This is a genomic window from Parabacteroides sp. KHUB-03 (assembly GCF_056640975.1).
Genome location: NZ_CM153257.1, coordinates 1420172 through 1477842, shown reverse-complemented (window position 1 = coordinate 1477842; position 57671 = coordinate 1420172). Strand labels below are relative to the sequence as shown.

Below are 57671 nucleotides of genomic sequence, written 5' to 3'. Positions count from 1 at the left end.
CATTTGCAATAACAATTTCCGATTTGTCTCCGTAAAGCTCTGTCACTTTATTACGGTTTACACCGATATTAGCAGATACATTCCAGTTCCAGTCTCCGCCTTTCAGAATGTCGACAGCCACGGTTGCTTCAAAACCATTATTTTTAACGGCTCCAACATTACGGAACATTCCTGTTACACCTGTTACGCCAGGAAGAGGCACGTTATACAGCAAATCGGTTGTTTTTTTATTATAATAATCCAGGTTAACAGTCAAACGGTCAAACAAGATAGCATCTATACCAACACCAGCCGTATATGTTTTTTCCCACGTCAAATCTTTATTCTCCACCTGGGAAATAATAGCGCCCGGAAGGCCGTTATAACCTGTACCCATACTGTACAAAGCATACTGAGGATACAACTCTGTCGGACGATTACCTACGGAACCATAACTTGCGCGTAATTTTAGTTGTTGTACCCAATCTGCTTTAAAGAAGTTTTCCTGATGGATATTCCAACCGCCGCTTATAGAAAAGAAATTACCATATTTTGCATTTTCTCCGAAGTTTGAAGCACCGTCACGACGGAAAGAGAATGACAACAGATAACGGCTGTCGTATGCATAATTGGCATTGAACAGATAAGACTGAACAGCCCATTCGTTCTGGCTACCTTTGGCTTTTTTGGGTACAATTGTCGCATCTCCAACGCTAAAACCAGGAGCGAAACCTGTAGCTATCTGATCTGTTACCTGAGCTGTATATGTATTCCATTCATACGCCAGAATCGCATTAATCGAATGCTTGTCGAATACTTTGTTAAAACGCAGCAACTGGTTGCTGTAAACACGATAGTATGAAGTAGTTTTATCTTGCAACTGACCATTTTCAGCTTGTCCTCCGGAAGAACGCGGATCATCATATTTCTTATATAAAGTACTGCCATACTTATAGTTATTTACAGAAGAGAAAGTCAACCAGTCCGTAAATTTGATATCAAAATCAAAGTTACCCATAAATTCATACTTAGTTGTCTTTTTATAGTTCCACTGCAAATCATACTGGTAGTTTACGTGGTCCGAACTTACCCAACTCGAAGGTCTGTATGCTTGAATCAGGTTACCGTCTTTATCATAAGGCGAATCCCAAGGCATGTTCTCATACATTGCACCCAGGCTATGCTGCTGGTCCATTATGTCGCTGCGCGTACCCCATACTTTCGGTTTAATAGTCAACCAGTCTGTTGCCTGGTAATCTACATTGAAACGAAAATTATAACGAGTATAGTCATATCCCTTAACTGCTCCGTTTTCATCATAAATACCGGCAGAAATGTATGTCTTTATCTTCTCGGAACCACCAGACACAGATAAGTTATAATCTTGCGCAAACCCCAACTGAGAACCGTTTTTCCACCAATCATAGTCATATCCCTGACCAATCTTATCCCATGTTTCCTGAGGAATAGCCTGTTGGTTTGCAAACGATTTATAATAACCGAGCAATTCGTCCCGGCTCATCATTTCAAAGTTACCTCTGTTCAATTGGTTTACCCCCATCTTTGCTGAAACATTGATGGTAGCCTTACCTATTTTACCTTTCTTTGTTGTAACAACGATTACGCCATTAGCACCCTGAGATCCATAAATTGCAGTAGAGGCAGCATCCTTCAAAATTGACATAGATTCAATATCCGAAGGGTTCAAGCTTCCCGCACTATTGCCAACAATAACACCGTCAATAATCCAAAGCGGGTCTGTACTACCGTTTACAGTAGATTTACCACGGATAACAACCGTACCTGCAGCTCCCGGCTGTCCACCACCGGATGTGACATATACACCTGGAGCTTTACCGGACAACAAGTTTTCAACCGAAGGAGTCGTTGCATCCAACAACTTATCGCTGCTTACCACCTGCATGGCACCGGTAAGGCTTTCTTTCTTCTGAACACCGTAGCCAACAACTACAACTTCATCCAGATTTTGTGTATCTTCTTTCAAACGGATAGTCATTTTCCCTGCGGTCGACTTCATCTCCAAAGGAAGATAACCAATATATGAAATAACCAATGTAGCATTGGCCGGAACATCTTCCAACACAAAGTTGCCATCAAAATCGGTACTTGTTCCGTTTGTAGTTCCTTTCACAAGGATATTCGCACCAATGATCGGTTCACCTGTATGCGCATCAACAACTGTTCCTGCAATCTTCTGAGTTTGTTGAGCAGCCTGTTTTTCTGATACAACCGGATTTGAACCTTGTTTAGATGAAGTTTTGTAAACGATAATTCGGTTATCGTTTACATAGAAATCAGCATGCTGATTTTTAAGTGCGCTTTTCAATATTTCCTCAACAGAACGGTTTGACATATCCATAGTGATACGTTCATTCATATTAATGTCATTGTTCCGTATAAGAAAAGAATAATTAAACTTAGCTTCGATTAAGTCAAAAAGTTCTCTCAGCGTTGTTGTCTCTGCCTGAACCGACATTATCTGTGTCTGTAATTCGGAAGCAGAAACGGTTCCAGATACTAAAGGCATACCTGCAAGCATACAAGCAGTAACCACAAGCCTACTGGTCTTTTTAAAATAGTTCATTTTCATGAAAAGTTAGATTTGTAAATAATTCTTGTTTTTTCGATAATAAAAAAATCTCGTTCTTTGAGAATAATTTAGTTTTTTCGTAATTTCTATGCCATATTTTAATAGTTTAGATTAGTACTCTTTTATTTATATTTATCTTGTATTACAATTTCATTTCCGTTTCGTTTCCACGTATATTTATGTTCCATGTCTACTTCACGCAAAATTTCGTTTAAACTATACTCTGGAGAAAAGCTTCCCGAAAATATTTCATTTTGTAATGATTCGCTATCAATAGATATATTCACATTGAATTTACGTTCCAAATCTCTTACGATCTCTGAAAACGGTTGTTCTGTAAATTTCAGATGTCCATTTGTCCAAGCGTAGGAATCATCACCTTTTATCTCAACTATTTTTACACATTTGTTCTCTTTATTAAAGCTGAACATACGGTTTGGAGCCAGCACCACTTCTTTTGACTTATGATCGTCATCATTTAAATGGATATTTACTTTCCCGGAAACTAAAGACACATCCATTAGTTGTTCATCACGATATGCTTTTACGTTAAAATGAGTTCCCAAAACTTGGATATCCAACATCTCGGCCTTTACAATAAAAGGTTTCGAATGATTCGGTTGAACTTCAAAATAAGCTTCACCTTCCAATAAGACCTCCCTCTCTTTTTGGTTAAAATCCTTACTATATTTTAAAGAAGAACCGGCGTTGACCCATACAACAGAATGGTCTGGTAAAATGACTTTTGAACGAGTTCCCATCGGAGTTACTGTTTCAAAATATGCCATTTCTTCCTTAACACTGTTTTTGCCCATATAAAAAGAAAACGTCCCTATGGAAATCAATATTAAAATTGATGCAGCAATTTTACTCCACAAACCTATTTTACTACTAACTTTATTTTGAAGAACAGTTGTATTTAAGTTTCCAAAATGCTTTTCAAAATCAGATTTCATATCCGAAACAAAAAGAGGCACGTGTGCTATAGCCCACCAATCGGTCATTTCTGAAAAAATTTTCGAATGGGATTCATCAGACTCCAGCCATTGTAATAATTCTTTTTCTTCGGCTTCAGACAGATTACCGGAAAAATAATCAAAAAGAAGATTTTCTATATTTGCGTTTTCCATTTCTTTTATTCAGATATATAATAACGTATTTTTAAACTACGTTTTATAATAAATACACACAAATGATAAGTTGCGTTTAAAAGAAATGTAATTATTTTTGAAAAAAATCATATATAAGAAGAAAAGCCGGATAAATATCCCCTAAAATATCCTTCAACTTGGATAGTCCTATCTTAATTTGTACACGCACGGTACTGGTTGCAATATTATTCTCTTTTGCAATCTCATCGTACGATTTATTATAATAAAGATATTGTACAAATATGTCACGGCATTTTTCAGGTAATTGGTTAACAGCCGATAATATTTTCTCCTCAAATTCTTTATTTTCAAGTTTTGCCAGAGGATGAGCCTCTCCTTCCACCTGATGCTCCTGTATATTCAACAAACTTTCTTGTATATCAGATAAAGGTATTTCCTGTAAATGTTGCTGGCGAAGATAATTAAGGCATCTATTCTGTATGGAACGAACCAGATAAGCATTTACAGGATAAGTTAATGATTTCCTGTTATTCCAAACATTCAAAAACACATCGTTTACAATCTCTTGTGCTGCTTCGGCATGGTATATATATTTAGTTGCCACAGCACACAGATATACGTAAAAAGCAATGTATAACTGTTCAAACGCTTTGGCATCTCCTTTGTTAATACGAGCAATTATATCTTCTTTAATAATCTGCACAGATCTATTCTTGTAAGCTTGCATTTCTCATTTGCAAACATACTTAAATATTTTGACTTTCATATTATGATTTTAACATAAAGAAAACCGGACAAACAAGATTTCTTACTTTTTACCGGCTATTTTCTGTTGTTGCTTTCCATTTTGCGCCTGTCTTTTCTTATTCCGCCAATAGCTGCCGTCTCGTTTACTGCCAAACATATTACGTTTCTTCGACTCTTCTCTCAAAGCTTCTTTCTTCTCAGCAACAGCTATTTTAACTTCCGCCGTCTCAAATTCATTACCACCGGCCACCGGTATTTGTTTGTTTATGAGCTTATGAATATCTTTCAACAACGGAACCTCCTCAACATCACAAAATGAAAAAGCAATCCCTTCCCGTCCGGCACGTCCCGTACGTCCGATACGGTGTACATAAGTTTCGGGCACATTCGGTAACTCATAATTAATTACATGCGAAAGATGATCCACATCTATGCCACGCGCTGCTATGTCGGTTGCTATCAATACACGTGTAGACCTGTCCTTAAAGTTTGACAAAGCACGTTGGCGTGCTGTCTGGCTTTTATTTCCGTGAATAGCCTCAGCACCGACTCCCGCTTTTGTCAGGACGCGGGCTACTTTATCTGCCCCATGTTTTGTCCGGGTGAATATAAGCACCGATTCAAGCGATTTATCTTGCAACAATTTTATCAGCAAATCCATTTTCTCACTCTTCTTCACATAATAGACAAATTGTTCGATTTTATCTACTGTCGAAGAAGGAGGAGTTACCTCTACTTTCTCCGGGTCTGAAAGAATAGTATCTGCCAGCCGTTCTATCTCTTGAGGCATGGTAGCCGAGAAAAATAACGATTGTCTCTTTTTAGGCAGCAATGGAAGAACTTTCTTAATATCATGTATAAAACCCATATCCAACATCCGGTCGGCCTCATCGAGTACAAAAAAATCAAGAGATTTCAAACTGATATAACCTTGTCCTATCAAATCAAGCAAACGGCCCGGTGTTGCGATAAGCACATCCACACCACTTCTCAGCGCATCAGTCTGCGGTTTTTGCCCTACTCCTCCAAATATCACCGTATGGCGTAATTTGGTAAAACGCCCATATGCCGCAAAGCTTTCATCTATCTGGATAGCCAGTTCCCGTGTTGGAGTCAGAATTAGCGCCTTAATACCACGTGAATGTCCTAAAACCTTCTGTTCTTCGAGTTTCTGTATAATAGGAATTGAGAATGCTGCCGTCTTACCGGTTCCTGTTTGTGCACATCCCAGCAAATCATATCCTTTTAATACCACTGGAATAGCTTCGGTTTGTATAGGGGTTGGAATAGTGTAACCTTCTTGTTTTAGAGCCTTAAGTATAGGCTCAATCAAATTCAATTGTTCAAATGTCATCTAAAATAATAGTTAAGCCATCACGGCTCTTTATGTAAATAATGGCACAAAGATAGGAATTTTTATTTTGAGTTCCATAATAATTAATCAAGTAGCTATAAAAATGTCTTATAACAAGCAGGATTTAATTATCTAAACCGCAATATTTCGATGCCCAATTAAAACCTGTCGTAATAGAAAATATCTTTTCTCGAATACGGCAATATACAAATTCGGGGTTTAATCACATTTCACTTCATTTTGTGCAATATTGATGTTTTTACTTTCTTTCTTGTATTCTGGGTGTAATATGGTGAGAGTATCCTGTTTGTTCAGTGTAGAAGAAGCATATTCTTCGTCTGATACAGCATGAAGTTGGATAACATGGTCTTTGACAGAGTGTTCGGTAACGGTCATACAATAGATGCGTTTTCTCGGAGTAGCTCCATTCCAATGGCGCACATTGGGCGGTGTAACGATAACATCTCCTTTGCGGATGAGCCGTTTTGCCTTACCCTCTTCCTGATAATAGCCCTCACCGTCGAGTACGAGTAAAGTTTGCTCTGCATCGGGATGGTAGTGCCAAAAATTACGGCTTCCTTTCTCAAACAGAAAGTGAACTATCATGGTTTCTCCCGATTTTTTCAGCATGGAGATTCTTACATCTCCCGTATTGTTGGCAGAGGGAGCTTTCTGTTCCAAGGGGAAGATTGCCGATTGGCTGGCACAACTGTTTAGCAGTGTTACCACGATTATTACAAATAAAAATTTATGTATCATTCTTCTATTTGTTTTATTCGACTGCAACCCCTATCCGTCCGAGCCAACCGACAAGGGTATCATGTGAGTTATCTGCTGATGAAGAACCTATGCGAAGACTCTCCAAAAAGTCGGCTTCAGGACAAAGTCGGCGGGCATCGGTTACTGTACCGGATATTCCGCTGCTGGCACTTGTGCAGAACAAGGCAATCTTCTTTCCCGATAATAGTGAGGTATGATTATGAAGGAATGCCTGCATCGGAGTAGCCATACGACTGTACCAAAGAGGATAGCCGATAAAAACGACATCATAGTCACTGAAACTGTCCAACTTGGTATTGATGGCAGGATATATTCCCGAATTGTCTATGGCATTCAGTTCCTGCTGACCGACATTCAACATCGTGTTGTAATCCGTTGTATAAGGCGTAGATGGCGTTACTTCTACCATACTACCTCCGATAATGGAGCGCAGTTCATTAGCAACAGATTTCGTATTGTTGCTCCACGTGTAATAAACCACCAAGTAACGTCCTTTTTCAGACGGTTGTGATACAGACTCGAAAACGGCTTGTAATTGAATGTTTCTTGCAGGCATATTGAACGTGTAGGAAATTTCAGTAGAGAGCTGGTTTGAATCCTCATACCAACCCATGAAAGAATAACCGTTGTATGCGGTGGCTGTTACATTGACCTCTTCTCCTACCACGTATGATGTTCGTTCACTTGTAGCCGTACCTCCTTCACCGGCGGTGACTGTGACCATATAATCGGAGACTATGTCTTCATTACTTCCATTGGAACAGGAAGCGTTTACCAAAGCAAGCAGCATGATAATAAACAGGCCGCAAATCGAACTCTTTAACTTTTTTAGTTTCATATTTTTTGATTTTATTTACATTATTCATTCTTACCTATTGTCTTACACTTGCCTATCCGCTCACCTGTACGCAAGTAAGTATAGGTCGGCATCTCAAAAAGTACGGGTTTTAATTCATCGTAATCTATTTTTCCCGATTCATTCAGCACATTCTCGTCAGCGTATGTATCAATGATAGAACAGATGAAGTTATCGAAATTATTCAATACATAATTATCCTCGACTTTACACTCCATTACTACCGGAGCATCCTTGATGACAGGTGTACCGCCATCGCCCATAAAATAGTCGAACACTCCGCTTTTGTCTGTTTTCTCTCCGCTTACCGTGCCTACATAATCAGCTTTGGGAAGCATGTCTTCGTCCACGATATTTACCGAGAATTTCATAGTCTCTTTGATGCCTTTGTTGGTGTAGTGTTTCTGAAAGAGGCTTACCATGATGTGGTCGTGACACATGATACCCACATGTCCTGCCAACATCCAGTTCACCTTGCCATCCACCATCGTGCCTATTACGATGGTGGGAGTAGGATAAAGTGCCAATATACTTCCGATATTCTTTTTCATATTCCTATCTATTTGTTTGTTCCTGCTTTTAAGAATATCTGCGACATGCTTGTCGGGGCAAGGGCATTCATATCCACCAAGTCCAAACTCTTAACCATGTGGAGCGTTCCTTGCTTGTAGGTTTGAAAATGCGTTGAAACGATGTGCTTCCGGTATGCCTCCATCGAAGCATAGATTTCCACAATCCGGATTTGATGCTTGTCACGTTTCGTCTGCATGGGGAATATACACACTACTCCCGTCTCTTCTTTTACCGAAGTGGCACCTACATTTCTTGCAGCTTCAAGATATTCGTCGAGATACTCGGGATAGACTTCTATCTCGGATATTCTGATTAACATACTGTCCGTCAATTGGTTTTGCGCAAACCCCGTTAATGAACTTATCATCATGAGTAGAATAATAACTTGTTTTTTCATTTTTTACTTCTGTTTGAATAATCGTTTGGCATTGTTCCCCCATATATCTTCCGTGTGGACTCTGAGCATATCATTAGCCTGCAATTTTTGAACAAGACTTTGCTTTACCTTTATCAAAATGTCATTTGGCACAAATCCGAAATCAGAACCATACATAATGTGGTCGGGCGTGGTGATAGAAAGAAGCATTTCGAGTATTTCCGCTGTCGGCCCTCCTGCCAAGTCATAATAAAGATTAGCCAGATTCTTCTCCACATCCACTTTGTTTGCCAATCCTTTTGATACAAGCAGAGGAAGTGCGGCACGGAATCGGGGCAGGGCGATAGGCAGAAAAGAACCGCTATGTGGCACAATGAACCGAATGTTGGGATAGCGAACCATCACGTTGTTTACTATCATATTCAACACAGCCCTTGTGGTCTCTGCCGGATATTCATAAACGAATATCGGGCCTCCGGTAAAAATGTTTTCAGGACGTTGTGCCGGAACATGCGGATGAATTATCACCACGATACCACGTGCATTCAGCACTTCCATAAGCGGGTCGAGCTTACTGTCGCCCAGATACAAGCCACGAACGTTTGTGGCAAGTTTGATGCCATCGGCCTGCAGGGTGTCGAGCGCATAAATCGCTTCGGCAATGGCTCTGTCCATATCAGGAAGAGGCAGAGATGCACAAAACAGGAACTTTCCCTGATAAGAAGCCTTAGTTCGTGCAGCCTCTCTATTGACAGAGCGGATAATCTGTGCCGATTCTTCCGTATTGCCGAAATACGGTTGTGGTGAAGGCATGGTAAGAACCGAACAATCTATACCGGCCTCTTCCATAAAAACGAGATGCGCCTCTACGCTCCACTCCGGTAACGGATAACCATCTTCCATTTCGGCATGATGACGCTTCAACGCATTCATGTAATCAGTCGTCACGATATGCGAATGGACATCTACCACTTGTTGAGCAAATGAATTTGCAGACATCCATAGCCCCAAAAGAAGCAACATGCATTTCATTGACTTTATTCTTTCATAAGTTTGCCATATTGTTCATCATCTACCGCTTCAAGCCATTCGTTGCTCGTATTCTCGCCGGAAACCTCTATGGCAAGGTGAGCAAACCAACTGTCGGCAGCAGCCCCATGCCAATGCTTTACACCGGCCGGGATATTTACCACATCGCCGGGGCAAAGAACCCGTGCCGGTTTTCCCCATTCTTGATACCAGCCTTTTCCTGCCACGCAAACAAGAATTTGTCCGCCACCTTTTGTCGCACGATGAATGTGCCAGTTGTTGCGACAGCCCGGTTCGAATGTCACATTATAAATGCCCACTTGCTTGGTTGATAAAGAAGCTAAATAGCTTTGTCCGATAAAATATTTTGCAAAAGCATCGTTAGGTTGCCCCATAGGGAACATCATCTCACGTTCAAAGGCAGCTTTCGCATCTGCCGCACTGCCACTTTCTTCGTTCCATACTTCCTTAGCCAAGCGGAATGCAGCCCAAGCCTTTGGCCAACCTGCATAGAAACTGATATGAGTAAGCGCCTCGGCTATTTCGGCACGACTAATTCCGTTATTCTTGGCACTTTGCAAATGATATTTCAAGGATGAATCCGTAATGCCCATACTTACCAGACAGGTTACTGTAATCAGGCTACGGTCACGAAAGCCGAGCTTGTCGGTTCTGTTCCACACTTCTCCGAAGAGTACATCGTCGTTGAGTTCTGCAAACTTAGGTGCAAAGTCGCCCAACTGGTCACGGCCTGCCGTCTGCTTTATTTTTTCTTGTCCGTTCATTGTCATGGCTGTTAATGATAGCATGAAGGCCATCGTTATTGTTTTATAATTCATAGACATCTGTTTATTATTGTATTAGTACATAGGATTTTCCCAAGCTCCTTTGGTATCCACTCCTGTCTTTGCCGCCAAATTCTCCAAAAGGGTCGTTTCTTCACTATTCAGGCTAATAGTCGCAGCTGCTACTGTTTCGGCTATATATTTCGTTTGGGTAACCCCGATAATGGGCAACGTGTTTTTGGCAATGGCCCATGCTATTGCTATTTGCGAAATCGTTGCATTGCGTTTGTCTGCCATCTCTTTCATGGCATAAAGTAAAACATCAAGTTCGGGCAGTATTTTATTGTAGGTTTCAAGTCCTCCGCTTCCAGATGATTCCCGAATACTTGGTCGCCTCCTGCGGCACCTGTGCCCCACGACCATGTTCCCAATGCGATTGTCGGTAATTTCTTCATTATTCTTTTCATTTTTTGGTTTGAAACAATTTTGATAATGCAAAATTAGGGAGTTTCAATCACTTGACTGCTATACACATTACAGAACGAACAACCATTTTTACGGATTATGCACTGTGCCGTATCAGTTTCATTATAAATCTATTACCTTTGTGGCAAAATGAAAAAAGAAAGTACGTATGGAAAGAATTGCAAGGATTGATACCATTCATCAATATAATGAATACATGGGAGTGGAAACGTTGCATCCACTGGTTAGCGTAGTTGATATGTCGAAATGTTCGCCCAGAGAATTTCACCGTATCAACTACGGGCTGTATTGCATTTTCCTGAAAAACATAGCATGCGGTCCGTTGCGCTATGGTATCAACTACTACGATTATCAGGACGGGACTATTGTGGCGGTGGCTCCCGGACAAATTTTCGGAGTGGAAAGCAATGAACCTATCCAACCTAAAGGTTGGGCATTGGTTTTTCATCCTGACTTACTCTATGGAACAGAACTGGGACAGACTTTGAAGGAGTATACTTTTTTTTCGTATGATGCCAATGAAGCCCTTCATATATCCGAAAAGGAACGTGAAATCATAGAACAATGTTTCAACAACATTCTCACTGAATTGAACAGGGAGATAGATGCACATACCAACAGCCTCGTAGCACGCAGTATCGGAATGTTGCTGGATTATTGCATGCGCTTTTATGACCGTCAGTTCATCACACGGCATAAAGCGAACAGCGATATTCTGAGCCGGTTTGAGAGAGTGCTCTCTGATTATATCCTTTCCGACCGTCCTCGTCAGTTAGGTTTGCCTACCGTGTCTTATTGTGCGGATAAAGTCTTTCTCTCGCCTAATTATTTCGGAGATTTAATAAAGAAAGAAACAGGAAAAACAGCACAGGAATACATTCAATTGAAGATTATAGACCGAGCCAAACAGTTATTGGGAGAAAGAATACTATCTATTAACGAGATAGCGGATGAATTGGGATTTAAATATCCAACCCATTTCACTCGTTTATTTAAGAAGAGCGTCGGCATTTCTCCATCGGAATATCGGTTGAGCTGTTAATCAATAAAAATAATATTTTAGACTGGCAGAATATGTCTGAATCCCAGCATTTGGTTGAGCCGTGGATTATCCTCAATCCCGATATACTTGTAACCATACCGTGGTGCATACTCCTTGAAGAACCGCACAAGTTCCTGCAATTCCTGTTCCTGCTTCTTGGCAAAGTTGCAGTGCACAAGAAACTGAGCGATATATGCCCGACCGTGTTCTTTACCTTGTCATTGAGCAACGTCTGTAACTCAAACTGTTCATCCATCTGTTCGGGTGTTCCCTCCACACCGACCGCTTCCAGCAACTTGGGTTTGTCCTCTCTCAGCACATAGCATACGCAACCGCTGAAAGAAGTCCCTTTCGTCTGTTTACCTATCATCTTTCAGCCTGTTTATGAGCTGGGACACTGCCTTTGCCATGTTCTCGCACTTATCGGCTACGGCAAAGAATCCGTAGGTGTTCGCCTGTCACCGCAAACGCTTTATTCATAAGCCATTCAATGCCATTTCTCCCTTTTTATTCGTTTATTCCAGAGATTTTTAGTATGTTTGTCAATTAACACCTACTTCCCTCTTTATTTATATGAATGAATTACTAAAACTGTTAAAGAAATGTTTCGGATATACTTCTTTTCGCCCTCAACAAGCAGAAATAATACAACGAATATTGCAAAAAAAAGATTCATTGGTATTAATGCCTACCGGCGGAGGTAAATCAATCTGTTACCAATTGCCTGCTATCTATTTACCGGGAACAGCAGTCGTTGTATCACCTCTGATTGCCCTAATGAAAGATCAGGTAGGTGCTTTAATTGCAAATGGCATACCGGCAGCAGCCCTCAACAGCACGACGCCGGAAGATGAAAAGCAAAATATCAAACAATTTTGCATGCAGGGTAAAGTAAAGCTACTTTACATCTCGCCGGAAAAAGTAATGAGCGAGATAGACTGGCTGCTTCCCCGATTGGATATTTCTTTAATTGCAATTGACGAAGCACATTGTATTTCACACTGGGGACACGACTTCAGACCGGAATATACACAACTATCCATATTAAAAGAACGGTTTCCTAAAGTTCCGATTATAGCACTCACTGCCACAGCCGACAAGATTACGCGAAACGATATAATACAACAATTAAAATTACACGACCCCGAAACATATGTTTCCTCTTTCGACCGTACGAATTTATCGCTTACCGTACGACGCGGACTAAATAAAAAAGATAAACTAGCCGCTATAATACATTTCATCTATGCCCATAAGCGACAATGCGGTATCATTTACTGTATGAAACGAAATGATACCGTAGAGTTAGCTCAAACACTTGCAACATACAATATAAAAACAACAGCATATCATGCGGGGCTTCCGCCGAATATCAGGGAAAAGGCACAAGACGATTTTATTAAAGACCGCATAGAAGTAATATGTGCAACTGTTGCATTCGGTATGGGTATAGATAAAAGCAATGTCCGTTGGGTTATACACTACAATATGCCATCCAGTATCGAAAATTATTACCAGGAAATAGGGCGTGCAGGACGTGATGGAATGAAAAGCGATACACTCCTTTTTTATTCAATGAATGACTTAATTGTTCTAAAGTGGTTTATAGAAGGCAGTCAGCAAAAAGAGATTAATATGGAAAAGCTACAACATATGAAACGCTATTGCGAAGCAAACATATGCCGCCGCCGTATTCTGTTAAGTTATTTCGGTGAAGAATCTGAACACGACTGTGGCAACTGCGATGTTTGCAAAAATCCGACGGAACGTTTCGACGGAACTGTTTTAGTACAAAAAGCGCTAAGCGCCATCGTCAGGACAGGCCAACGTATAGGCATGAGACTAACCATTGGGATTTTACGTGCATCCAATCAGAACGAAATCATAAAAAAAGGATACGATAAACTGAAGACTTACGGGGCCGGGAAAAACCTGTCTTATAAAGAGTGGAAAGAGTATTTATATCAAATGACTCAACTTGGTTATCTGGAAGTAGATTATACCAGAGAGAATAACTTTAAAGTCACCCCGCTCGGCACAAAAGTATTATATGGAGAAATGAAGACACAACTTGCTATTTATAAAGAGCCTGACGACCTTGAACATCCGAGAATGTTGCCTTCTTTCAAAGCACGTCCTATTCGCCCGATCAGTTCGGAATCTATCGATGAAACCTTACTTGATTCACTTAACCAGTTACGCAAACAAATCGCTGAGCGTCAAGAACAACCTCCGTATATCATCTTCTCCGATGACACACTTGAAGATATTGTAAAAAAGAAACCTGTCACCATCGATCAGTTTAGTGGGATACATGGTGTCGGACAAATGAAACTGGATAAATATGGAAAAGTATTTGTTGCCCTTATCCGTTTCGTATTGAGACTGCCAAAATCAGAATGATCCCGATGTTGTCAAAAAATCATCGGGATCATTTTATAAAAACATCGGGATGATTTTCCAAAATGATCCTTAACTTTGCATCCACAAAATAAAAAGAAGAATAAGATGGAATTACCTAACGATCCGATGATGCTTTTCAGCGTTATAAATATGAAACTGCGTGACGACTATTCATCTTTGGATAAACTCTGCGATGACATGGGAATAAACAAAAAATCCCTGATAAATAAATTGCAGAAAGCAGGTTTTGAATATAGTGCCGAATACAACAAATTCTGGTAATTATCTACCGATACTATTAATATTCGGTTCAAGCTCGCCAAAATCAATCATTGCATTGAACAGACGGTAAGATAAATATTCGCCTAAAGTATCTATTGCGATATCTTTAGTAACCAACATCCCCGCACTCAACAAAGAAGCCCTTTTCGTTCCGGGTAATAAGGGCTGAGCAGGAGTAACCCAACGCGCACCATTCCAAAAAGCAATATTACATATTGAGGTATCTGTCACCAAACCATTCTTCACAATGAGGATATCATCATAAGCACCTCTCTTTGCAAACAAATCATTTAGTTGTTCACGGTTCGTGTTTTTATAATGATAATCTATATCATCACAGCAGATCAATCGCAATGAATGAACCGGACGGATATTATACGGGAAATATTCCACTTTACAAATTTCTTCCCCATATTCAACTCGGCATTTCGTCCGTTCACGACACTTTTCCGAATCTATAATACCTGATAAATCCAACTCTGTATGAATGCCAAAAACGGCCTTTCGCGTTTGATTCAAACGTTGGTTATGATAAGGCAAATTATATATCCGCCCCTCTTCAATACGGATTGTTTCAATAAATCGGCACATACACTTTCTGTTTCATTTCATTATATTCATCCGATACATTACTTTGCGAAGTAATTCCTCCTCCACTTTTAAAATAGAAAGCGGATTGCCGTTGTTCAATAAAACGTATCATAACTGCACTATCCAGATTAAATCCATCAAAATATCCCATTATGCCGGTATAGAAACCGCGTTCGTATGTTTCCGCCTCTTCTATTATCTGCACTGTCTTCTTTTTCGGGGCACCTGTAATAGAGCCTGCCGGTAAAAGAGTAAAAAGTATTGTTCCTACCCGCGAACGCCAATCATCCGGCAAAAAACCTTTTACTTCAGAACTTACTTGCAACAGATACCCGCTGTTGGTACGCAACTCATCTATATAACGGAAACGAGGGACAGAAACACCTGTAGCTACCATACTCAAATCATTTCGTATTAAATCAACAATCGTAGCATGCTCTGCTGCCTCCTTGGGATCATTCATAATACGGTTATTCGCATCGGGCAGGGAAGCATCGATCGTCCCTTTCATCGGATAAGAAGAAATTACATTATCGCTAATACGAACAAATATTTCAGGAGAAAATACGACAAAATGCTCTTTCCATAGGAATTTATATTTAGCTATAGAATGATAAAATATCTCTTCCAATGATAAATTCGTTTGAACCTGCGTTTCGGAAGTGAGATTCACCAGATAAGAATTGCCGGCGTGAATGTTACGACTGACAATATCGAAAGATGCAGTATATTCTTCAAAAGAAACCGGAGTTATTTTCCACTCTATCTCCGAAGATAATAATTCATGAGATTCTTTATCCGTATTCGTTAAGCCATTCAAGTCATAAAGAAATTCACCCGGATTAATCAGTTCCGGCTTTTCAACAAATATCCTCTCTTGTTTGTAATCTATACAGAATAAAAAAGGCTCTCCCGACATTCCGAAATGGTTCATCCGGGAAATAGCCTCCTGCTTTGTATATACAATCATAAATAATATTCGTTTATATCAGAAACCGTTCGGTTAATCCTCCAAACGCATCGATACGGCGGTCGCGAAAAAAAGGCCACCAGCGTCTCACATTTTCACTCCGGGACTTGTCTATATCAATAACGCGTACTTCTTCTTTATTATTCGAAAATTCGGCTATCAGTTCACCTTGCGGGCCAGCTACAAAGCTATTGCCCCAAAATTGAATGCCTTTTGTTTGTCCGGAAGGATCCGGCTCATGTCCTGTACGGTTTACTGTAATAACAGGCAAGCCATTCGCAACAGCATGTCCGCGCTGAACAGTTACCCAAGCACCTAGCTGACGCTGCTTCTCTTCATCCGTATCGCTGCTTTCCCAACCGATAGCCGTAGGATAAATAAGCATCTCGGCACCACGCATAGCCATAAGACGAGCGGCTTCGGGATACCATTGATCCCAGCACACCAGTACACCCAGCTTACCTACCGATGTAGAGATCGGCTCGAACCCCATATCGCCAGGTGTAAAATAAAACTTCTCATAATAAGCCGGATCATCAGGGATGTGCATCTTCCGGTATTTACCTGCAATAGAACCATCTTTTTCAAGCACTACAGCTGTATTATGGTAAAGTCCCGGGGCACGTTTCTCAAAAAGAGACAAAACCAGAACAATGCCTAGTTCTTTTGCCAAAGCACCGAATATTTCTGTAGAAGGTCCCGGAATCGTTTCTGCCTGGTCAAACAAATTAGTATCTTCTGTCTGGCAAAAATAAAGACCATTATGTAATTCTTGCAAAACAACCAATTCTGCACCCAGATTTGCAGCTTTACAAATATTCTGTTTTAATTTGTCTATGTTGGCAGTAATATCACTACTGTTTGCTTGTTGAATTAATCCGACTTTCATTTTATCTATATAAATTTATTATATGCTTTAATTATTACTTCTCTTTTGAAAGGGAAATAACAAATCCTTCGGGATACTGCATAGTTACACAATGTAATGATCCGTGTTGCTTAATCAGCGGTAAACAATTAACACCAACGATCTCACGATCAGGGAAAGCCTGTTGTAGCGCAGTTTTCGCCACCTCATCTTTAGGTGAATTATAAAACGGCACAAGTACAGCTCCGTTTATTATCAAAAAATTAGCATACGTAGCAGGCAAACGCTCTCCCTCCCATTCCACCTTATCGGCCATAGGAAGAGGAACCAAGTTATAAGGTTTACCATCTTTCCGGGTGAAAGCCTTCAACTCTTGTTCCATCTCCTGCAATTCTTCGAAATGCTCATCTCCTTCATCGGTGCACTGTACATAAGCTATTGTATCAGGACTACAGAAACGAGCCAACGTATCAACATGACTATCTGTATCATCTCCTGCCAAATAGCCGCTTTCAAGCCAAAGAATACGGTCCAGTCCGAATATTTCTTTCAAATGATATTCTAATTGCTCTTGTCCCAGATACTCATTTCGGTTGACAGAAGACAGACATTCTACCGTTGTTAGTAACGTTCCTTCTCCATCCGATTCTATACTACCGCCTTCCAGTACGATAGGTTGCATATTAACAGGAATAACTTCTTCTGAAAAAGTTTTCGTATGAAACAGTTTTCTCGTTATCAGATTATCATAATTAGCAGCAAACTTCATGCCCCAGCCATTAAAAACAAAATCATATACGGCAGCTTGTGCTCCATCGAAAACAGAGATTCCACCATGATCGCGAGCCCACGTATCGTTTGTCTCCATCTCACGGAATATAACACGGCTATAATCCACATCACCTAACTGTGCGCGAACCATTGCTTCATCCGGACAAACAACCAGCAGCATCTCTCGTTTTATAATCTCTTTAGCAATTGCCACAAAACAAGGAACAACCTCGTCGATTATAGGCGCCCAGTCTGTCCCTTCGTGCGGCCATGTAAGCTGCACCGCACTCTGCGGATGCCATTCGGCCGGTAATATTACTTTCGCTTCCATTCTTTTTATTCGTAAAAATCAACGACAACACGACTCTCACGTATCTTCTTGCAATATGAACTAACCTCTGCATGACGAGGGTTCATTTTATAAGCGGCCAAGACCTGTTCATTCAGTTTCCACATAACAATATGTTTCAGCATAGTATTACAGTATTTTTTGCAAAGGTAATCATTTCCCTATAATACACAGTTACCAACATAATGTATAGAACTAAAACAAATATCCTTTTTTTTAATTTCAAGTAGTACACAAAACAAAAGGGCGGGAATCACTTCCTGCCCTCTTCACTAACGCAATGAATAGTGTAACCAATAAACTTAAGAATTTTTGCAATCACAAGATGAAAAAGCAACCAACATCCAAACAGTTTTTTCCTGTTCTTTCAAATAATCACTCATCAATGCAACAGTAGCCTCGTCTCCTAGTTCAGAAGCAAGAGAAAGTAATTTGCGTTCTTCTGCAATAAACAGGCTATAAGTTTCAAGGATATTTTTCAAAGCTTCATCACCACAAGATACTCCTGATATTTCTTTCACCCTGGAAACTTTCAGATATTCACTGAACTTATTTACTGGAGTTCCGCCAAGCATTAAAATACGTTCTGCCAATTCATCCGCCTTTTCGGCTGCATCGTTATACATATCTTCGAATTTGCTGTGAAGAACAAAAAATCCATGTCCTTTAATATTCCAGTGGAAACCACGAATATTTGTGTAAAACACCTGATAATCTGCCAATAACTGTTGTAAAGCTGCTACTACTTTATTTGCTGCTGATTCTTCTAAATGGATAAAATCTAATGTTTTCATACTTATTACTTTTAAATTGTTATACGTTTCGTTTTTCTTGTATTGCAAAGATACGGCACGGATAAGCCGTTGTCAAACAGATAATTTTTATATGTTCATAGACACACTTTATAAACAACAGGAAAGTTCTTTTTACCAAAGCAATATAAATTATTACAGATTATTATTACCTTTGTACAATTAGGTTTTAATATTCAATATACGACAAGCACTCTATGAACATACAACAACTTGAATACATCCTAGCTGTCGATTCATTCCGCCATTTTGCCAAAGCAGCTGAACATTGCCGGGTAACCCAGCCCACATTAAGTATGATGATTCAGAAACTGGAAGATGAACTGGGCATTAAACTGTTTGATCGCAATCTACAGCCCGTACGCCCTACTCCGGCAGGACGCAAGGTTATTGAGCAGGCACGAAACGTTTTATATCAGGCTTCACTGATAAAAGACATTGTAAATGAAGAAGAACAGACTTTGAAGGGAACATTTCGTTTAGCCGTATTACCAACAATTGCGCCTTACCTTTTGCCTCGTTTTTTTCAGCAAATATCAGAGAAACATCCGGATATGGATATACGTATCATGGAAATGAAGACTGCTCCTACCATGTCTGCATTACTAAACGGAGAAATAGATGCGGCCATTATCGCCAATCAACCAATAGAATCGCAGCTACAAGGAGATACATTATATTACGAAGAATTTTTTGGTTATGTTGCCAAAAGTGATCCTGTATTTAAAAAAGAATTAATACGTACGGCAGACATCAGCGACGAACATCTCTGGCTTCTGGATGAAGGACATTGCTTCCGTGACCAATTGATGCGCTTCTGTCAGATGGAAAAGGTAAAACTGCGCCAAGCTTCTTACCGGTTAGGAAGTTTGGAAACATTTATGCGGATGGTTGAAAGTGGTAACGGTATTACTTTTATTCCGCAATTAGCAATTTATCAGTTGAGCAATGAACAAAAAGATTTAGTCCGTCCATTTGCTATTCCCAAGCCTACACGTGAAATTGTATGGGTAACACGAAAAGATTTTATCCGTCACACAATTGCCGGGATACTGATCGAAAGTATCAAAAAATCGGTACCTAAAGAGATGCTTACGCTGCAAGCTTTTCAGAAATTGGTATAAAAATGATCTTTAAATGAAAAAAACTATACTTTTTGTTTGTAGTTACCAAAAAATCGTTACTTTTGCTGCATAATTAAAACGAACAGATTTAATGAATCGATTTAGCTTTACATACTTCTTTTATTACTTTTACTTTAGCAGAGTGAAGGCAGGAGTTTGTATGTAGAGTGTTGATGAATATAATTGAATGTATCAATAAACAATATAAAGTCCTGCCGAATACGGTGGGACTTTTTTTGTATATATAATAGTTTGAGCAAAAAGAAATAAGATGAAAAAGAAAGTAGCAATCCAGGGAATAGCCGGTTCATATCATGATATAGCCGCCCGCAGTTATTTCGAAGATGAAGATATTGAGATCGTTCCGTGTAATACATTTCGGGATGTGATCTCGATGATTAAGAAAGATCCGTCTATTCTTGGTATTATGGCTATCGAAAACACAATAGCAGGAAGCCTTTTGCAAAACCATGAGTTGATTCGTGAAAGCGGATTAAACATCATAGGAGAATACAAATTGCGCATCTCTCATTCGCTGGTTGCCCTGCCGGGAACTTCTATCCATGAGATTAAAGAGGTAAACTCCCACCCTATCGCCCTGATGCAATGTACCGACTTTCTTGACACATTACCGCATGCAAAGGTAGTGGAGAAAGAAGATACTGCCATGAGTGCCCGTTGGATTTCGGAGAATCAGCTAAAAGGACACGCAGCTATTTGTGGGAAACTGGCAGCACAAATATACAATATGGAAGTACTTGCTGAAGGAATTGAAACAAACAAACGGAACTTCACCCGCTTCCTTGCCATAGCAGATCGATGGACGGCGGACGAATTACTCCGGGAAACCGACAGGAACAAATCTTCTCTCGTTTTTGCACTTCCTCACACCGCCGGCAGCCTTTCCAAAGTTCTTTCCGTTCTCTCTTTCTACGATATGAATCTTACAAAAATACAATCCTTGCCAATTATCGGACGCGAATGGGAATATCTGTTTTATATCAATCTCACATTTACAGATTTCACCCGCTACAAACAAGCATTGGATGCTATCAGACCGTTGACAAAAGACTTAAAAATATTAGGCGAATATGCAGAAGGAAAACAAAGTGTGTAACATCACACCAGCAGCACGTGTCAACGCCGTGCAGGAATACTACTTTTCAAAAAAACTGAAAGAGGTAGCCGAAATGAATGCCGCAGGCAAGAATGTAATCAATCTCGGTGTAGGCAGCCCGGATCTTCCTCCGTCAGAAAAAACGATCGAAGCGCTGTGCGAACACGCTCACAATGCAAACGAACATGGTTATCAACCTTATGTTGGTATTCCCGAGCTTCGCAAAGGCTTCGCCGGCTGGTACAAAAAATGGTATAATGTAGACCTTGATCCTAAAACAGAAATCCAACCGTTAATAGGTTCAAAGGAAGGTATTCTGCACATCTCGCTTGCCTTCCTGAATCCGGGTGATGGCGTATTGATTCCCAACCCTGGTTATCCGACCTACAGTTCTGTAAGCAAACTGGTAGAAGCTACCCTTATTCCTTATGAACTGAAAGAAGAACTAGGCTGGCAACCGGATTTCGAAGAACTGGAAAAGATGGATTTGTCTAACGTAAAACTGATGTGGACCAACTATCCGAATATGCCAACCGGTGCCAATGCAACAACAGAACTTTATGAGAAACTGGTTGCATTCGGACAGAAACACGGCATTATCATTTGCAACGACAATCCATACAGCTTTATACTGAACGATCACCCGATCAGCATTTTGAGTATACCTGGAGCTAAAGACATATGTATCGAACTTAACTCAATGAGTAAAGCGCACAACATGCCGGGCTGGCGTATGGCAATGCTTGCATCTAACGCACAGTTTGTTAAATGGATTCTGAAAGTAAAAAGCAACATCGACTCCGGACAGTTCAAACCAATGCAATATGCAGCCGTCGAAGCATTGAAAGCCCCGAAAGAATGGTATGACAACATGAACCGTACATACGGCAGCCGTCGGGACTTGGCAGGCCAGATCATGCACACATTAGGTTGTACATTCGATGAAAAACAAGTTGGAATGTTCCTTTGGGGACGCATACCCGACGACGCAGAAAGCAGCGAAGCCATAGCCAACAAAGTATTATACGGGGCAAATGTTTTTCTTACTCCCGGTTTTATTTTCGGTAGCCGCGGCGAACGTTATATCCGGATTTCGCTTTGTTGTAAAAACGAGACATTGGAAGAAGCTCTGAATAGAATCAAGAATTTATAATTGGAATTTGATAATTAATAAAACACATCATAACATGGAAATGAAAATTGAACCTATCTCATTACCCGGATTAGATACTAAACGTCCGATTGTAATAGCCGGCCCTTGCAGTGCAGAAACAGAAGAGCAGGTATTAGAAACAGCAAAAGAACTCGCCTCAAGAGGCGTTAAAATATTCCGTGCCGGAATATGGAAACCGCGTACCAAACCAGGTGGTTTCGAAGGTGTAGGAGCACTAGGTTTACAATGGTTAAAGCGCGTCAAACAAGAAACAGGTATGTATGTTTCTACCGAAGTAGCTACTAAAGATCACGTATTTGAAGCTCTGAAAGCCGGAATCGATATTCTTTGGATTGGCGCACGTACAGCTGTAAATCCGTTTGCCGTACAGGAAATTGCAGATGCATTAAAAGGAGTAGATATTCCCATTCTGATCAAAAACCCGGTTAATCCCGACTTAGAATTATGGATCGGCGCATTCGAACGTCTATACGGCGCAGGTATCCACCGCTTAGGTGCAATTCATCGCGGATTCAGCTCATACGACAAAAAGATATACCGTAATCTTCCTTTATGGCATATTCCTATTGAATTGCGTCGCCGCATGCCGGATTTGCCTATTTTCTGCGATCCTAGTCATATCGGAGGAAAAAGAGAATTGGTTGCTCCTTTATGTCAACAGGCAATGGACCTTAGTTTTGACGGTCTGATTGTTGAATCACATTGTAACCCGGATTGTGCATGGAGCGATGCATCACAACAAGTTACGCCTGACGTTTTAGATTATGTATTAAACCTGTTAGTAATCCGTGACGTCAATCAAACAACGGAAAATCTGGCTGCTTTACGTCGTCAGATAGACGGTATAGACGAACAATTGCTGGAACTATTGGCGAAACGTATGCGTGTGTCGCGCGAAATAGGTATTTATAAAAAGGAGCACAATATGCCGATCTTACAGTCGCCTCGTTACAGTGAGATTCTGGAAAAACGCTCCAATATGGGCGAACAGATGGATTTAAGTCCGGACTTTGTAAAAGAAATATTAAAAGAAATACACGAAGAATCTGTACGCCAACAGATGATTATAATGAACGAACAGAAATGAAAATCCTGATATTAGGTGCCGGAAAGATGGGATCTTTCTTCACCGACCTGCTAAGTTTCGAACATGAAGTAGCCGTACTGGAAAACAATCCTAAACGGATGCGTTTTATTTACAACGCCCTGCGTCTGCAAAAACCGGAAGAGGTTGCCGAATTTAATCCTGAACTAGTAATAAACTGTGTTACATTAAGCTATACGATTGAAGCTTTTAAATCGGTTATGCCTTATTTGCAGCCATATTGTATCATTTCCGATATTGCATCTGTAAAGACGCATCTGAAAGAGTTTTATGAAACATGCGGTTTTCCTTATGTTTCTACCCACCCGATGTTTGGTCCTACTTTTGCTAATTTGGGAAGCCTTGAAAAAGAAAACACCATTGTAATTTCCGAAGGCGATCATTTGGGTAAAATATTCTTCAAAGATATTTATTCCAGCCTTCGTTTGAATATTAGAGAGTACACATTCGAAGAGCACGACAAAGTAGTGGCTTATTCATTAGGCATTCCTTTTGCATCGACAATGGTTTTTGCTGCCATTATGAAGCACCAGGACGCACCGGGTACAACATTCAAACGTCATATGAAAATCGCCCGTGGACTTTTATCAGAAGATGATTATCTTTTGACGGAAATTCTTTTCAACCCGAGAACTCCTCATCAAATCGAACGTATCCAGGAAGAACTTAAAACCCTTCAGGAAATCATAAAAGATAAAGATTCTATAAAGATGAAGGAATATCTGACAAAGATCAGAAAAAATATAGAGTAACGACTTTTAAAATAATCGTCCTGTATTAAGTCCTTTCAAGAGAAATTGAAATTTCATAATTATAATATTATCGGATCATAGTTATGACTTTTTTAAGTCATAACTATGATTTTTTTATGAGTAGTTATCCAACCTAACTGATAAACAAAGACAAGTTATTGTTAAATCATACTTGAAAAACGTATTCAATAAATTCAAAACAGATCATTATTTTTATCCGAATAAAATATTTTGAAAAATATTTCATCTTCCAATAGGGGTATTTTGTTATGAGCATGTCTTACTATCGTAATTTTATTCTTATTGACATGAAATATATCGTATTTTTTGTAACCGACTCTGTATTGTACATCTTATTTGGTTTGTTCTGTCTGTGCAAATGGATATTATTCTTACCTTTGCTATGCTTTCGAAACAACAATAAAGATTTATGTACTTCAAAGATATTATCGGCCAAGAAGAAATAAAACAACGATTAATACAGTCGGCACAAACTGGTGTTGTACCCCATGCACAGTTATTAACCGAACAAGGAGGAGCCGGAGCATTTCCGTTGGCTCTTGCATATGCCCGATATCTGAACTGCACGAACCGTACAGAGACCGATGCTTGTGGAAAATGTCCTTCATGCCTAAAGTTTAATGATTTGGTTCACCCAGACCTTCATTTCGTATTCCCTATTGTTGCCAAAAAAGAAAAGAAAAAGGAAGTTTGCGACGATTATCTTACCGAATGGAGAGGATTCCTGAAAGAATATACCTATTTTAACATGGATAACTGGCTGGATTATATTGAGGCCGGCAACTCACAAGCATTGATTTATTCTAAAGAAAGTGACGAGATTATCCATAAGCTTAATCTAAAAATATACGAAGCGGCATACCGCATATTGTTAGTATGGTTACCGGAAAAACTACACCCTACATGTGCCAACAAACTGCTAAAAATCATTGAAGAACCACCACAGAATACAATAATACTGATGGTTTCCGAAACTCCCGATCAAGTATTAGGTACAATTTTATCCCGTGCACAACGTATCAATGTAAAAGCAATTCAAGCTCAAGATATTGCTCAATCAATGATTTCAAAATTCGGATTATCGGCAGACGATGCTAAGCATATAGCTCATTTATCATGCGGTAGCTTTATCAAAGCCATGGAAGCGATCAGCTTGGGAGAAGAGAATAAATTTTTCCTGGAACAATTCAAAAGCATGATGCGTAATTCATGGGCCCGGAATGTCAAAGATATGAAGAACATGGCAGACGTAATGGCTGGCATAGGAAGAGAAAGACAGAAAAACTTCCTCGCTTACTGTCAGCATCTAATACGTGAAAACTTCATGTACCGTTTTCAAACGCCAGAATTAAATTACATGAACCTCGATGAATCCGGTTTCGCTGTAAAATTCGCACCTTTTGTTAATGAAAGGAATGTAATCGATATAATGAAAGAATTAGACAAAGCAGAAAAGCATATTTCTCAGAATGTAAATGCAAAGATGGTGTTTTTTGATTTAGCATTACGTCTGACTGTATTGATTAAAAGATAAAAAACCTACCTATTCCAACAATACATTCTTTTCTTATAGAATCATCTTCCCTAAAATATTCAGTAGAAGATATTTATTGCCATTCATTACCGAATAGAAATAAAAAAGCTCCGAAACCTTTCCGATTTCAGAGCTTTCTTCGCGGTGCGTACGGGACTCGAACCCGTGACCCCATGCGTGACAGGCATGTATTCTAACCAACTGAACTAACGCACCAATTATTTCTTCAAAACAAATCATTCCGTTGAATGCGGTGCAAAGATAGAGCGATTATTTGATTTTGCAATAGTTTCGGCAGAAAAAATTAGATCACACAGATTATTTTTCTACTTTTGCTTCCCAGTATAACATATTAATATAATCATGAAAAATACTCCTGTAGATTATCAAAAGGCCAGACAAGTTATTGATGGCTATGGACTTCCTGATTTCGGGAAAGCAACTATCCGCGAAGTAGTAGCCATTTCTACCCAATTGGAACAAGAGACAAAAACAGAATTTATTCATATGGAGATGGGGGTTCCCGGACTTAAAGCAGCCCAAGTCGGCGTAGATGCCGAAGTAAATGCTTTACGTAACGGAATAGCATCCATCTACCCCAATATCAACGGGATACCGGAAGTTAAAACAGAAGCTTCACGTTTTATCAAAGCCTTTATTAATATAGACGTATCACCAGAAGGCTGTGTACCGGTAACAGGCTCCATGCAGGGAACTTACGCTTCATTCCTTGTAAGCGGACAATGCACGCCCGGAAAAGATACAATCCTATTTATCGATCCCGGATTTCCTGTACAAAAACAGCAAATTACGGTTATGGGATATAAGTACGAATCTTTTGATGTTTATGAATACCGCGGAGGAAAGCTACGTGATGTGCTGGAGAAATACCTTTCCAAAGGTAATATTGCAGCCATGATATACTCCAACCCAAATAACCCGGCCTGGTTCTGCCTCACCGAAGATGAATTGAAGATTATCGGCGACATGGCAAACAAGCACGATGTTATTGTTATTGAAGACCTTGCCTATTTTGCGATGGATTTCCGTAAAGATTTAGGTACGCCATTCAAAGCTCCTTATCAGGCAAGTGTTGCACGTTATACAAACAATTACATACTACAAATCTCCGGATCAAAAGCTTTCAGTTATGCCGGACAACGCATTGGTGTAACAGCAATATCTGATAAATTATACCACCGCGCATACCAGGGACTTACACAGCGTTATGGCGGAGGAACATTCGGCACGGTTTATATCCATCGCGTACTTTATGCTCTCTCTTCCGGCACAAGCCACTCGGCACAATATGCCTTGGCTGCCATGTTCAAAGCTGCTTCAGACGGGACATTCGACTTTATATCCGAAGTGAAAGAATACGGAAGGCGTGCAGAACGATTGAAAAAGATATTCACCCAATATGGTTTTCAGATCGTATATAATCATGACTTGGATGAGCCTATTGCCGATGGTTTCTACTTTACCATCTCTTATCCGGGCATGACGGGAGGAGAATTAATGCAGGAACTCATCTACTATGGTGTTAGTGCCATATCTTTGAGTACAACAGGAAGTAACCAGCAAGGCTTGCGTGCCTGCACCTCTTTCATAAAAGATCATCAATATGAATTGCTAGAAAAACGATTAAAAATATTCAGTGAAAACCATCCGCTATAAATGACAAAAGCCCGGTAAAATTTGCGTTTATTAACCATTCTGCCGGGCTTTTTATTTGTTTTTCATCTTTAAAAGCCTTACATTGTCCGTGTTTTTCAATCAATTTATTCCCAATAACTATGGCGGCTTATAAAGATATATTCAAAATAACACATAATAATGTACTGCCGGCACAAGGCAGTATCCTTATTTCAGAACCTTTTCTTCAGGATGCTTACTTCCAACGATCTGTTGTTTTATTAATTGAACATACCAAACAAGGCTCTATGGGATTTGTATTAAATAAAAAGACCGATCTGGTTGTAAATACATTTTTTTCCGAACTTGAAGATTTATCCGAAATACCCATCTATTTAGGAGGACCCGTAAGTCCGAACCGTTTGTTTTTCATTCATTCACTGGGAAACAACATCATTCCTGATGCTGTAAAAATCAACGATCAATTATATTTCGACGGCAATTTTGAAGCACTTAAACGATATATCGTTAACGGACACTCCATAGAAGGAAAAGTAAAATTCTTCCTCGGTTATTCAGGATGGACACAAGGACAACTGGAAAAAGAGATAACGCAAAATTCATGGATTGTAAGCCGCAATGCCAACGACAATGTAATGTTTGCCGAAGGGGAATCTTTCTGGAAAGATTCGCTTAAAGAAATGGGCAGCCGTTACGAAACCTGGATAAACTATCCAAAAGATCCATACCTAAATTAATTATCTGTCAGTTTGGTGGTTATTCGTTGCATAACGTATACATCCGAATAACCCTCTTTTGTTACGATCCAATCTGTAAGAACACTTGTAAGTATAAATCCACAACGTTCAAAAAGAGCTTTGCTAGGACTATTCTTTGCAGGAACATGACTATAAAGTTGGTGTAACCGGAGAAATGAAAATGCATATTCTACCGTCAGATCCAATGCTTCCATAGCAAAGCCTTTCCCCTGATATAACCGGTCAAGCATAATTCCCACCCCAGCACGTCTATGATGAGGTTCAAAATCATACAAATCAATCATTCCGATAGCTGTCCCGTCAGACTTCAACTCTATCATAAAACGCTGCTGTTTCAATTCATATATATTCAAATGGGAATTAGCAATATATTCCTTTAGTATATATCTCGAGAACGGAGACAGCGTATTTCCAACATTCCATTGAGAAGTGTCATTCTCCCAACGGTACAGTAAATCCAGGTCTTCCGGTTCCAACGCACGAAGGCGGATATGTTCATTTTCCAACAGAGCCATCTCATTTACCGGGCGATACAAGCCGGCCGCTTTTTTTAGTATAAATATGATATGTAGCCTTTTTATTCACTATCCTGTCCATAAAAAGAAGCATTTGCTCAAAACGGACGTCGGGATAACAGAAAACATAATCGGTAAAGCCTTTCATCTGGTTGCGACGACAAATCGCATCCATCGCATGCTCTTCATCCAAATCCCAAAGGTTGACATATTCGAGTTCGGGCATACGCTTGGTACAGGTCTTCTTTATTTCTTCAAAATGTTCTTCATTACATAACACCAGCAAACGGCGGTGCTTACTTTTCTTACCTTTATTTAATCCGAACTTCCGGAAAGGAGCAGACAAGATTGCCTTAAGCCAAACCGCAACATGGATAAGGAAACTCATTACAATGCCGGAATGCGGATAATACTTCTTAAAGAAAATAATCATTGCCCCGTAAAATGCCCGGATATATTTCAGGTCTCCCTGCTTTGTACTTTCGCCTTTATAATGCAAAATACGTTCAGGCATATAAAAGTTAGTATAACCGCCAAGTACCAGGCGATACGAAAGGTCAATGTCTTCTCCATACATGAAGAAAGCCTCATCAAGCAAACCTACTTTATCCAGAGCCTCATGGCGCAACAGCATAAATGCTCCGGCCAATACTTCAACTTCATGTTGCTTATTCTCGTCCAGATAAGGTAAGCTATAACGTGCAAAACAAGGTGAATTGTAAAAAAGCTTTGACAGCCCGAACATTTTGCAAAACGAAACCCACGGCGTTGGAAACGAGCGTTTACTTTCCGCCAGAAATACACCGTGTCCGTCCAACATTTTCACTCCTATCCCGCCCGATTGAGGATTTTCATCCATAAAATAGCACAATGAACGGATACTTTCTTCACCTATCACCGTATCCGGATTAAGCAGCAATACGTATTCTCCCTTACACCGGGCAATAGCCTGGTTATTGGCCTTTGCAAAACCCGGATTATCGCAGTTCTCAATAAAAACGACTTCAGGAAACAAAGGACGCAGATATTCTACCGAACCATCTGTAGAGTTATTATCTACAACAAACACATCAGCATCCATGCCCGACACTGCAGCCCGTACAGAATAAAGGCATTGCTCCAGGAAGTATTTTACGTTGTAGTTTACTATTATAATAGATATCTTCGTTTCATACATGAGTTACATCAGATTAGCTGTTCATCTTAAATTCCGTACGGTTAACAATAGAACGTCCTAAAGTTATCTCGTCGGCATATTCAATCTCATCCCCAATAGAAACTCCACGGGCAATCATAGACGTTTTCACATCATAAGGAGCCAATTTACGGTAGATAAAGAAATTTGTAGTATCGCCTTCCATCGTCGTACTTAAAGCAAGAATCACTTCTTTCACCTCGCCACGGGCCACGCGCTCTACCAAACTATCAATCTGTAAATCACCGGGGCCGGTTCCGTCCATAGGCGAAATAATTCCACCCAGCACATGATAAACACCACGAAACTGACCGGTATTCTCTATTGCCATTACCTCTTTTATATTCTCAACCACGCAAACCGTTTCATGATCCCGTTGCGGATTGGCGCAAATAGCACATATCTCATCATCGCATATATTATGGCAAACACGGCAATACTTTACATCGCGACGCAAAGCTACCAAAGCCGCTGCAAAGTTTTCGGTATAGCCCACATCACGCCTAAGCATATAAAGAGCCAATCTCAGAGCGGTCTTCCGCCCTACTCCGGGCAACGAAGCCAACTCATTCACTGCACTTTCAAGTAATGCCGACGGGTATCTTTCACTCATTGTCTCTAACTATTTGAGCACAAAGATAACGAATAATTAGTTCTTTCCATAGCATATCTTAATCCGGGAATACCGACATTTTACCCCAAAGATACTGTATTTTTATTCTTTTGTCCTTGGTAAAAATCAATTTCCAGCATGGTCAAAATTAATTTTTAGCCAGGTAGTAATTAATTTTATGCCCGGTAAAAATAATACTTATTCCCGATCTTTCGTACAAAACATGCTGTATCCCAGATTTAATTATAGCAATGAAAGGATTTGTTTCTTTCGAAGATATAACATACTTTTGTCAACAACAAGCCAGATTCAAGGCTGCTTAGACGAATAATAAACCTAACATTTTAATGCCGTAATGGAAGAAAACAAAGAAAAGGTAAGCGGGCTGCCTGAAAATGCCTATCGGGAACTGAAAGAAGGAGAAGTATATAAGCCAATCATGTCACCCAACAAACAATACAAGGAAGTAACGCCTTGGTCGGTTCTATGGGGACTTGTCATGGCCGTACTATTCAGTGCAGCAGCTGCCTATCTAGGGTTAAAAGTAGGGCAGGTATTCGAGGCGGCCATTCCCATCGCCATTATTGCCGTAGGACTATCCAGCGGATTCAAACGGAAAAACGCGCTGGGCGAAAATGTCATCATACAGTCTATCGGGGCTAGTAGCGGCGTTATCGTTGCAGGAGCCATCTTTACGCTGCCGGCCTTGTATATTTTACAAGATAAATATCCGGAAATCAGCATAAATTTCTTTGAAGTATTTATGAGTTCGTTGCTTGGTGGAATATTGGGCATCTTATTGTTAATTCCGTTCCGTAAGTATTTTGTTTCAGACATGCATGGCAAATACCCTTTCCCCGAAGCTACAGCTACCACCCAAGTACTTGTGTCCGGTGAGAAAGGAGGCAGTCAGGCAAAACCTTTGATCTTTGCAGGATTAATAGGCGGGCTGTACGATTTCATCATCGCTACTTTCGGATGGTGGAGCGAAACGGTCAGCACACGCATAATAGGTGCCGGAGAATTGCTTGCAGAGAAGGCAAAAATCGTATTGAAAGTCAATACCGGTGCCGCCGTATTAGGTTTGGGATACATCATCGGATTAAAATATTCCATGATTATTTGTGCAGGTTCATTCCTTGTCTGGTTAGTTATCATCCCGGCTATGTCCGCCATCTTCAGTGCCGATGTGCTCACATTCGGCAATAATGCTATAACCGCCACTGTAGGCAGTATGACACCGGAACAGATATTCACCACTTACGCCCGCCACATTGGTATTGGCGGTATTGCAACAGCAGGTGTAATAGGTATTATCAAATCATGGGGAATTATACGCGGAGCTGTAGGATTAGCTGCTAAAGAGCTGAAAGGAAAAGGCGGAGACGCTGAAAAAGAAACAATCCGGACACAGCGGGACATCCCAATGAAAATTATATCCATCGGTGTAATTGTGACATTAATTATCACTTATTTGTTCTTCCACTTTGGCGTATTAGATAACTGGTTTTATGCTGTAATAGGGCTACTGCTGGTTGGTATTATTGCCTTCCTTTTTACAACAGTTGCAGCCAACGCAATTGCTATAGTAGGTACAAACCCGGTTTCGGGCATGACGTTGATGACACTTATTTTAGCCTCCATCATCCTTGTAGCCGCAGGATTAAAAGGAACGGCAGGAATGGTCTCCGCCCTCGTTATTGGCGGTGTTGTCTGTACTGCTCTATCTATGGCTGGAGGTTTTATTACCGACTTAAAGATAGGATATTGGCTGGGAAGTACACCAGCCAAACAGGAAACATGGAAGTTCCTCGGAACATTGGTTTCGGCAGCGACAGTAGGTGGTGTTATATTGATACTGAATCAGACATACGGTTTTACTACCGGACAATTGGCCGCTCCGCAAGCAAACGCTATGGCAGCTGTTATAGAACCTTTAATGAGTGGGGCCGGTGCGCCGTGGGCTTTGTATGCCATAGGTGCCGTATTGGCTATCGTACTGAACTTCTGCAAAATCCCGGCATTGGCATTTGCCTTGGGTATGTTTATCCCTCAGGAACTCAACACACCTTTGCTAATAGGCGGAGCCATCAGTTGGTACGTAGGAAGCCGTAGCAAAGACCAAGCTCTGAACTCTGCCAGATTGGAAAAAGGTACACTGCTTGCTTCCGGATTCATAGCCGGAGGTGCTTTAATGGGAGTGGTGAGTGCCGCCCTTCGCTTTGGAGGAGTTAATCTGGTGAATGAAGATTGGATGAACAGCACAATGGCAGAGATGCTAGCCATTGTAATGTATATTGCAATCATGGCTTATCTGGCAATTACTTCATTAAAAGCAAAAAAAGAATAATTCAGATCATGGAAGCACCGGTAGTAAACGTAGGTATATTAACAGAAAAGGCAGTATCATTCGTATTTAATGCAGAATACGTACATACAGAAACAGGCACTTTCCTAACCGGGGAACAACGCGCTTTGTTTGTAAACGGAAATATTGTTTTTAACGGCAAACTATATAAAGAAATATTCTTTGAACCTACTTCTCCGGACGCTTCCTTCGAATTGAAAGCTGTAACCATTGGCGTTCAGTTCCATTGGCAGCGGCAAGAAGACCAACGTTTTTACGGCGCTTTAAATTTAGTTGCCGGAAAAGAAGGTATTATCACGATCAACCAAGTAGATGCCGAATTATACTTAACCAGTGTTATTTCGTCTGAGATGAGTGCACACGCATCAAAAGAACTGCTAAAAGCACACGCTGTCATTTCCCGTAGTTGGCTACTTGCCCAGGTAGAAAAAAGTTCGATACTATCGGCCTCGGAAAAGAAATACCAAAGTTACTACAGGGACAGAGAGCAACTGATCCGTTGGTACGACCGCGAAGATCACACATTCTTTGATGTTTGTGCAGACGATCACTGCCAGCGTTATCAAGGCATTACCCGCACTTCTACTCCAATCGTAGAACAAGTAATACGTGAAACACGCGGAGAAATACTGACCGATGGTAAAACAATCTGCGATACCCGTTTCTCCAAATGCTGCGGCGGTATAACCGAGAAGTTCGAGAATTGCTGGGAACCGGTTCCCCACTCCTACCTTACCACCGTAAAAGACAGTCAATATAAGATAAAGTATCCCGATCTTACTAATGAAGCTAACGCAGAAAACTGGATAAGGACCTCACCGGAAGCCTTTTGCAACACACATGACAGTGCCATTCTGAAACAAGTATTAAACAACTACGATCAGGAGACAACTGACTTTTATCGCTGGAAGGTGGAATACACTCAAAAACAACTTTCCGAACTTATCCATCGCAAAAGCGGTATGGATTTCGGCCAGATACAAGATTTAATTCCAATAGAACGCGGAACATCCGGGCGTATCGTAAAACTGAAGATTATCGGCACACGGCAAAGTTTAATTATCGGCAAGGAACTTGAAATACGCCGTACGCTCTCAGAAACCCATTTGTATAGTTCTGCATTTATAGTAGATAAGAAAGAGGTATCATGCGATATTCCACAACGCTTTATTTTAACTGGTGCCGGCTGGGGACACGGCGTCGGATTGTGCCAGATAGGCGCAGCCGTAATGGGTGCCAAAGGATATAACTACAAACAAATTCTGGCTCATTATTTCCCCGGAGCGGAAGTTGAGAAAAGATATTAAACGGTTCAAAAAGTCCTTCCTTTATTGTATATTTGCAGGAAATAAAAATCACTCGATGAATAGCTACATTATCCTCTTTATCATTGCGGCTTATTTTGGAATACTATTATTGATAGCCTGGATTACCGGAAGAAAGCACAGCGGCAATGAAGCTTTTTTTCTCGGAAACCGTAAATCGCCCTGGTATATTGTTTCTATCGGTATGATCGGAACCTCCCTTTCAGGTGTTACATTCGTATCAGTCCCGGGTATGGTTCGTGGAATAGATATGACATATATGCAAACGGTTCTTGGTTTTTTTGTCGGATATATCCTGATAGCCAAAGTACTGTTGCCTCTATATTATAAATTACAACTTACTTCCATATACTCATATCTTGACAGCCGTATAGGGCGGCGTAGCTATAAAACAGGAGCTTCCTTCTTTTTATTATCTAAAATCGTAGGAGCGGCAGCCCGGCTTTACCTCGTTGTTTTAATATTACAGACTTACGTGTTCAGCACCTGGAACATTCCATTCGCAGTAACGGTTATACTTAGTATTTTTATGGTCTGGCTTTATACATACCGCAGCGGGATCAAAACAATTATTTGGACAGACACCATTCAGGCGCTATGCCTGGTTGCCATGCTTATTGTCATTATCTGGCAAGTAAAAGACAAGATGGATTTAAGTACCGGTGGCATGATACAAACGCTGGTAGAAAGTCCTCGCTTCCGCATATTCGAATTCGGAGACTGGCACAGTACGCAAAACTTCTTCAAACAATTCTTTAGCGGAATATTTATCACCATTGTGATGACCGGCTTGGACCAGGATATGATGCAAAAGAATCTTTCATGCAAAAATCTAAAGGATGCACAAAAGAATATGTACACTTACGGATTTGCTTTTACTCCGGTAAACTTCCTCTTCCTTGCGCTGGGTGTATTACTTTTAACCTTAGCCAACCAGCAACAAATACAATTGCCTCAGTTAAACGATGATATTCTGCCCATGTTCTGTACTTCGGGTATTTTAGGGAGCAGTATTCTGATATTCTTTACCATCGGTATTATTGCTGCGGCATTCAGCAGTGCAGACTCTGCATTAACAGCACTCACAACTTCTTTCTGCGTAGATATTCTTGGTGTAGAACAGGAAGAAGCACAAAAGGCCAAACGTACCCGGCTGAAAGTACATCTTATGATTTCCGTATTATTCGCTATTATCATTCTTATATTTAAAGCTGTTAATAACCGGAGTGTGATAGATGCCATTTACATGATTGCTTCATATACATACGGTCCGTTATTAGGCCTGTTTGTTTTCGGCCTGTTTACCCGTAAACAACCACGCGACAAATATGTTCCTTACATATGTATAGCCTCGCCTTTGATCTGTTTTACCCTGGATTATCTTGTAAAACAATATGCCGGCTATACCTTTGGTTATGAAATGCTGATGGTTAACGGAGGTATTACATTTGCCGGGTTGTGGGCAGTTTCGGCACATAACAAACAAACAAGTATACATAGTTCATAATTTATAATTTACAATTCAACCTATGGAAATAAAAAGTGCGGAATTTGTAATTAGCAATACGGATGTAAAGAAATGTCCGGAAGGAAACTTACCTGAATATGCTTTCATTGGACGCAGTAATGTAGGCAAATCGTCCCTTATTAATATGCTAACTAACAAGAAAGGGCTTGCCATGACTTCACAAAAGCCGGGCAAGACACAGCTTATTAATCATTTTATCATCAATAATGAATGGTATTTGGTTGACCTTCCCGGTTATGGGTTTGCACAACACGGCAAAAGCGGACGTGAAAAGTTAAAGTGCATTATTGAAGACTATATATTAGAACGTGAACAGTTAGTCTGTCTTTTCTTACTGGTAGATTGCCGGCATGAAGCACAAAAGATAGACCTTGAATTTATGGAATGGCTTGGTGAAAACGGTATTCCATTCACTATTATCTTCACAAAGACAGATAAAATAACCAAAGGGCGGTTGCAAGAAAACCTGAAAGCTTATAAGGAAAAATTACTTGAAACATGGGAAGAATTACCACCGATTTTAGTCTCTTCATCCGAAAAAAGAGAGGGGCGGGACGAAATATTGAATTACATTGAGGAAATCAACAAAAGTTTATAAATACACCTTTTTATTGTGGGGTGATAATAGTACGGGTGGTATGGAATCGCCAACAACTTTACCGGGAAGCAAATACAAACTATCCCGATGGGGCAAACACCCCGCCGAGTACAGTTGCCCAACCACCGGTACTCTTTTATCAGAAAATAATATCTTCACATTACGTAGAAATCCGGCCTTATTGCCAACCGGAAGAGATATAAAATAAATAAGATAAAAAATGAGGTTGTGTCAAAACGCTATTACCGGACGCAGAACACACAGAAGAGCGCAGACTGATTTTATTAATAATCAATATGGCCTGCGCTCCGTCTGCGTTCCTTAATTCCGACTTTTGACACACCTTCATTCTTTATACCTTAATAACTGATCTTGCACCCCACAAAATAACTTCGGGGCGTACCGGGTCCATAGATATATTTCGAATCGCGATCTTTACCCTGATCAAAATCACTCTGATATGCCTGGAATATATTCTGTACACCTGCATTTATCTGTAAACTAACAGAACTAAACAAAGGAATATCATAAGCCAGTTTAATATTCATATCAAAGAAATCCGGCGTTTTCTCTTCTCTATCTTCAGGAATATAACCTGCCAAATGCTGTACCAACATACTTCCTGTATAAGTTCCGGTAAGAGATGCGGACAGACGTTTCACTGGAGTAAAAACAGAAGTGAAATAACCGTAAACATCTGGTGTCCGGAACATTTTCTTTTGTGGCTGGATGCCCGGATTTGTTTCGCTCCACGTCACTGCTTCTTTATAACGGCTACGCTGTATAGTAGCACCGGCCTGCAACTGCATCCACGAATAAACCATCTTACCCTCCAAATTAATCCCCATTACGCGGGCACCGTCTTTATTACGACGTTCCAATATCAAGTTACCTTGTTCATCCTTCCCTACTTCCTGAAGGAAGAATACATCCTTTAAATCCGTATAGAATCCTTCCGCCAGAAAGTTTACCTGAACAGGCCCAAAGCGATGATAAAAATCAACCGAAGCACTTACACTGTTCGACCGTTCTTCTTTCAAATCAGGATCAAGCTGGATAATAGCTACATCGCCACCAACAGCAGCAACATGCAAATCCTCGTCAAATGCTTGCGGAGCACGGAAACCGCTTGAATAAGATAAACGTAAATTGATATCTTCAACCGGATTGAAACGTACGTTAGCTCTCGGACTAAAAATAACATGATCCATCAGGTTATGTTTATCAAAACGGCCGCCGACAAGAAAGCTCCAACGATCATTTTTCCATTCATTCTGAAGGAAAAGACTTCCAATATGTACAGTCTGGTCAACTACACGATGATAACCTAACATCTCATCTTTCAGCCTGTCATAATTATACTCCAGGCCTCCGGTAAATTCGGCAGGCATAAAAAGGCATTTATTCCAGTTGTATGAATATTGCGTACCACCAACAAAGGTCATATCAGTAGTATGTCCATAAGCGTCCGGATTCTGGTTCGTTCCATAATAACTATCACGTTTGGTATGCTGGGCCGAAGTATATACATTTAAGCGATGTTTGTAGTCTTTGGAAAACAAGTCGAATTTCAACCCTCCGCCATTTATATTATGTTCTGTTTGCTCAGCAACAAGGGACTCATGAGGAGGGCGATCAATCTGGTCGCCTCCACGACGGTATTCATTAATATTATGAAACTCGAAAGTCAGCTTAGAATAAGTGCTGGTCTTCAAATAAGAACGAAAACCTACCGTTTTTGCATTCAACTGTCCTAACTCGGAAAAACCATCGCCGTCATAATCATACGAAGCACGGTGACGGCTTTGTCCGAAAAGGTAAATTCCGGCTTTATGATCATCCGTTACTAATGAAGCATTCAATGTGGTATTATTATCAGGGCGGCTACCTCCTATCATTGTCAGGGAGTGAGCCAATTGGGCAGAGTTGCGCAATGGCTCTTTTGTTATGATATTTATTGTTCCTGCTATGGCAGAAGAGCCAAATAATGCAGAACCGCCTCCGCGCATAACTTCTACACGTTCTATCATATTAGCAGGAATCTGTTCCAATCCATAAACACCGGTAAGGGCACTGAATATCGGACGGCTATCTACCAGTATCTGTGTATAAGGGCCTTCCAGCCCATTGATTCGAACTTGTTGAAAACCACAGTTCTGACAATTGTTTTCCACACGCACTCCCGGTTGAAAGTTCAACCCGTCAGCTAAAGAGGTTGCATGGGTTGTCTCAAAAACCTTCGCATCCAATACATTCACCAGAGACGGAGCCAACCGGCGGGTCGTCTCATTCCGGTTTGCCGAAACAACAACGCCATCCAATGAAACAGCATCTTCTTCAGCTTCAAAGTTTACTTCCAAAGTCTTTCCTTTCTTAAGAGTCAATTGCTTCTCTATTGTTTTATAACCTAAAGACTTCATCACTAAAGTAAACTTACCTTCCGGAAGATTTTTCAGGTAATAGTGTCCGGTAGCATCAGTGGAAGTACCGATCGTTGTTCCGTGTAGATAGACGTTAATAAAAGAAAGATGTTCTCCGCTTTTTTTGTCCAAAATATGTCCCACTACATTAGCATCCGAAGGGTTAAGGTGCATATCATCATCTCCTGCCCATAAAACCGAAAAGGTATGACACAGGCATAGTATAAGTATAAATATCCTATTCATTGCTTGATAAAAATAATTTAATATGATCTTAATAATCTATTTGGAAGGAATAACATATTCTTTCAATGGAATATAATTCTTTCCGGGAGAAAATAGAATTTCTTTCGAAAGGAATCCTAAATCCTTCCGAAAGGAATGTTTTTAATATCAAGCTAAAACAGGAGGTGCACGAAGATATAAATTTCCTTTCACAGGAACCGGAAACGCCGGATAAACCGGCGATTCAGAAATTTCGCCTATATAAAGTGTATAAAAATGTAGTTGCAGCGGATGAACCGTTCCATCGGTCGCATGTAGCGAAGAGAGTATATGGAACAGCTGTATTTCGGCTAAGGAATTGTGATGATGAGAAGAACTATTCGAATCAGTTTTAAATGGATGAGCATGTACAATGGTTACGCCGTACTCAATATGCACGTGTGTAAAAAGTGATACACAACTATAGTACGTAATAAAAAGTACCGGTAGTAACCACTTCAAATATTTAATTATATGTTGTCTCATCCAACTTTATCCCGATTAGGGACAACAAAGATAAAAAAACAATCGTTTTTAAGCAATATTTCATTTAAAATAACTATTTAATCCTTTTAGCAGAACAAACAAAATTATAACAAAAAACAACAAACTAATTGTAAGCATCAAATAGCATTTGTATAATAATTTGTTACTTTTGTAGGCAATTTACAAAGAAACAAAATACAAAATCGATGAACATATGGCAAAAATAACGAAAGATGAAGCGCTTCGGTATCATTCCGAAGGCAAACCCGGAAAAATAGAAGTAATTCCCACAAAACCACACAGTACACAAACAGATTTATCATTAGCTTATTCGCCAGGTGTAGCCGAACCATGCCTGGAAATTGAAAAGAATCCGCTCGATGCTTATAAATATACATCAAAAGGAAATCTGGTAGCTGTTATATCAAACGGTACTGCCGTTTTAGGTTTGGGAGACATCGGCCCAATGGCAGGAAAGCCGGTAATGGAAGGAAAAGGGCTTTTATTCAAAATCTTTGCAGGCATTGATGTATTTGACATCGAAGTAGCAGAAAAAGACCCTGAAAAATTCATTCAAACAGTAAAAGCTATTGCGCCTACTTTTGGAGGCATCAATCTGGAAGACATAAAAGCTCCGGAATGTTTCGAAATAGAAACACGCCTGAAGGAAGAACTAGATATTCCTGTCATGCACGACGACCAACACGGAACAGCCATTATCTCTGCTGCCGGTCTTTTAAACGCATTGGAACTAACCGGCAAAAAGATTGAAGAAGTACAGATCGTAGTAAACGGTGCCGGTGCGGCCTCTATCTCTTGTACAAAACTATATGTATTGCTAGGAGCACGCAAGGAAAACATTATCATGTGCGACAGTAAAGGCGTTATATCAAACAAACGCACCGACTTGAATGCTGCTAAGCTCGAATTTGCAACCGATCGGGATATAAAGACATTGCAGGAAGCTGTTGCAGGTAGTGATGTATTCCTTGGTTTGTCTGTTGCCAACGTATTAACCCAGGAAATGGTTCGTTCCATGAATGCAAATCCGATCGTATTTGCATTGGCTAATCCGAATCCTGAAATCTCTTATGCTGATGCAATGGCATCGCGCAACGACATCATTTTTGCAACCGGCCGTTCCGATTATCCGAACCAAATAAATAATGTATTAGGATTCCCTTATATTTTCCGCGGCGCACTCGATGTTCATGCCAAGGCAATTAATGAAGAGATGAAACTAGGTGCCGTTCATGCGATTGCTGATCTGGCAAAAGAACCTGTTCCGGATGTGGTAAATGCGGCTTATAAGCTAAAACGCACTTCCTTTGGACGCGATTATATTCTTCCAAAGCCACTCGACCCACGCTTACTAACCCGCGTTTCCATAGCTGTAGCCAAAGCTGCCATCAAATCAGGAGTTTCTCGCAAAACAATCACCGACTGGGATGATTATGCAAACCATTTGCGTGAAATGATGGGATACGATAATAAAATGCTTCGTTCTTTCACGGATATGGCCAAGGCAAATCCGAAACGTGTGGTATTTGCAGAAGCAAACCATGTAAATATGCTGAAAGCCGCTATTGAAGCAAAGTCTGAAGGTATTTGCCAACCAATTTTATTAGGCAATGAAGAACGACTTCAAAAACTGGCAGCCGAAGAAAATCTGAGCCTTGAAGGTATAGAGATCGTAAATCTGCGCCACGACCGTGAAGAAGAACGGCGCAATCGCTATGCCCGCATTCTTGCAGAAAAAAAGGCACGCGAAGGTGTCACTTTTGCCGAAGCATGTGAAAAGATGGTTGGTCGCAATGCCTTCGGGATGATGATGGTAGCAACCGGAGATGCAGATGCGTTCATTACCGGCGTTTACAGCCGTTATTCGGAAGTGACAAAACTGGCGGAAGAAATCATCGGAATCCGTCCCACATACAATCATTTCGGAGCAATGAATATTGTTACCTGCAAAAAAGGAACTTTCTTTATTTCCGACACATTGATTAACCGTCATCCTTCTACCGACGTACTGATCGATATTGCACGTCTGACGCATGATGCCGTCAAGTTCTTTGCACATGAACCTGTAATGGCAATGCTTTCATATTCCAATTTCGGTTCCGACAAAAAAGGTAGTCCGCAAAAAGTACATGATGCCATCGATTTCTTGCATAAAAATTATCCGGAAATGGTTATTGACGGAGAAATGCAAGTAAACTTTGCTCTCGACAAGAAACTTCGCGACGAGATGTATCCGTTCAATAAACTAAAAGGCCAAGATGTAAACACATTAATTTTCCCGAATCTAAGCTCAGCCAACAGTGCCTATAAATTATTGGACGCACTTGGAATTTCCGAGACAATTGGCCCGATCCAAATGGGATTAAATAAGCCGATCCACTTTACAGATGTGGAAAGCACGACCCGCGACATCGTAAATCTGACAACCGTTGCAGTTGTAGATGCAATTGTACAGGAACAGATAGAAAAAGAGAAATAAAAATAAAAAACTTACTCTCTATAGCGCAGGTGCAACAATCTTTTTCTTTGCACCTGCGCTATATTTTTATTTCTTCTTTTTCAGGTCCATTTGAAGTTGAATACCAATCGAAACGCTCAAATCATTCGCCCATGAATGAGATTTATTTGTAACTATGACAGGAGGTATGTCCGGCAACGTTGTTGTATGGATAGCTTTACAAGATTGTATCGGAAAACGATAGCTTACATCAAAAATGACACTGCATTTATTTGATGTACGATAACCTATAGATGTTCCTGCATTGAAAAACATAGGCGACCTGTCTATTTCCAAACGGGTAGTTTTCCCATCAACCGTTGTCGAATTATCAGATGAACAACCGGCAGACATCCACCCTATTCCGACTCTTGGCATCAACTGCCACCTATTCCTTTCCACAATATATGATACTCCAAGTGCCACAGAAGGTTTTATTTTACTTAAACCTGGAATCAACTCGTCAAGAAGTGCGTTACCGATATTCTGTACTAAATCATCGGTTTGTACTTTATAGAAAGAAAGTCCTAAATCAAAATAAGCACACCAATTGCGTGCAAACGCAACATTCATTCGCATGTCAAACTGGGTAGCTACATCCGCTCGTGAACCAAACCATTCTGAATAATCATTTCCTCCGGTATTAAAATTAGAACCTAAAGAAAATGACATCATAAACGGTCTCTGCATAGATTCTATTCTATGCTTATCCTTAATAGTTGTAAAATGCTCTTTCTCTTGAGCCGTGGTCGGTACTATTCCTATGACAAATAGGCATAAAACTAGTATTCCATATAAAGTCCTTGTTCTCATAAAGGAAGATTTTAATGATGTATTTATAAAATGCAAGATTAACAAAATACTGCATAACTTCATAACCTATTTATAGGAAATCTTAAATATACTCTTGCTCATATACCTTGTTTTTTATGTCCGTAACAATGGGGTTATAACTTCCCACTGCTAAGGAACGATTAACAATTAGTTTATGAACGGACATCTAAGAGACAACGAGCGACAAATCAGCAACTTAACATTAAAATCGTTACTATTTTATTTCGCTCAATTTTCAGTAACGATTTAGTAACACTACTTTGTCCAAACGAGGCATTTTCTTGTCCTTTTCTTGTCTGCCGACAAAACGAAAAAAGTTCCGTAAAACCTTGATTTTACGGAACTTGTCTTAGCTTTTCCACCATTTGTCTTTAGTGTTCAGCGGAGAGACAGGCTCTCGAACCTATACATTCAAGAAATATCATAAAATTGCAAATTACTGATAATCACACACAATTTGGAATACATAGTAAATCTAAATCTTTCTGAATATCTTTTGCTATTCCAAATATTGGGTGTATATTTGGGTGTAGAATTTCAAACGCACCCAATTATGAATATCAAACGAAACATCATTTTTGCATTGGAAAGCCGGAAAAAGAACGGTGTGCCAATTGTGGAGAATGTCCCCATCCGTATGCGCGTCATATACGCAAGCCAGCGCATTGAGTTTACAACGGGTTACCGCATCGATGTAGCCAAATGGGATTCCGACAAGCAGCGAGTAAAGAACGGGTGTACCAACAAATTAAAGCAAAGTGCATCTGAAATCAATGCCGATCTGCTGAAATACTATGCCGAAATTCAAAATGTGTTCAAGGAGTTTGAGGTACAGGAAACCATGCCAACTACCCAACAACTAAAGGATGCATTCAACCTGCGGATGAAGAATGCCAACGAAGAACAGCAGGAAGAAGCACAGATAAGTTTTTGGGAGGTGTTCGATGAATTTGTAAAAGAATGCGGCAATCAGAATAACTGGACTGAATCCACATACGAAAAGTTTGCAGCCGTTAAAAATCACCTCAAGGAGTTCAAGGAAGATGTGACCTTTGAATATTTCGATGAGTTCGGATTGAACGAGTATATCAATTTCCTGCGTGACAAAAAAGACATGAGAAACAGTACCATCGGTAAACAAATGGGATTCCTCAAATGGTTCCTGCGATGGAGCTTCAAGAAAGACTATCACCAGAATATAGCATACGATACGTTCAAACCGAAATTGAAAACCACCCCCAAGAAGGTAATCTTCCTGACATGGGAAGAGTTGAACAGACTAAAAGACTATCAGATACCCAAAGACAAACAGTATCTGGAACGTGTCCGGGATGTTTTCCTGTTCTGTTGCTTTACCAGTCTGCGTTATTCAGATGTTCGTAACCTAAAGAGAAGTGATGTCAAGTCCGACCATATAGAAGTCACCACCGTTAAAACGGCAGATAGTCTGAGTATTGAACTGAACAAGTACAGTAAAGCCATACTTGAAAAATACAAGGACATCCATTTTGAAAACCACATGGCATTGCCTGTTATCAGCAATCAGAAAATGAATGATTATCTGAAAGAACTGGGAGAACTGGCAGAAATTAACGAACCTATACGTGAAACCTACTACAAAGGAAATGAACGTATAGATGAAGTTACACCGAAATACGCATTACTCAGCACACATGCAGGAAGAAGGACATTCATCTGTAATGCACTGGCTCTCGGTATTCCTGCACAGGTTGTAATGAAATGGACAGGGCACAGTGATTATAAAGCCATGAAGCCTTACATTGACATAGCAGACGATATTAAGGCCAATGCAATGAACAAGTTTAACCAACTCTAAAAGTATCAGTCAGTTTCACAGATTATCCATTATTAGAGTTATCTTTGTTAAGTAATAGTTAGTGATATGGAAAATAACAACGAACATAATATAAAGAAAGGTCATTTTGATGCCTTTGTCCATGCTGTCGGTTCGGAAATAGAACAGGCACAAGTCCGACTCATTACCGCAGCCAATGCCCAGATGTTGTTCCATTACTGGAAAATGGGGAATTATATACTGTACCACCAACACCTACATGGGTGGGGTGGTAAAATTATCAAAAAATTGGCACAGGCAATCAGATTCAATTATCCTGAAAAGAAGGGATATTCGGAACGTAATCTTACTTATATGTGCCAGTTTGCCCGTTTATATCCGTTAAATGTACTTCGTAGTTTTATTGAAGCAGATTCAATACTGTCGGTCCCAAATATTCAAAACATTACTAATGAAGTCCTTAAGCTCAATAGCGGACAATTTACGCAGGAGCTTACTGCGCAAATACAATCAGCTGATAATCAATCTTTAGAAATTACGCAGGAGGTTCCTGCGCAATTTCAGAATGTAGCAAAAACAGTAGCAACCATCTATAAAATAAAAATAGAGGATATAGAAGATTTATTCTTGGCGTCACCGATTGCAAGAATAAATTGGGCAAGCCATATGGTCATACTCAATAATCCGCTACCATTGGGCGTAAGGTATTGGTATATGAAACAATCTGTAGAAATGGGTTGGAGCAGTAATGTGCTGAAAATGCAGATTGAAAGTAATCTGTATGACAGACAAATCAAGAGTAACAAGGTAAACAACTTCACTGCCACACTTCCGGCACCTCAAAGCGATCTTGCCAATTATCTGTTAAAAGACCCGTATATCTTTGACTTGGCAGGAGCAAAGGAAAAGGCTGACGAAAGGGATATAGAAGAACAGTTGGTAAAGCATGTAACCCGTTACTTGCTGGAAATGGGTAACGGCTTTGCTTTTGTTGCCAGACAAAAACATTTCCAGATTGGGGACAGTGACTTTTTCGCCGACCTGATCCTATATAATATCAAGCTCCATGCCTATGTTGTCGTGGAATTGAAAGCAACGCCATTCAAACCGGAATATGCAGGGCAGTTAAATTTCTATATCAATGTTGTAGATGATAAACTGAGGGGAGAAAATGATAACAAGACCATCGGTCTTTTGCTGTGCAGGGGTAAGGATGAGGTCGTGGCACAATATGCCTTGGCTGGATATGACCAGCCGATAGGTATCAGCGACTATCAATTGAGCAAGGCAGTACCCGAAAATCTGAAATCTGCCCTACCGAGTATAGAAGAAGTGGAAGAAGAACTGACCTTATTCCTTGACAAGGACAAGAACCCATAATATAAAGTATATGGCAGGAAAGATACAGACGATGATTCCCCAATATGGAGAACTCAACAGAATATACAGAGACTATATAGATAATTACGCTTTTTCTTTTGACAGGCAGAAATTCATATCGGATTTCTATCAGGAGTATAATGACATGAAATCCTTTGAAGCCGCTATCCTTGAACTGGTGCTTGACAAGCAAAAAGAGCAATACACCTTGATACTCAACAGCCTGAAAACTGAAATAGAAAAGAGCATACAGGCTTATGAGATACGCCCGTTAAGTGACAGAGCCATAGAACGTGCTTGCTATCAGCACATGGAAAGGTATTCTCAGGAAATTGAAGCCCAGCTGGATGTTACAAGAAGTCTGAGCAAGCCGCTGAATGAAGCCAACAACAGGTATGATTCCATTGGTTACAGGGAGCATACAGCCGAAGAGGAAAAACAGGCAGAGAAAGAATATGAACGCTGCAAGGCTGAATATGACAGGGAAAAAGCCAAACTGAACAAACTCTATGATCAGCAAAAGGCTGCAAGAACAGAGGCATTCCAATACATGAAGAACTGTTGTGCGGACATATACCGTCAAAGCTGCCTTTTTCTGGATATATTGAAGAAATACATTCCTGACGGAAAGCAAGAGAATAAATCAAGCGAGCCAATCAGTCAGCAGGAAACGACAGAAGAACAACAGGAATATTTCAGCATGAAATTACTTTCGCTCATTCATGAGGTGTGCATAGGAGAACAGTTCGAAGAAATTTCCGCACTGGATTTCTATGCCAATATGAATCTTCACCCCTGCAACTGTAAGCTGAAAATAAAACCGAGAGAGAAAATACGTGTATGCTATCTGATATTCCTGATGAGCGAGAAACTCTCCAAACAGGACAGGGACAAATGGAAAGACAGAATACTGAAACTGCTGGATATTGACGACAGCTACTACAAATCCAAGTACAAGGAGCCTGTTTCAGATTTCCCCAGTGACAGCAACCAAAATTTCGCCAAGGAAATGGAACATATATTCAGATAATCCGTAATATATCCTGATACTTTACGAAAGTTCCACTTTTACCACTCAAAATAATTTTTGAGTGGTATTTTTATTTTCTGATATTCAATAAGATACAATGATATTCAGTTTGTACCGTCCCCATCCTTACCACTCATAACCCTACCTAATTTTGCATCGTTCGAGAACAGAAATAACAGCCAGTGCGCAGGGCTGATTGTTTAACGACTAAATAGATTGGACGATGACAAATATCCAAGAATTATTATCAAAACCCGTCTGGCAGATGACAGGCGAAGAATTCATATTCCTGAGTAAGCACGCTTCAGGTCAGGCCGAAGCATTGCCGCAACCCGTTACAGACACGGAAAAGAAGTATGTGTACGGAATACTCGGTATAGCCAAACTGTTCGGGTGCAGTCTGCCCACTGCCAACCGCATAAAGAAAAGCGGTAAGATAGACAAGGCGATTACCCAGATAGGGCGCAAGATTATCGTAGATGCGGAATTGGCTCTTGAGCTTGCCGGGAAGAAAACAGGAGGACGGAAATAATGGGAGGTATGCTTATGGACTATATGAAAGAAATAAAGGAGATTTCGGCAGAACAGGCAATAATCCTTTGGCAAGCTTCACGCCTGAGTCTGTCGAAAATCTACGAAAAAGCACCTGAGATTCTAAAAGTGCAAGGTTCGGTCATTGGTACACTGGGCAATTTCAGTGCATCCATCGGCAAAGCCAAGAGTAAAAAGACTTTCAATGTATCGGCTATCGTAGCCGCCGCATTGAAAAACGGTACGGTACTGCGGTATGTTGCGGAACTACCGGAAGAAAAAAGGAAGATTCTTTATGTGGACACGGAACAAAGCCATTATCACTGTCTGAAAGTCATGAAACGTATTTTACGGCTTGCTGGTCTTCCTGATGACAGGGACAATGAACATCTGGAGTTTCTCGCTTTGAGGAAATACACGCCCGAACAGCGTATCAGGATTGTCGAACAGGCTATCTATAATACACCGGACATAGGGCTTGTAATCATAGACGGCATCCGTGATATGGTATATGACATCAACAGTCCGGGAGAATCGACACGCATTATATCCAAACTGATGCAGTGGACGGATGACAGGCAGATACACATCCATACGATACTCCACCAGAACAAAGGCGATGAAAACGCAAGAGGGCATATCGGTACGGAGCTGAACAACAAGGCGGAAACCGTTCTGCTGGTGGAAAAGGACAAGAGCAACGGGGATATAAGCAATGTTTCAGCCATGCACATCCGTGCAATGGATTTCGAGCCTTTCGCTTTCCGTATCAACGACAATGCATTGCCTGAACTCATAGAGGGGTACAGACCCGAAGCGAAGAAACCCGGAAGACCGGAAGAGGAAAAGTTTGACCCTTACAGACATATTAGCGAACAGCAGCACCGCATAGCACTGGAAGCGGCTTTCGGACTGAAAGAGGAATACGGCTACAAGGATCTGGAAACCTCCTTAATCAAGTCATATATGTCGGTAGGTGTAAAACTGAACCATCAAAAAGCGGTATCACTTATCACCATGCTCCGGAACAAACGGATGATAGTACAGGAGAACGGCAGGAAATACACGTTCAAGCCGGACTTTCACTATTAGACCGTATAACCTGTAATCACTTCACTTTATTCGGCAGGTCTATATATTAAGAATAAAGCGAAGCGGTTGTAGGGAATAGAAAAGCGCTTCACTTTATTACCGTATCCTATATATACGAAGATAAAGTGAAGTGATTATACAGACCGTACTTCATAAAAAAGTACGGGCGAAAAGAGAAATAAATATTCCAACCATTATTCAAACACTCATCTTATTATGGATATACAGACAGCAAAACAAATCAGGATAGCGGATTTTCTGTACAGTTTGGGATATTCTCCCGTCAAGCAGCAAGATATTAACCTATGGTACAAATCCCCGTTACGGGAAGAGACAGAACCCTCGTTCAAAGTAAATACCGAGCGCAACCAATGGTATGATTTCGCAATCGGCAAAGGTGGAAATATCATCGCACTGGCACAGGAACTCTACTGTTCCGACTATGTGCCTTATCTTCTACAGAAAATCGAAGAACAGATACCACACATACGTCCCGTGTCTTTCTCTTTTGGCAAGCAATCATTTTCCGAACCGAGTTTTCAGCAATTGGACATTGTGCTGCTGGCTTCTCCTGCCCTGCTTGCCTACCTACAGGAAAGAGGGATAAACACGGCACTGGCGAAAAGAGAATGTAAGGAAGCCCGTTTCACCCACAACGGCAAACGGTATTTCGCCATTGCCTTTCCGAACATATCAGGCGGATATGAAATTCGCAACCGATATTTCAAGGGATGTATCGCACCAAAAGAAATATCCCATATCAGACAGTCAGGAAAACCAAGGAGTACATGTTACGTTTTTGAGGGATTTATGGATTACCTTTCCTTTCTTACTTTAAGGCTGGAAAGCTGTCCGCAATCACCCGACTTCGACAGACAGGATTACATAGTTCTTAATTCCGTAGCCAATGTTCCCAAGGCACTCTATCCGTTGGGAAGCTATGAGCGCATCCACTGTTTCTTTGACAATGACCGTGCAGGAATGGAAGCAATACAGCAAATCCGAAAGGAGTATGATGCTACCCGGTATATACGTGACGCCTCGCAAATCTACAGTGGATGTAAAGATCTGAACGAATATTTACAGAAACGAATAGCCGATAGGAAAGAGCAAGCGCAATCTGTCGAAAAGAGGAATGATACGCTATCCAAGAAACCGAAAGGCTTCCGGTTATAGCCCACTATAACTACACGCTTCGCTTTCGTAGTTGTGGGCTCTCCCGAGGGGATTAGGGCTTTGCCCTAATGACCCACTCAGGGCGTTTCACCCCTGAGAACCCCGAGCAAAGAGTGACCCTCTCTTTGCAATCTCCGCTTATGGGTTACCCCTAAGAACCCCTCTGCGAAAGCGAGCAAAGTAAATCAATTGTAAACAAAGGAAAGAAGCTATGGCAACAAAATCAAGCATACATATCAAGCCTTGCAACATCGCATCGAGCGAGGCACACAACCGAAGGACTGCCGAGTATATGCGTAATATCGGGGAGTCCAGAATCTATGTCGTTCCCGAACTTTCCACCGATAACGAACAGTGGATAAATCCCGACTTCGGCACTCCCGAACTGCGAACTCATTATGACAATATCAAGCAAATGGTCAAGGAAAAGACCGGACGTGCCATGCAGGAAAAGGAAAGGGAACGCAAGGGAAAGAATGGAAAGATTATCAAGGTGGCGGGATGCTCACCCATCCGTGAAGGAGTATTGCTTATCAGACCGGACACCACACTGGCTGATGTACGCAAATTCGGTGAAGAGTGCCAAAGACGCTGGGGCATCACTCCGCTACAGATTTTCCTGCATAAAGACGAAGGGCATTGGCTGAACGGTCAGCCGGAAGCAGAAGACAAGGAGAGCTTCCAAGTCGGTAACAGATGGTTCAAACCAAATTATCATGCTCATGTCGTATTCGACTGGATGAACCATGAAACTGGAAAGAGCCGAAAGCTCAATGACGAGGATATGGCAACCATGCAGACCCTTGCTTCCGATATTCTCCTGATGGAACGTGGACAGGCAAAAGCTGTCACAGGTAAAGAGCATCTGGAACGAAATGATTTCATCATTGAGAAGCAGAAAGCCGAACTGCAACGTATAGAGGAAACCAAGCGACACAAGGAACAACAAGTAAGCCTTGCCGAACAGGAACTCAAACAGGTAAAAGCAGAGATACGCACGGACAAACTAAAGAAAACAGCCACCAATGCTGCTACCGCCATAGCAAGCGGTGTAGGTTCTCTTTTCGGAAGCGGTAAGCTGAAAGAACTGGAACATCACATCGAGCAGCTACATCAGGAAATTACCAAACGGGACAAAGCTACTGATGAATTAAAAATTCAGATACAACAAATACAGGAACAGCATAGCAGACAAATTCGTAATCTTCAAAGAATACATAATCAAGAACTTGAAGCCAAAGACAAGGAAATATCACGATTGAGCACCTTGCTTGAAAAAGCCCACAAATGGTTTCCCATGTTCAAAGAGATGTTGAGAATGGAAAAATTATGCGCTGTTATCGGGTTTACCAAAGACATGATAGAAAACCTCTTGACAAAGAAAGAATCCATACAATGTAGTGGCAAAATTTATTCCGAAGAACACAGGTGGAAATTTGACATCAAGAATGATATTTTTAGGGTTGAGAAACATCCGATGGATAGTGGTAAGCTTATGCTGACCATAAACCGACAACCCATAGTACAATGGTTTAAGGAACAATGGGAAAAGTTACAGCAGAATCTACGTAACTCGGTGCAGAGAGAGCAAAAATCCAGAGGATTTAGAATATAGAATAGCCTATTATTAATAAAATCAAGTATCTATGCATCCAAACAGATTGTTTTTATTACAGAATCAAAATCCTAAGAATTTATAAAAAATGAAGCCTAAAGAAGTTTTGGAAAAATGGATAGATTGCTTTAACAAAGCAGATGCTTATCATATAGCAGAGCTGTATGCTACTAATGCAGTAAATCATCAAGTCGCAAACGAACCAATAATAGGTAAAGAATCAATCTACAAAATGTTTGTGAATGAATTTGCCACTGCTAAAATGGTTTGTATGGTGGAAAATATTTTTGAAGATGGCGAATGGGCTATCATGGAATGGAAAGACTCTCTTGGACTTCGTGGATGCGGATTTTTTCATGTAAAAGATAACAAAATCGTCTTTCAAAGAGGGTATTGGGATAAACTTTCATTCTTGAAGCAACACAATCTTCCAATTGAATAAGTACTATCAGAATACGGACTGGGAAATTGAAATACCCAGTCCGAGTTATATAATGAATTTTACTTGTTAAACTATTTAAAGTCAGTTGGATAACAAACCATACCTTTCACATTCTCAGTAGCTCCAGGTATTAATTCAGCCACCATGCAATATTCATGAGAGACTTCGAAAGGAAATTCAATTCCTAAATCGATAGCCTTGCGATAGCCAAATCGAGGATAATACTCTTTATGCCCCAATACGACTGCTGTGCCGTAACCCAAAAGTGCTGCCCTCTGATGGGCTTACTGAATCAACATCCCCCCCCCAATTCCCTTACGCTGGAATTCCGGCAAGACTGCCAATGGAGCTACACTCAGGGATGTGACAGACTGGGTGTCACTGTCTATCTTTACTTCTGTAAGTAAGATATACCAGACAATTTGTTTTTCTGTCATTTTCTTGTTCTTATCTAATTGTTAGGCTCATTGTTGTTATACATTGTTTAATTATAGATAAATCGTGAATATCCTTCTCTCTTAAATCGTAGCCCGAATGGAATACTTGTTGCCCTTTTGCAGAAATGCAAGGGATGCTTCTGCCTTCAAAGACTGCTGTTCCAAAATAGTCCGGTTGAAATTCATACCAGCCTCCATCCAAGTCGGCTTGTTTGGAAGTGCCGTCCGCATTCAAGACAAAAGGATGGATATCAATATAGCCTAATTCTTTGCTATACAGTTCCACACGGGTGGGCAACCAATTTGTTTCAATTTGATATCCTCTCTCCTGCAAAAGATCAAGGAGTTGGTCTGTATAATTGGCATCAAAATCAATGTCAATATCTCTATGCAAGCGGGTTTGCTGTCCGTACAAGACATCCACTCCCCAGCCTCCATCCAACCAAAACTGCATGTCCAGGCTTTCCAACAAGTCCAAAACTTGAAATAACTCTGTAATCGTAGTGTGTTCTTTCTTTGTCATATAATAATTCTTTAATAAATAATACTATGCGTAATTATCCAACTGCTTGATTGAAGAAATAAAATTTGCACCCACTCCAATCAGAAAGATAACCCATCCGCTGATCATAAAGACGGATGTGATACCCCATGCTTCCACCCAATATCCTGAAGCTACGATACCCAGCATTGATGGAAAGGTACTCAAACTAAAGATGAGAGAAAAAGTCCGTCCAAGCATGTCCGAAGCCAAGTTCTGCTGAATAATAGCGATGAAAAGCGCATGGTAAATGGAATAGGCTATGCCTCCTGTAAATGTTAGGCAAACAAAACCTATAAATGCGCTTGATGGTAAATAACTGGCGCTAATCAGATACAATCCCAATATCACATAAGCCGTATGCATCACTAATGTTTGCTTGCTTTTCAAAGCCTTACAGGCAAGTACTAAACCGCCCAACAATGCCCCTGAGCCCCAACCCATTTCCACAACTCCCATTTGCAAAATGTTTCCGTTGAAATGCAGAAGCGTCATAAAAGGAAATAACGTAAAAACAGGCATAAGGACAAAAGTCACCAGCGTAAAGCATACGAATAAAGGCAAAATGCCCATTGTACGCCGCAAGGTATGCCAACATTCCGTCAGTTCTTTTTTGAAATCTGGAAGAACTTTCGTTTTTTGAAGAGAAGGAATCTGGACACAAAGTAAGGTCAGACAAGCAGCAACAGCTCCGATCACATCTATGAGCAGAATATACTGTATGGGAAGCCAAACAACGAGGCTTGCCCCTACAACGGGAGCTATCACCTCACTGAAGGATTGAATGGAATGGTACAAACCTGATACCCTGACAAGATGGTGCTTGGGAACCAGTAGAGGGATGCTTGCCTGTAAAGCAGGTGCATGAAACGTACTGCCTATTGAACGACAAGCAGTCAATAGATAAAAAAAAGAAAGGTCTTTATAACCCTTGGTTATCACAATAAAAAGACATAGGGTACAGAACGCGATGAACAAGTCCGAATAAAACATCGTTTTCTTTCGATTCCATCTGTCAACATAGACCCCGGCAAACAAGCCTAATACAAATTGTGGTAAAAATCCAGCTAAAATAGCCAGAGATAAAGCTGTCGGGGATTTAAATTCGTTGCTAATCCAAAAAATAATGGAGAAGCCAACAATCGTACTTGTTAAAATAGATATGAGTTGGCCTATTCCTATCACGGCCAAAGTTGATTTCCAATGATTCATTGTGCTAATATTTCATGCGTTTATAGATAAGTACTTTCGTACATTAAGCAAAACGAAATTCTATCCACACAAAAAACTTGTATTATAATCCACTCCTGACGTTGGAATACAATAACAAATACTTTCAGGACGATGTAAAGTCCTGAAAAATCAAACTGAATGGATAGATAAATATTAGTCTTTTCTCATCGGATTCTTTTAATATCGCTACTCTTTTATTATGTAGTGGTTGTATTATCTTAAATAAAACAAAAACACCGACTTTACATTCTTGGGTGTAAAACTGGGTGTTTGTTTTGCAATCTGCTGATTTTCAGCGTTTGTTGCGGAGAGATAGGGATTCGAACCCCAGGAACCTCTCAGTTCAACGGTTTTCAAGACCGCCGCAATCGACCACTCTGCCATCTCTCCAGTCGTGCAACCGTTTTTCTCTCGATTGCGGTGCAAAGGTAATAAGTTTTTTTTTACTTCCTAGCGTTTGGTATTATATTTTTCTTTTTCGTTTATTATTTTTCTTTTAGCTATCCGTATGAACGTTTAAAGATAATTTATTGTTATTTTTGTAGACAGTATTAATACAGTAAACAGTTTTTTATGAGAAATTTAAAAGGTTTATTAGCAATCTCAGTCGTACTTCTTTTGGTTAGTTGTACAATGTCTGCAAAAACAGGAGAAAAGCAAGCAGAGAAAGCAACAACCGCGGAAGTTGTGCATCTAAATAAAACAGAGTTTCTTTCTAAAGTATTCGATTTCGAGAAAAGTCCGAATAAATGGGTTTACGAAGGAGACAAACCTTGCATAATTGATTTTTATGCTGACTGGTGTGGTCCGTGTAAGAAAGTAGCTCCTATTTTAAATGAGCTTGCTGAAACTTACAAAAACGACATTGTGATTTATAAAGTAAATGTTGACAAAGAAAAAGAGCTAGCCTCTGCATTCGGGATACAAAGTATACCAACATTTTTATTTATTCCGATGAACGGGCAACCTCAAGTTGCACAAGGTGCCCTACCTAAGGAAGCTTTTGTTGAACAAATTAATAGCTTCTTGCTCGGTAAAAAGAAATAAAAACGACGCAACAGTCTATATAAAAGCAAAAGAAAAGGTTTGTATCTGTTTTTAATAAAACTAAGATACAAACCTTTTCTTATTTAATTGCCCACCCTATTTCTTTTAGCCTTCTATTCAAATCAATTCAGTTGTTTATCTAAATTTCATCAGATAATTACCAATACAAAAAAGAGGATATCCTTAAAAGGATATCCTCTTTTTTATTTTAGCACCAGCACGAATTATTCAGCACTTTCAGCTGCAGGAGCTTCCTCTGCAGGAGCAGCTTCTTCAGCTTGAGCAGCAGCGGCTGCAGCTGCCAATTCTGCTTTCTTCTTAGCTACAACTTCTGCTTTTGCCTTATTTGCTTCTTTCTCTGCTTCCAGACGAGCCTTAGCTTCAGCTCTTGCAGCTTCGCTATCTTTGTCTTTTACAGCCTGAATAGAAGACTGTTTGTTTTTCAACCAAGCCTGAAATTTCTCTTCAGCTGCTGCTTCGTCGAAAGCACCCTTCTTTACACCTTCCAGCAAATGCTTTTTCATGCAAACTCCTTCACGAGAAAGAATATTGCGAGTTGTATCTGTAGGTTGTGCACCTACCTGTAACCAATACAAAGCTCTTTCGAAGTTCAAATCTACTGTAGCAGGATTAGTGTTCGGATTATAAGAACCTATCCTTTCAATAAATCTTCCATCACGTGGAGCCCTGCTGTCTGCGACTACAATCTGATAAAAAGCGTAGCTTTTACGACCGTGTCTTTGCAATCTAATTTTTGTTGCCATGTTTGAATAATTAATTTAAGCTGTTTGTATTAGCGGGTGCAAAGATAAGTTTTTTCGTCTTTAAAACAAACTTTTAAACAGAAAAACGTTTAAAAGTTAATGATTCACCATCCATTTATGCCTTAATCCCCGTAAACTTTTTTGTATATACTTGTTAAGTATGATAAGAGTCACGGCTACTATTATCAGAAGGATACCTAAAGCAACATGAGAAGTAAAAGGTTCACTAAATAGTAAAACACCGACACATACGGCTGTCACCGGTTCCATTGCCCCCAAAACAGCAGTCAATGTTGATCCTATATTATGCACTGCCTGTACTAAAGTGACATTAGAAATCACAGTCGGAACAATAGCTAATAAAATAAGATTCATCCATGACTGTCCATCCGGTATCGGTTGCAGCCCGCCATTCATCAATGCCTTAACAAGAAACATGAATGTACTGACTATAAATACATAAAAGGTAAGTTTCCGTCCATTCATAACATGTACCCTCGACTTATTTACCGTAACTATATATAAAGCATACCCTACAGCCGAAAAAAGAACAATAACTACACCAACAGGATTTAAAGCCAATTCTCCATCTCCTATAGAAAGACGTGCAACACCGGATACGGCTAAAAGAATAGCAAACACAGTTACCCATGAAGTCTTTTCTTTAAATACCGTCATCATAATAAGAGCGACAAATATAGGATAAGTGAAATGGAGCGTCGTAGCAATTCCTGCTGCCATAAAGTTATATCCCCAAAATAGGAACAATGAGGATATTGTATAAAATCCACCCAACAATATCAGCACCGGAATATCCCTTTTGTCTATCTGAAAAGATTGCTTTTCCACTTTCATAACTCCCGCCAGAGAAATCGCAGCAAAAAAGAAACGATAAAAAAGAATGGAATCAAACAGCATTCCACTAGCCATGAGAGGTAATGTAAATAACGGTATTAAACCAAACGTTACAGAAGTTGCAATACCAAACGCAAAACCTTTGAGGTTACTCATCGTAATTTCTTTTTTTTAAAACAATCAACATATACCTGCAGTTGCGATGATATACTTGTATACTAACTTTTACTCTAATAATCCGGTTATGGCATCAAGTATCTCTTTATCTGTAACCTCTTTATTATAGCCATTTATTACTTTCCTTATCGTTCGATGCTCATCCAGTATAAAAAAGACAGGAGCCGCTCCTCCAGTCCGATAGTCTTTAATTACAGCATCCGTAGCACTCAGGAACATATAAGTTATATTGTGTTTATCCACATAATTTTGTCTGGAATGTGCATTCCGTTTCCATGTTTCAATTGCCACAACTTCAAGTTTATCCTCGCCAAAGTCATCTTTTAATTTATTCAGGAAAGGAATGGATACCATACAAGGCCCACAGCCAATACCCGTAAATTCTAATAATACCACTTTGCTTTTAATGTCCGACAAAGATACAGTTTTTTCTTTTATATCGTTCAACGTCCAATCCGGAGCCTTTATTCCAGTAAGTTCCGGCAGAACCGGTACATTACGTTTTTGACCATACATACGAACTTCAAAGTCTTTCGGAAAATAATCAGATAAATTAAAATCTTCAATAGACAACCTATTATATTCAACATCCACGCATGTAACAGCGGAAATACTATGGCATTGCTCCCTCCTGTATTTATAAGGCAGGTCATCCGATTTTCGAATCCAAAGCTCATAAACAGATGTGGGATCAAAAGCATACGGATTATCCATATAATAAGCTTTTCCAAAGAATTCGACCTGTTTATCTTCTTTTATGGTTAATTTAAAGTGATAACATTCCGCCATATCATCAAGCTCCATCGTAATTTTGTCATTCGTTTCAAGTGCATATTTAATAACATTCTTAGTGA

Annotated in this window: 55 protein-coding genes, 2 tRNA genes and 2 pseudogenes (2 of these 59 running past the window's edge); 26 read left to right on the top strand and 33 right to left on the bottom strand. The window is 40.3% G+C overall.

The genetic code is table 11. The features are described from left to right. The 12 genes from ACYIB7_RS06395 to ACYIB7_RS06340 form a co-directional block, all read right to left on the bottom strand. On the bottom strand, nt 1–2590 hold the 5' portion of the coding sequence (locus ACYIB7_RS06395) for a SusC/RagA family TonB-linked outer membrane protein (protein ID WP_480338354.1). The gene continues 725 nt to the left of window position 1, outside the view; only the first 2590 of its 3315 coding nucleotides appear in the window; its start codon is at nt 2588–2590; its stop codon lies off the left edge, out of view. Nucleotides 2591–2712: 122 nt separating this feature from the next. After that, nucleotides 2713–3720 (bottom strand): FecR family protein, encoded by a 1008-nt coding sequence (locus tag ACYIB7_RS06390; RefSeq protein ID WP_480338353.1) that lies wholly within the window; start codon nt 3718–3720, stop codon nt 2713–2715. 91 nt (nt 3721–3811) lie between these two features. Next, on the bottom strand, nt 3812–4405 hold the full coding sequence (locus tag ACYIB7_RS06385) for an RNA polymerase sigma-70 factor (RefSeq protein WP_234999346.1): 594 nt from the start codon (nt 4403–4405) through the stop codon (nt 3812–3814). A 105-nt stretch (nt 4406–4510) separates the two neighbouring features. Continuing rightward, nucleotides 4511–5803: a DEAD/DEAH box helicase gene (locus ACYIB7_RS06380; protein WP_103983690.1), complete on the bottom strand. Its 1293-nt coding sequence runs from the start codon at nt 5801–5803 to the stop codon at nt 4511–4513. Nucleotides 5804–6022: 219 nt separating this feature from the next. Continuing rightward, nucleotides 6023–6562: a cupin domain-containing protein gene (locus ACYIB7_RS06375; RefSeq protein WP_480338352.1), complete on the bottom strand. Its 540-nt coding sequence runs from the start codon at nt 6560–6562 to the stop codon at nt 6023–6025. Between the two features lie 13 nt (nt 6563–6575). Then, entirely contained in the window at nt 6576–7421 is an 846-nt protein-coding gene (locus ACYIB7_RS06370; RefSeq protein WP_480338351.1) for a flavodoxin, read from the bottom strand. Nucleotides 7422–7441: 20 nt separating this feature from the next. Continuing rightward, nucleotides 7442–7990: a flavin reductase family protein gene (locus ACYIB7_RS06365; protein ID WP_480338350.1), complete on the bottom strand. Its 549-nt coding sequence runs from the start codon at nt 7988–7990 to the stop codon at nt 7442–7444. Nucleotides 7991–7998: 8 nt separating this feature from the next. Further along, nucleotides 7999–8409, bottom strand: a complete 411-nt coding sequence (locus ACYIB7_RS06360; protein ID WP_480338349.1) for a putative quinol monooxygenase — start codon at nt 8407–8409, stop codon at nt 7999–8001. Between the two features lie 3 nt (nt 8410–8412). After that, nucleotides 8413–9420 (bottom strand): amidohydrolase family protein, encoded by a 1008-nt coding sequence (locus tag ACYIB7_RS06355; RefSeq protein WP_480338348.1) that lies wholly within the window; start codon nt 9418–9420, stop codon nt 8413–8415. A gap of 5 nt (nt 9421–9425) precedes the next feature. Then, nucleotides 9426–10256, bottom strand: a complete 831-nt coding sequence (locus tag ACYIB7_RS06350; RefSeq protein ID WP_394340848.1) for a carboxymuconolactone decarboxylase family protein — start codon at nt 10254–10256, stop codon at nt 9426–9428. Between the two features lie 21 nt (nt 10257–10277). Then, nucleotides 10278–10508: an aldo/keto reductase gene (locus tag ACYIB7_RS06345; RefSeq protein ID WP_234999349.1), complete on the bottom strand. Its 231-nt coding sequence runs from the start codon at nt 10506–10508 to the stop codon at nt 10278–10280. Further along, nucleotides 10505–10657 (bottom strand): hypothetical protein, encoded by a 153-nt coding sequence (locus tag ACYIB7_RS06340; RefSeq protein ID WP_234999350.1) that lies wholly within the window; start codon nt 10655–10657, stop codon nt 10505–10507. Before ACYIB7_RS06340 ends, ACYIB7_RS06345 begins: the two co-directional genes overlap by 4 nt. 179 nt (nt 10658–10836) lie before the next feature. Between ACYIB7_RS06340 and ACYIB7_RS06335 the strand changes: the two genes are divergently transcribed. Continuing rightward, entirely contained in the window at nt 10837–11730 is an 894-nt protein-coding gene (locus ACYIB7_RS06335) for a helix-turn-helix domain-containing protein (protein WP_480338347.1), read from the top strand. A 178-nt stretch (nt 11731–11908) separates the two neighbouring features. Here the strand turns inward: ACYIB7_RS06335 and ACYIB7_RS06330 are convergent. Together ACYIB7_RS06330 and ACYIB7_RS06325 are read right to left on the bottom strand one after the other, a co-directional pair. Next, nucleotides 11909–12100: pseudogene (locus ACYIB7_RS06330) on the bottom strand (relaxase/mobilization nuclease domain-containing protein); the annotation flags it as partial. Beyond that, nucleotides 12090–12188, bottom strand: a pseudogene (locus ACYIB7_RS06325) (plasmid mobilization relaxosome protein MobC); the annotation flags it as partial. The pseudogenes ACYIB7_RS06325 and ACYIB7_RS06330, both read right to left, overlap by 11 nt. Nucleotides 12189–12303: 115 nt before the next feature. Between ACYIB7_RS06325 and recQ the strand changes: the two are divergent. Both recQ and ACYIB7_RS06315 read left to right on the top strand, forming a co-directional pair. Next, nucleotides 12304–14133, top strand: coding sequence for a DNA helicase RecQ (gene recQ / locus ACYIB7_RS06320; RefSeq protein ID WP_480338346.1), 1830 nt, complete (start codon nt 12304–12306; stop codon nt 14131–14133). Between the two features lie 105 nt (nt 14134–14238). Beyond that, nucleotides 14239–14415 carry a DUF4250 domain-containing protein gene (locus tag ACYIB7_RS06315; RefSeq protein ID WP_099463003.1) on the top strand — a complete coding sequence of 59 codons (177 nt, stop codon included), beginning with the start codon at nt 14239–14241 and terminating at the stop codon, nt 14413–14415. On the opposite strand, the gene ACYIB7_RS06310 is transcribed toward ACYIB7_RS06315, so the two are convergent. The 6 genes from ACYIB7_RS06310 to ACYIB7_RS06285 form a co-directional block, all read right to left on the bottom strand. Further along, nucleotides 14416–15006, bottom strand: coding sequence for an aminotransferase class IV family protein (locus ACYIB7_RS06310; RefSeq protein WP_103983700.1), 591 nt, complete (start codon nt 15004–15006; stop codon nt 14416–14418). Then, the gene (locus tag ACYIB7_RS06305) at nt 14990–15976 is read right to left on the bottom strand and encodes an aminodeoxychorismate synthase component I (RefSeq protein ID WP_103983701.1); all 987 of its coding nucleotides are present in this window, start codon (nt 15974–15976) and stop codon (nt 14990–14992) included. Before ACYIB7_RS06305 ends, ACYIB7_RS06310 begins: the two co-directional genes overlap by 17 nt. Nucleotides 15977–15989: 13 nt before the next feature. Continuing rightward, nucleotides 15990–16865 carry a carbon-nitrogen hydrolase gene (locus tag ACYIB7_RS06300; RefSeq protein ID WP_103983702.1) on the bottom strand — a complete coding sequence of 292 codons (876 nt, stop codon included), beginning with the start codon at nt 16863–16865 and terminating at the stop codon, nt 15990–15992. A gap of 34 nt (nt 16866–16899) precedes the next feature. Beyond that, entirely contained in the window at nt 16900–17946 is a 1047-nt protein-coding gene (locus ACYIB7_RS06295; protein WP_103983703.1) for an agmatine deiminase family protein, read from the bottom strand. A gap of 5 nt (nt 17947–17951) precedes the next feature. After that, nucleotides 17952–18089, bottom strand: coding sequence for a Dabb family protein (locus tag ACYIB7_RS06290; RefSeq protein WP_480338345.1), 138 nt, complete (start codon nt 18087–18089; stop codon nt 17952–17954). A 177-nt stretch (nt 18090–18266) separates the two neighbouring features. Then, nucleotides 18267–18758: a Dps family protein gene (locus tag ACYIB7_RS06285; protein ID WP_480338344.1), complete on the bottom strand. Its 492-nt coding sequence runs from the start codon at nt 18756–18758 to the stop codon at nt 18267–18269. Between the two features lie 215 nt (nt 18759–18973). Between ACYIB7_RS06285 and ACYIB7_RS06280 the strand changes: the two genes are divergently transcribed. The 6 genes from ACYIB7_RS06280 to ACYIB7_RS06255 all read left to right on the top strand — a co-directional run bounded on the left by ACYIB7_RS06280 (nt 18974) and on the right by ACYIB7_RS06255 (nt 25603). Beyond that, nucleotides 18974–19900 (top strand): hydrogen peroxide-inducible genes activator, encoded by a 927-nt coding sequence (locus ACYIB7_RS06280; RefSeq protein WP_103983705.1) that lies wholly within the window; start codon nt 18974–18976, stop codon nt 19898–19900. A 271-nt stretch (nt 19901–20171) separates the two neighbouring features. Then, nucleotides 20172–21017, top strand: a complete 846-nt coding sequence (locus ACYIB7_RS06275; protein ID WP_099463010.1) for a prephenate dehydratase — start codon at nt 20172–20174, stop codon at nt 21015–21017. Beyond that, nucleotides 20992–22170 carry a pyridoxal phosphate-dependent aminotransferase gene (locus ACYIB7_RS06270; protein ID WP_103983706.1) on the top strand — a complete coding sequence of 393 codons (1179 nt, stop codon included), beginning with the start codon at nt 20992–20994 and terminating at the stop codon, nt 22168–22170. Before ACYIB7_RS06275 ends, ACYIB7_RS06270 begins: the two co-directional genes overlap by 26 nt. Before the next feature lie 40 nt (nt 22171–22210). Next, nucleotides 22211–23278, top strand: coding sequence for a bifunctional 3-deoxy-7-phosphoheptulonate synthase/chorismate mutase type II (locus ACYIB7_RS06265; protein ID WP_099464025.1), 1068 nt, complete (start codon nt 22211–22213; stop codon nt 23276–23278). Further along, on the top strand, nt 23275–24048 hold the full coding sequence (locus tag ACYIB7_RS06260) for a prephenate dehydrogenase/arogenate dehydrogenase family protein (protein ID WP_103983707.1): 774 nt from the start codon (nt 23275–23277) through the stop codon (nt 24046–24048). Before ACYIB7_RS06265 ends, ACYIB7_RS06260 begins: the two co-directional genes overlap by 4 nt. A gap of 430 nt (nt 24049–24478) precedes the next feature. Further along, nucleotides 24479–25603 carry a DNA polymerase III subunit gene (locus tag ACYIB7_RS06255; protein WP_103983708.1) on the top strand — a complete coding sequence of 375 codons (1125 nt, stop codon included), beginning with the start codon at nt 24479–24481 and terminating at the stop codon, nt 25601–25603. A gap of 142 nt (nt 25604–25745) precedes the next feature. Here ACYIB7_RS06255 and ACYIB7_RS06250 read toward each other — a convergent pair. Continuing rightward, nucleotides 25746–25819 (bottom strand) — tRNA-Asp (locus ACYIB7_RS06250). 147 nt (nt 25820–25966) lie between these two features. Here ACYIB7_RS06250 and ACYIB7_RS06245 point away from each other — a divergent pair. Both ACYIB7_RS06245 and ACYIB7_RS06240 read left to right on the top strand, forming a co-directional pair. Continuing rightward, on the top strand, nt 25967–27280 hold the full coding sequence (locus ACYIB7_RS06245) for a pyridoxal phosphate-dependent aminotransferase (protein ID WP_103983709.1): 1314 nt from the start codon (nt 25967–25969) through the stop codon (nt 27278–27280). 119 nt (nt 27281–27399) lie between these two features. After that, entirely contained in the window at nt 27400–27996 is a 597-nt protein-coding gene (locus ACYIB7_RS06240) for a YqgE/AlgH family protein (protein ID WP_099463015.1), read from the top strand. Here ACYIB7_RS06240 and ACYIB7_RS06235 read toward each other — a convergent pair. From ACYIB7_RS06235 to recR, 3 genes are read right to left on the bottom strand one after another with little or no spacing between them, the layout of a single operon-like run. Beyond that, nucleotides 27993–28532, bottom strand: a complete 540-nt coding sequence (locus tag ACYIB7_RS06235) for a GNAT family N-acetyltransferase (protein WP_103983710.1) — start codon at nt 28530–28532, stop codon at nt 27993–27995. The genes ACYIB7_RS06240 and ACYIB7_RS06235 overlap by 4 nt on opposite strands. 1 nt (nt 28533) lies before the next feature. Continuing rightward, entirely contained in the window at nt 28534–29709 is a 1176-nt protein-coding gene (locus ACYIB7_RS06230; RefSeq protein ID WP_103983711.1) for a glycosyltransferase family 2 protein, read from the bottom strand. A 13-nt stretch (nt 29710–29722) separates the two neighbouring features. Next, nucleotides 29723–30340 carry a recombination mediator RecR gene (gene recR, locus ACYIB7_RS06225; RefSeq protein ID WP_103983712.1) on the bottom strand — a complete coding sequence of 206 codons (618 nt, stop codon included), beginning with the start codon at nt 30338–30340 and terminating at the stop codon, nt 29723–29725. 355 nt (nt 30341–30695) lie between these two features. Here recR and ACYIB7_RS06220 point away from each other — a divergent pair, with 355 nt between their 5' ends. From ACYIB7_RS06220 to yihA, 4 genes are read left to right on the top strand one after another with little or no spacing between them, the layout of a single operon-like run. Then, on the top strand, nt 30696–32690 hold the full coding sequence (locus ACYIB7_RS06220; protein WP_103983713.1) for an OPT family oligopeptide transporter: 1995 nt from the start codon (nt 30696–30698) through the stop codon (nt 32688–32690). A gap of 8 nt (nt 32691–32698) precedes the next feature. Further along, nucleotides 32699–34015, top strand: coding sequence for a SpoIID/LytB domain-containing protein (locus tag ACYIB7_RS06215; RefSeq protein ID WP_480338343.1), 1317 nt, complete (start codon nt 32699–32701; stop codon nt 34013–34015). 55 nt (nt 34016–34070) lie between these two features. Beyond that, nucleotides 34071–35540 (top strand): sodium:solute symporter, encoded by a 1470-nt coding sequence (locus ACYIB7_RS06210; protein ID WP_103983715.1) that lies wholly within the window; start codon nt 34071–34073, stop codon nt 35538–35540. Between the two features lie 22 nt (nt 35541–35562). Beyond that, nucleotides 35563–36159, top strand: coding sequence for a ribosome biogenesis GTP-binding protein YihA/YsxC (gene yihA, locus ACYIB7_RS06205; RefSeq protein ID WP_099463022.1), 597 nt, complete (start codon nt 35563–35565; stop codon nt 36157–36159). Between the two features lie 359 nt (nt 36160–36518). On the opposite strand, the gene ACYIB7_RS06200 is transcribed toward yihA, so the two are convergent. Further along, entirely contained in the window at nt 36519–38825 is a 2307-nt protein-coding gene (locus ACYIB7_RS06200; RefSeq protein ID WP_103983716.1) for a TonB-dependent receptor, read from the bottom strand. 65 nt (nt 38826–38890) lie between these two features. Here ACYIB7_RS06200 and ACYIB7_RS06195 point away from each other — a divergent pair, with 65 nt between their 5' ends. Both ACYIB7_RS06195 and ACYIB7_RS06190 read left to right on the top strand, forming a co-directional pair. Continuing rightward, on the top strand, nt 38891–39199 hold the full coding sequence (locus tag ACYIB7_RS06195) for a hypothetical protein (RefSeq protein ID WP_480338342.1): 309 nt from the start codon (nt 38891–38893) through the stop codon (nt 39197–39199). A gap of 344 nt (nt 39200–39543) precedes the next feature. Beyond that, nucleotides 39544–41829: an NADP-dependent malic enzyme gene (locus tag ACYIB7_RS06190; RefSeq protein ID WP_480338341.1), complete on the top strand. Its 2286-nt coding sequence runs from the start codon at nt 39544–39546 to the stop codon at nt 41827–41829. 66 nt (nt 41830–41895) lie between these two features. Here ACYIB7_RS06190 and ACYIB7_RS06185 read toward each other — a convergent pair whose 3' ends face one another. After that, entirely contained in the window at nt 41896–42660 is a 765-nt protein-coding gene (locus ACYIB7_RS06185; RefSeq protein WP_146059478.1) for a hypothetical protein, read from the bottom strand. Nucleotides 42661–43234: 574 nt separating this feature from the next. Here ACYIB7_RS06185 and ACYIB7_RS06180 point away from each other — a divergent pair. The 8 genes from ACYIB7_RS06180 to ACYIB7_RS06145 all read left to right on the top strand — a co-directional run bounded on the left by ACYIB7_RS06180 (nt 43235) and on the right by ACYIB7_RS06145 (nt 51763). After that, nucleotides 43235–44518: a site-specific integrase gene (locus ACYIB7_RS06180; protein ID WP_021992115.1), complete on the top strand. Its 1284-nt coding sequence runs from the start codon at nt 43235–43237 to the stop codon at nt 44516–44518. Nucleotides 44519–44584: 66 nt separating this feature from the next. Continuing rightward, on the top strand, nt 44585–45877 hold the full coding sequence (locus ACYIB7_RS06175) for a PDDEXK nuclease domain-containing protein (protein WP_007842332.1): 1293 nt from the start codon (nt 44585–44587) through the stop codon (nt 45875–45877). Nucleotides 45878–45887: 10 nt separating this feature from the next. Next, nucleotides 45888–46907 (top strand): hypothetical protein, encoded by a 1020-nt coding sequence (locus ACYIB7_RS06170; protein WP_007842331.1) that lies wholly within the window; start codon nt 45888–45890, stop codon nt 46905–46907. 223 nt (nt 46908–47130) lie between these two features. Continuing rightward, on the top strand, nt 47131–47439 hold the full coding sequence (locus ACYIB7_RS06165) for a DUF3853 family protein (RefSeq protein ID WP_007842330.1): 309 nt from the start codon (nt 47131–47133) through the stop codon (nt 47437–47439). Between the two features lie 14 nt (nt 47440–47453). Continuing rightward, complete coding sequence (locus tag ACYIB7_RS06160) at nt 47454–48530, top strand: AAA family ATPase (protein WP_007852816.1); 1077 nt, start codon at nt 47454–47456, stop codon at nt 48528–48530. Between the two features lie 216 nt (nt 48531–48746). Then, nucleotides 48747–49706 (top strand): toprim domain-containing protein, encoded by a 960-nt coding sequence (locus ACYIB7_RS06155; protein WP_349069233.1) that lies wholly within the window; start codon nt 48747–48749, stop codon nt 49704–49706. 211 nt (nt 49707–49917) lie between these two features. Then, complete coding sequence (locus ACYIB7_RS06150) at nt 49918–51321, top strand: hypothetical protein (RefSeq protein ID WP_004308779.1); 1404 nt, start codon at nt 49918–49920, stop codon at nt 51319–51321. Nucleotides 51322–51409: 88 nt separating this feature from the next. Further along, nucleotides 51410–51763, top strand: coding sequence for a nuclear transport factor 2 family protein (locus tag ACYIB7_RS06145; protein WP_004308780.1), 354 nt, complete (start codon nt 51410–51412; stop codon nt 51761–51763). 284 nt (nt 51764–52047) lie between these two features. Here the strand turns inward: ACYIB7_RS06145 and ACYIB7_RS06140 are convergent, their stop codons facing one another. From ACYIB7_RS06140 to ACYIB7_RS06125, 4 genes are all read right to left on the bottom strand, one after another. Further along, a complete protein-coding gene (locus tag ACYIB7_RS06140) occupies nt 52048–52200 on the bottom strand; it encodes a hypothetical protein (RefSeq protein ID WP_005786088.1) in 153 nt (50 codons plus the stop codon). Between the two features lie 10 nt (nt 52201–52210). Beyond that, entirely contained in the window at nt 52211–52723 is a 513-nt protein-coding gene (gene lnu(AN2) / locus ACYIB7_RS06135; protein WP_004308783.1) for a lincosamide nucleotidyltransferase Lnu(AN2), read from the bottom strand. 24 nt (nt 52724–52747) lie between these two features. Beyond that, entirely contained in the window at nt 52748–53953 is a 1206-nt protein-coding gene (gene mef(En2) / locus ACYIB7_RS06130) for a macrolide efflux MFS transporter Mef(En2) (RefSeq protein ID WP_005786079.1), read from the bottom strand. A 326-nt stretch (nt 53954–54279) separates the two neighbouring features. Further along, nucleotides 54280–54364, bottom strand: a tRNA-Ser gene (locus ACYIB7_RS06125). Nucleotides 54365–54547: 183 nt separating this feature from the next. Here ACYIB7_RS06125 and trxA point away from each other — a divergent pair. Further along, on the top strand, nt 54548–55021 hold the full coding sequence (gene trxA, locus ACYIB7_RS06120) for a thioredoxin (RefSeq protein WP_103983727.1): 474 nt from the start codon (nt 54548–54550) through the stop codon (nt 55019–55021). A 224-nt stretch (nt 55022–55245) separates the two neighbouring features. Here the strand turns inward: trxA and ACYIB7_RS06115 are convergent, their stop codons facing one another. The 3 genes from ACYIB7_RS06115 to ACYIB7_RS06105 form a co-directional block, all read right to left on the bottom strand. Beyond that, entirely contained in the window at nt 55246–55785 is a 540-nt protein-coding gene (locus ACYIB7_RS06115) for a 30S ribosomal protein S16 (RefSeq protein WP_099463029.1), read from the bottom strand. Between the two features lie 96 nt (nt 55786–55881). After that, nucleotides 55882–56796, bottom strand: coding sequence for a DMT family transporter (locus tag ACYIB7_RS06110; RefSeq protein ID WP_103983728.1), 915 nt, complete (start codon nt 56794–56796; stop codon nt 55882–55884). Nucleotides 56797–56865: 69 nt separating this feature from the next. Further along, a protein-coding gene (locus ACYIB7_RS06105; protein ID WP_103983729.1) for a peroxiredoxin family protein crosses the window boundary here: on the bottom strand, nt 56866–57671 show its 3' portion. The gene runs 388 nt beyond the window's last position; 806 of the gene's 1194 nt are visible here — the last part of the coding sequence; the start codon falls outside the window, past its right edge — the gene reads right to left on this strand; its stop codon occupies nt 56866–56868.

What these genes read in the sequence shown, in the direction of transcription:
- ACYIB7_RS06390 (WP_480338353.1), bottom strand. Translation starts at nt 3,720, where the DNA reads ATGGAAAACGCAAATATAGAAAATCTTCTTTTTGATTATTTTTCCGGT.
- ACYIB7_RS06380 (WP_103983690.1), bottom strand. Translation starts at nt 5,803, where the DNA reads ATGACATTTGAACAATTGAATTTGATTGAGCCTATACTTAAGGCTCTA.
- ACYIB7_RS06375 (WP_480338352.1), bottom strand. Translation starts at nt 6,562, where the DNA reads ATGATACATAAATTTTTATTTGTAATAATCGTGGTAACACTGCTAAAC.
- ACYIB7_RS06370 (WP_480338351.1), bottom strand. Translation starts at nt 7,421, where the DNA reads ATGAAACTAAAAAAGTTAAAGAGTTCGATTTGCGGCCTGTTTATTATC.
- ACYIB7_RS06365 (WP_480338350.1), bottom strand. Translation starts at nt 7,990, where the DNA reads ATGAAAAAGAATATCGGAAGTATATTGGCACTTTATCCTACTCCCACC.
- ACYIB7_RS06360 (WP_480338349.1), bottom strand. Translation starts at nt 8,409, where the DNA reads ATGAAAAAACAAGTTATTATTCTACTCATGATGATAAGTTCATTAACG.
- ACYIB7_RS06355 (WP_480338348.1), bottom strand. Translation starts at nt 9,420, where the DNA reads ATGAAATGCATGTTGCTTCTTTTGGGGCTATGGATGTCTGCAAATTCA.
- ACYIB7_RS06350 (WP_394340848.1), bottom strand. Translation starts at nt 10,256, where the DNA reads ATGAATTATAAAACAATAACGATGGCCTTCATGCTATCATTAACAGCC.
- ACYIB7_RS06345 (WP_234999349.1), bottom strand. Translation starts at nt 10,508, where the DNA reads ATGAAAGAGATGGCAGACAAACGCAATGCAACGATTTCGCAAATAGCA.
- ACYIB7_RS06340 (WP_234999350.1), bottom strand. Translation starts at nt 10,657, where the DNA reads ATGAAGAAATTACCGACAATCGCATTGGGAACATGGTCGTGGGGCACA.
- ACYIB7_RS06335 (WP_480338347.1), top strand. Translation starts at nt 10,837, where the DNA reads ATGGAAAGAATTGCAAGGATTGATACCATTCATCAATATAATGAATAC.
- recQ (WP_480338346.1), top strand. Translation starts at nt 12,304, where the DNA reads ATGAATGAATTACTAAAACTGTTAAAGAAATGTTTCGGATATACTTCT.
- ACYIB7_RS06315 (WP_099463003.1), top strand. Translation starts at nt 14,239, where the DNA reads ATGGAATTACCTAACGATCCGATGATGCTTTTCAGCGTTATAAATATG.
- ACYIB7_RS06310 (WP_103983700.1), bottom strand. Translation starts at nt 15,006, where the DNA reads ATGTGCCGATTTATTGAAACAATCCGTATTGAAGAGGGGCGGATATAT.
- ACYIB7_RS06305 (WP_103983701.1), bottom strand. Translation starts at nt 15,976, where the DNA reads ATGATTGTATATACAAAGCAGGAGGCTATTTCCCGGATGAACCATTTC.
- ACYIB7_RS06300 (WP_103983702.1), bottom strand. Translation starts at nt 16,865, where the DNA reads ATGAAAGTCGGATTAATTCAACAAGCAAACAGTAGTGATATTACTGCC.
- ACYIB7_RS06295 (WP_103983703.1), bottom strand. Translation starts at nt 17,946, where the DNA reads ATGGAAGCGAAAGTAATATTACCGGCCGAATGGCATCCGCAGAGTGCG.
- ACYIB7_RS06290 (WP_480338345.1), bottom strand. Translation starts at nt 18,089, where the DNA reads ATGCTGAAACATATTGTTATGTGGAAACTGAATGAACAGGTCTTGGCC.
- ACYIB7_RS06285 (WP_480338344.1), bottom strand. Translation starts at nt 18,758, where the DNA reads ATGAAAACATTAGATTTTATCCATTTAGAAGAATCAGCAGCAAATAAA.
- ACYIB7_RS06280 (WP_103983705.1), top strand. Translation starts at nt 18,974, where the DNA reads ATGAACATACAACAACTTGAATACATCCTAGCTGTCGATTCATTCCGC.
- ACYIB7_RS06275 (WP_099463010.1), top strand. Translation starts at nt 20,172, where the DNA reads ATGAAAAAGAAAGTAGCAATCCAGGGAATAGCCGGTTCATATCATGAT.
- ACYIB7_RS06270 (WP_103983706.1), top strand. Translation starts at nt 20,992, where the DNA reads ATGCAGAAGGAAAACAAAGTGTGTAACATCACACCAGCAGCACGTGTC.
- ACYIB7_RS06265 (WP_099464025.1), top strand. Translation starts at nt 22,211, where the DNA reads ATGAAAATTGAACCTATCTCATTACCCGGATTAGATACTAAACGTCCG.
- ACYIB7_RS06260 (WP_103983707.1), top strand. Translation starts at nt 23,275, where the DNA reads ATGAAAATCCTGATATTAGGTGCCGGAAAGATGGGATCTTTCTTCACC.
- ACYIB7_RS06255 (WP_103983708.1), top strand. Translation starts at nt 24,479, where the DNA reads ATGTACTTCAAAGATATTATCGGCCAAGAAGAAATAAAACAACGATTA.
- ACYIB7_RS06245 (WP_103983709.1), top strand. Translation starts at nt 25,967, where the DNA reads ATGAAAAATACTCCTGTAGATTATCAAAAGGCCAGACAAGTTATTGAT.
- ACYIB7_RS06240 (WP_099463015.1), top strand. Translation starts at nt 27,400, where the DNA reads ATGGCGGCTTATAAAGATATATTCAAAATAACACATAATAATGTACTG.
- ACYIB7_RS06235 (WP_103983710.1), bottom strand. Translation starts at nt 28,532, where the DNA reads ATGGCTCTGTTGGAAAATGAACATATCCGCCTTCGTGCGTTGGAACCG.
- ACYIB7_RS06230 (WP_103983711.1), bottom strand. Translation starts at nt 29,709, where the DNA reads ATGTATGAAACGAAGATATCTATTATAATAGTAAACTACAACGTAAAA.
- recR (WP_103983712.1), bottom strand. Translation starts at nt 30,340, where the DNA reads ATGAGTGAAAGATACCCGTCGGCATTACTTGAAAGTGCAGTGAATGAG.
- ACYIB7_RS06220 (WP_103983713.1), top strand. Translation starts at nt 30,696, where the DNA reads ATGGAAGAAAACAAAGAAAAGGTAAGCGGGCTGCCTGAAAATGCCTAT.
- ACYIB7_RS06215 (WP_480338343.1), top strand. Translation starts at nt 32,699, where the DNA reads ATGGAAGCACCGGTAGTAAACGTAGGTATATTAACAGAAAAGGCAGTA.
- ACYIB7_RS06210 (WP_103983715.1), top strand. Translation starts at nt 34,071, where the DNA reads ATGAATAGCTACATTATCCTCTTTATCATTGCGGCTTATTTTGGAATA.
- yihA (WP_099463022.1), top strand. Translation starts at nt 35,563, where the DNA reads ATGGAAATAAAAAGTGCGGAATTTGTAATTAGCAATACGGATGTAAAG.
- ACYIB7_RS06200 (WP_103983716.1), bottom strand. Translation starts at nt 38,825, where the DNA reads ATGAATAGGATATTTATACTTATACTATGCCTGTGTCATACCTTTTCG.
- ACYIB7_RS06195 (WP_480338342.1), top strand. Translation starts at nt 38,891, where the DNA reads ATGGAATATAATTCTTTCCGGGAGAAAATAGAATTTCTTTCGAAAGGA.
- ACYIB7_RS06190 (WP_480338341.1), top strand. Translation starts at nt 39,544, where the DNA reads ATGGCAAAAATAACGAAAGATGAAGCGCTTCGGTATCATTCCGAAGGC.
- ACYIB7_RS06185 (WP_146059478.1), bottom strand. Translation starts at nt 42,660, where the DNA reads ATGAGAACAAGGACTTTATATGGAATACTAGTTTTATGCCTATTTGTC.
- ACYIB7_RS06180 (WP_021992115.1), top strand. Translation starts at nt 43,235, where the DNA reads ATGAATATCAAACGAAACATCATTTTTGCATTGGAAAGCCGGAAAAAG.
- ACYIB7_RS06175 (WP_007842332.1), top strand. Translation starts at nt 44,585, where the DNA reads ATGGAAAATAACAACGAACATAATATAAAGAAAGGTCATTTTGATGCC.
- ACYIB7_RS06170 (WP_007842331.1), top strand. Translation starts at nt 45,888, where the DNA reads ATGGCAGGAAAGATACAGACGATGATTCCCCAATATGGAGAACTCAAC.
- ACYIB7_RS06165 (WP_007842330.1), top strand. Translation starts at nt 47,131, where the DNA reads ATGACAAATATCCAAGAATTATTATCAAAACCCGTCTGGCAGATGACA.
- ACYIB7_RS06160 (WP_007852816.1), top strand. Translation starts at nt 47,454, where the DNA reads ATGGACTATATGAAAGAAATAAAGGAGATTTCGGCAGAACAGGCAATA.
- ACYIB7_RS06155 (WP_349069233.1), top strand. Translation starts at nt 48,747, where the DNA reads ATGGATATACAGACAGCAAAACAAATCAGGATAGCGGATTTTCTGTAC.
- ACYIB7_RS06150 (WP_004308779.1), top strand. Translation starts at nt 49,918, where the DNA reads ATGGCAACAAAATCAAGCATACATATCAAGCCTTGCAACATCGCATCG.
- ACYIB7_RS06145 (WP_004308780.1), top strand. Translation starts at nt 51,410, where the DNA reads ATGAAGCCTAAAGAAGTTTTGGAAAAATGGATAGATTGCTTTAACAAA.
- ACYIB7_RS06140 (WP_005786088.1), bottom strand. Translation starts at nt 52,200, where the DNA reads ATGACAGAAAAACAAATTGTCTGGTATATCTTACTTACAGAAGTAAAG.
- trxA (WP_103983727.1), top strand. Translation starts at nt 54,548, where the DNA reads ATGAGAAATTTAAAAGGTTTATTAGCAATCTCAGTCGTACTTCTTTTG.
- ACYIB7_RS06115 (WP_099463029.1), bottom strand. Translation starts at nt 55,785, where the DNA reads ATGGCAACAAAAATTAGATTGCAAAGACACGGTCGTAAAAGCTACGCT.
- ACYIB7_RS06110 (WP_103983728.1), bottom strand. Translation starts at nt 56,796, where the DNA reads ATGAGTAACCTCAAAGGTTTTGCGTTTGGTATTGCAACTTCTGTAACG.